This window comes from Haloarcula hispanica ATCC 33960, assembly GCF_000223905.1.
In the GTDB taxonomy this organism is placed as follows: Archaea; Halobacteriota; Halobacteria; order Halobacteriales; family Haloarculaceae; genus Haloarcula; species Haloarcula hispanica.
In genome coordinates this window covers 2891002-2946964 of the sequence record NC_015948.1, presented here as the reverse complement: position 1 = coordinate 2946964, position 55963 = coordinate 2891002, and the positions used below count along the sequence as shown (strand labels likewise).

Below are 55963 nucleotides of genomic sequence, written 5' to 3'. Positions count from 1 at the left end.
GTCGAGCAGCGCGACCTCGACCAGTGGTTCTTCGCCATCACCGACTACGCCGAGGAGCTGTATCACGGACTGGACGACCTGGAGGGATGGCCCGATGGCGTGCGGGACAGCCAGCGCAACTGGATTGGCCGTCAGGAGGGCGCACGCGTCGCGTTCTCCATCGACCACGACGACCACGACACTGTCGAGGCGTTTACGACGCGGCTCGACACGGTGTACGGCGCGACGTATCTGGCGCTCTCGCCCGGTCACGACCTCGCGCGAGCGCTGGCCGAGGCGGACGAGGCCGTCGCCGACTACGTGGAATCAGTGGCGAGCACGGATGACGCCGGGATGAGCGGCGTCGAGACGGACCTCACCGCGACCCACCCCTACACCGGCGAGGAACTGCCGGTGTACGTCGCGGCGTACGTGCTGGATGACGTGGGAACAGGCGCGGTCATGGGCGTGCCGGCCCACAACGAACAGGACCACGCCTTCGCCGACGAACACGACCTGCCCGTCGAGCAGGCTGTCGAACCGGTCGACGGCAGCGGGACGGACCTGCCGCACGCGCCCTACACCGGCGACGGGATGCTCACGGACAGCGGCGAGTACGACGGGCTCGCCAGCTCCGCCGCCCGCGAGCGCCTGCGCGAGCACGGGGCCGCCGAGTCCGCGGTGACCTACCGCCTGCGGGACTGGCTCATCTCCCGGCAGCGCTACTGGGGGACGCCGATTCCCATCGTTCACTGCGACGACTGCGGCCACGTCCCGGTTCCGGAAGACGACCTGCCGGTGGAACTGCCCGACTACGTCCAGACGACCGGCAATCCCCTCGATGCGGCTGAGGAGTGGAAGCAGACGACGTGTCCCGACTGCGGGGCCGACGCGGTGCGAGAGACGGACACGATGGACACGTTCGTCGACTCCTCGTGGTACTTCCTGCGATACTTGTCGCCGCATTTCGAAGATGCCCCCTTCGACCAGGAAACCGCCGACGAGTGGCTCCCGATCGACGTGTACGTCGGCGGCGAGGAACACGCGGTGCTCCACCTCCTCTATATACGCTTTTTCACTCGTGCCCTGTCGGATATCGGCCTGCTGGACCGTGAAGAGCCCGTCGAGCGGCTCATCAATCAGGGAACGGTGCTCCACAGCGGCGAGAAGATGTCCAAGTCGAAGGGCAACGACATCGCGCCCCACGAGTACGGGGCCGAGACGACGCGGCTGTTCGTCCTCTCGGCGGCCCACCCCTCCCAGGACTTCGAGTGGACCGTCAAGGACGTCTCGACGGCCTACGACTTCCAGCAGACGCTGTACCGACTTGTCACGGAGTACACTGACAGAACCGAGACACGGACCGAAAGCACCGACCACGACGCGTACCTGGAGCGGGAAATCGACCGGACTATCGCGGCCGTCACCGAAGAGTACGACCGCTTCCGGTTCCACCGCGTCATCGGCGAGCTACAGCGGTTCGCCCGGCTGCTGGGGCGCTACGCGGGCTACGACCGGCCCTACCAGTTCGCCTACGGTCGCGGCCTGCGGGTGCTCGCCGGCCTCGTCGCGCCTATCGCCCCCTTCCTCGCCGAGGAGATGTGGCAGCTGCTCGACGAGGACGGCCTCGTCGCCGAGAGCCGGTGGCCGGAACCGCTCCGGGACGTGGACGACTACCGCATCGAGCGCCAGGTCGTCCGGCAGACCCTCGACGACGTGCGCGAAATCACGGAGGTCGTCGACATCGAGGCGCCGAACGAGATCGAACTCGTCGTCGCCGCCGACTGGAAATACCGGGCCTACGAGATCGCCCGCGAGTCCGACCCCGGCGACGCCATCGTTGGCGAGATCATGGCCGACGACGACATCAAACAGCACGGCGACACAGCCGCTGACTTCGCCGACCGGCTGGCCGACCGCGGCGCGGGACTGGAACCGATTATCGACGGCGAACGCGAACTCAACACGCTCCAGCAGGCCGCGTGGCTGTTCGAAGACGAGTTCGGCTGTGACGTCGTCGTCCGGCGGGCCGCACCCGACGACGACCTCGCGGCCAAGGCGCGACCGAACAAGCCCGCGATCCACATCTCCTGACTACTCGGTCGCGGCCGTCGTTTCCGCCTGGGCGGCCTCGTGGGCGTCGGTAACCGAACCGACTAGACGTTCCTGCTGCTCGTGGTGTATCAGATGCGAGCGACAGTCACAGTCAGAACAGCCGAAGGCGTCAATGCGGTCGAATCCGTCCGCCGTCGGCCCGTCGACCCGCCTTGCGACGGCGCACTCGATGTCGGCCTCGGTCGTGATGACCCGGTCGACAGTCGTTGCCGCGTCGCCGAGCAGATAGTCGATGTGCCAGTGCCGGGTGTCGTTGTCGCCGGCGGCGACGGCGCGGTGGCGGTCGATGCGCCCGAAGCCGCCGCTGCCCAGCGCACTCCCGGTGTAGGCGTACCAGCCCGCCGGGAACTCGATTTCGCCCAGCGCGCCGACCTCGATTGGCCTGCTGGTGTCCCGTTCGAGAACCAGCGTGTAGGTTCCGCCAGGCATGTCCCCTCAGGTCCCGATATCGGGGTCAGCGGCGAGTTCGCCGAACCCGTCGATACGGAACGGCCGGGAGTCGGTGCAGTCCTCATTTTCAGCGGCGAGTTCGCCGATGACCCAGTTGAACTGGCGGTCGAACCCGTCGTAAGGCGCGTCCGCGAGCAGGTCGGTGACGCGGTCGCTCGTCAGCTCCTCGTCGTACTCCTCGGCGAAGTCGGCGATGTTCTCGGCGGCCGTCTGTGCGATTTCGTCATCGGTCTCGTCTGCGAACGCCGCGGTGAGGGCGTCGGTCAGTTCGGACATACGCGACATAACGCGACGATGCCACCTATGCGTTCTGAAACAGAGGGCTGTCCGAGCGTTTCTTGTGTTGAGAGCGACAATATCGGCACAATGAAGCCGTTGCGACAAAGCCCAACCGTGGTCACGCTGGCGGTCATCGGTGCTGTGTTCCTCGCACAGCAGGCCGTCGGCGTGGTGACCGCCCCGCGGAGCCTGTTCGCCCTCTCGCCCCCGTTGTTCAGTCGTCCCTGGACGCTCGTTACAAGCGTGTACGCACATGCTGGCCTGTCACATCTCCTCGCAAACGCCGTCGGATTGGCTCTCGCCGGCGTCGTCCTCGAACGCCGGACGTCGCCGCTCCGGTTCCACGCTTTCTTCGTTTCGACCGGTGCACTCGCCGGCGTCTCACAGGTTTCGATTACCAGTCTCGTCGGCCCGCTGGTCCCCGGGATGGTCAGCCACGTCTCCGTGCTCGGGGCCAGCGGCGCGGTGTTTGCCCTCTTCGGCTACCTGCTCGCTGCCAACCGCCTGACCGACACTGTCATCGGGGGCTTCGAACTCGCGCCGCGCGTCCAGTTGGCGCTGGCCGGCATTGTTGCCGCCGCGATCACCCTCGCGACCGCGAACCCCGGCGTCGCGCTTATCGCACACTTCACCGGCCTGTTGTTGGGGTTCCTTGCCGGGCGCGTCCACCTGCTGCGGCCGACGGACTCGTCACAGATGCCCGAGGCCGCCAACTACTGAGCAGCACGTCGTTCCGAGACAGCTTCGCCACGCCCGTTCTGATAGGACGCTGCTGATACAACTGGCCCCACACTTCGTAGGTGCCTGGTAACAATATGTACTGAGTGCGTAGCGCAGTGTATGTGGGACAGTGACATAGAAACGGCCGACCCACCGCTGGGGAGGTGTCCGGTCTGTGACGTGAGGATTCCCGCAGCGAATCTCGTCATCGCGTACGACACGGCCGGCGACTGGCCGCGGATGCTCGCGACGTGTCCGGATTGTGAGGGCGCGGTGAATCCGGTGTGATTCCTGCTGGAACAGACATGACAGAAACCGTGGACGTGAATATACATAGACACGCCGAAGCGGCCGCCTATATGTGTAACAACCACCGATTAGGTGCGGTATACTGTTGTTTCGACCAATGATACCAAGGCCAGACAGGGTGAGTGACAGTGGGGTCATCGAGCAGCGATAGCCCCCCGCTGCCCCAACGGAGCGACACCGATAGATTACGACCGACGGACGCCGGCCGATACCTCGACACGCTCGTGTTTGCGGTCCACGGAGTCTGGACCGTGACGCTCGTCGGTGTCCGACCGTTCGCGTTCTGGGGAGCCGTACTACTGCCGCTGTTGTATCTCCCGTCGCTCTACGGCGTCGGCACCGGACAGGATACGGCGCTGTTCCTCGAACTTGTTGCCTGGCACGTCGCTTCTATCGTTCTCGGACACGGGCATACGCCCTTCTGGAGTCGATAACTCGATACGCCTGGGTTCACCAGGATCATTTGATATTCCGTCACACTTCCACACTCCACTCGAAACAATGGGGGTATGGTGACGGTTCACGACCGGTTTGTCAACCAACGAAAACCTGCTCGTCAAGCCGCTCGGTGGCTGTCTCGGCCAGCGTCTTGAGGTTCACTGTATCCTCCCGGTTGTACGACACCAGCGTTTCGAGTGCACCGTCTCGGCCCTGTTCGTGTTCCCGCCAGAGCCGCACCGCGTCCCGGCCAGAGATGTCCGGTCGGTCCCGTTCGATGCCGATGTCCTGCTCGACCTGCTTGAGGCCGCCGGAGAGCCCGATTTTCTTGCAGGTGTACATCAGGTCCAGATGTGGGCGGTCGAGATTGACATCGAAGTTCGCTTCGAGGAAGGGCACGTCGAATCGCTTGCCGTTGAACGTCACCAGCAGGTCCGCGCCGTCGAAGGCGGCCCGGAGGTTCTCGGCGGTCAGGTCGTCACCGGCGATGAGCGTCTGCGTCTCCCCGTCCTGATGGAGGCTCACCGTCGTCACCTGATTGCGGTCCTGATCGAGTCCGGTCGTCTCGATGTCGAAGAAACAGGCCCGCTCGCGGAAGGTCTCGTACAGTCGCCAGCGCTCGCTGCTGGGAAACGCGTGGTCGAAGTAGGACACGTCGGTTTCGGCCACGCGGTCCCGCCCCTCGTCAATGAACTGTTGGATTCGGTCGCCGCGCTGGCCGCCGACGACGGACGGTTCGAACTCGTCCCAGTGGGTGACGCCCTGCTCCCAGATGGACCGCTCGGTCTTCTCCCCGACGCCGTCGGTTCCGATGAAACTGTTCTCGACGCGCACGCTCTCGGGTACAGGTTGGGCTGTATGTAAGCCCGTCGGTGCGCGTGACAGGCCACCGGAGCGTCATGTCCCACCCCGCCTAATGTCCACACATCGGAAGGATGCTGTTGTACACTGATTGACTTTCCACGGAGACGACGACTGTGCTATCGCAGCTATCACACACTGACTGGGGCCGGCCGAACGTCCGCTCACAGAACGGACAGACGAACCGTACCGGGTCCGGGGTTTCGGATAGGGGCATGGCTTCGCAAGGAGTCCCGTATATGAGTAGCCAGCCGCTATGTGTATGCTACGCCCCTGATTCTGTTGCTACCTGTATAGCTGCCCTTCGTTGTGGGCGCTGCTGACGAGCGAAAGCACGAAGCCGAGCGACGCCACAGAGTAGCCCATGACGACGTTTCTGCTCGCCACCAACTCGGTCCACGTCACTGCGGCCGCCGCTGACTACCTCCAGAAGCGCCTCGATCCGGCAGCTGATGACGACATCGTCGTGGTCGCCGTCCGCGACCCCGATGCTCCGCCGCGTGACGCGGGTGACGCCGTCAACGTCGCCCGTTCTCGGCTCGCGCCGTTTATGCCCGTAACGGAAACGAAAGACGGTGAGCCCGTGACGGAGATACTGGCGGCGGTTGACGAACACGACCCGGACGAACTCCTCATCGGCCCGAACCGCGGGACCGACGACAGCGATGGTATCGGCTCGACCGCCCGGGACCTCCTGACCCGCGTTGACCGCCCGGTCATCGTCCTCCCATTTCCCTAGCGGGAGAACAGGCCGTCGTCCTCGAAGGTCAGGCCGAGGTCGACATCAAGCAGGTCCTCGGCCATCGCAGCGACGGTCGGTGCGACATCGGAATCGGGGTCCGTCGCAAGTGGTCTGGACGCGCCCGCGCCGATGTGCGGAACCGTGTGTGCGGCGTCCTCGACGGGTTCGCTGTCATCGCCGTGGACACGCGTCGCGACGACGGCAGAGGCCGGCGCACCGATGTCTCGAAGCCGGCCCTGCTGTCTCGGAAGGAGGTCGCCGCCGCGCCGGCTGGCTGGCACCACGAGCGCCCGCCGCTGTGCGGTCGTGGCAGCGGCGACGCCCTGATTCGACGCAATCGGCGGCACGTCGAGCAGGACGTGGTCGTAGCGACCGGCCACCTCCTCGATAACCCGTTCGAGCGTCTGTGCGCTCTCGGCCGTTTTCGCCCGCGCGAGGCGCTCGAACGGCGCGTGGGCCGGACAGAGCGCGACCCGCCCGTCGGCGTCGATATCCCACTCGAACAGCGCGTCGTCGACCGGCACGTCGCCGACGGCCACCGCAGTCACGTCGGCGTCGAGTCGCCCTTCGACGTACGTTGCCAGTCCCTGCGTGCCGAAGGCCGCGTCGACGACGGCGACGGACCGCCCACCCCGGGCCAGCGTCGCCGCCGTCTCGACTGTCAGCCTGGTCGTTCCAGCCCCACCGGTACACCCTACGAACGCGAGCGTCGGAACCCCCATGCGTCGCTGTTGGATTATCTTTCGATAAAAAGATACGGAATTTTACGCCTGTTCGGCCACGATATCGTCCTCGATGGCGTCCAGTTCGTCATCAGAGAGGTCGGGGCGGTCGTTGACCAGCGTGTGGATCGGCCGGCCGCCGTCGTCCTCGAATCGCGGGATGATGTGGCCGTGGACGTGCGGGACTTCCTGGCCGGCGACCTCGCCGTTGTTGAACGCGACCGTGCTGGCGGGGGCGTCGACCGCTGCTTCGACGGCGGGGACGAGTTCGTGCAGGGTCGACAGCACCTCCGCGGCCACGTCGGCGGGCGTGTCGTTCAGCCGTTCGTGGTGGGCCTTCGGGATGACGAGCGTGTGCCCCGGCGAGAGGGGATTTGCATCGAGGAACGCGAACACGGTGTCGTCCTCGTAGACGGTGCGGCTCGGGATGTCACCGGCGACAATCTGGCAGAAGATGCAGTCCTCGCTCATGGTCGTCCCTGTGTCCGGCGGTCACAAGAAGGTTCTAGGTGTCATCGACACTGGTGACCGTGTCGGCGATGGCCGCCGTGTACTCGTCGTAACTGTAGCCCAGCCGCGAGAGCCAGACCTCCTGATACGAGGGGTGGAGCAGCGGGACCACGGGAACGCTCAGCGCCTCGCTCTGCAGCGGGTCGAGCACGCTGTCGAGAAACCCGTCGAGGCTGTCGTCGTCCAGCGCCAGCACGGTCTTCGTCGCGTGCTTGCCGGTGGTCAGCACCGCCGCTGGCTCGATTGCTTCGACTTCCTCGACGAGGTAGGGGCGGCAGTTCGCCAACTCCGCGTCGGTCGGGTCGCGGTTCTCCGGCGGATGGCACTTCACGGCGTTGGTGTAGTAGCAGTCGTCGTGGCCGAACCCGGCGTCGGCGAGCACCTGCCGGATTTTCCGGCCGGAGCGCCGCGAGGTGTAGGCCATCCCGGTCAGGTTGCCGCCCCGCCACTGCTCGGCTTCCGGGTCGCCGTCAGCCGGTGCTTCGCCGATGACCACGAGGTCGGCCGACGGCGGGCCGTTGCCCCACGAGATACAGGTCCGGCTCTCGGCGAGTTCCGGGCAGCGTCGGCAGTCCTCTGTGAGGGCGTTTTGCTGCTCGTCGGTCGGGAACGCTGGCACATGCGCTGGCACGGCCGTCGGCGGCAAAGCCGTGGCGGTCGCCACCACAAGACGTTTATCGCCGGTGGCCGCTCCAGCATCTGTATGCCCTCCTACGAGTACCGCACTATCGAGGTTGACAGTGATGTCATGATCGCCGGACTCGGCGGCGAGGTCACGCCGCCGGTCGAACAACTGAACGAACTCGGAGCCGAGGGGTGGCATGTCGCCGCTCCGCTCACAGACAAGACCGGCGAGACGGTCAGCTTGCTCCTCCAGCGTGAGCGCGAGCCCTGAACAGCACACATACAACCGATTGTCCTTTATTGGAGGCGGCGAATGTGCCGGTATGGAACGTTTCGCCGCTGTCGACGACCAGTACAACCCCGACGCCGTCGAGGACGGGGTCTTCGAGTACTGGGACGACGTCGACGCCTACGAGCAGACGAAGGCCCACCGGGCCGACGGCGAGGACTACTTCTTCGTTGACGGGCCGCCCTACACCTCCGGCGCGGCCCACATGGGGACGACGTGGAACAAGACCCTGAAGGACTGTTACATCCGCTACCTGCGGATGCAGGGCTACAACGTCACTGACCGGCCGGGCTATGACATGCACGGCCTCCCCATCGAGACGAAAGTCGAGGAGCGCCTCGACTTCGAGAACAAGAAAGACATCGAGCAGTTCGGTGAGGAGAACTTCATCGAGGAGTGCAAAGACTTCGCCGAGGAGCAACTCGAAGGCCTCCAGACGGACTTCCAGGACTTCGGCGTCTGGATGGACTGGGACGACCCCTACAAGACGGTCAATCCAGAGTACATGGAGGCCGCCTGGTGGGGCTTCCAGCAGGCTCACGAGCGCGGCCTCGTCGAACAGGGCCAGCGCTCTATCAACCAGTGTCCGCGCTGTGAAACTGGCATCGCCAACAACGAGGTCGAGTACCACGACGTTGGCAAGCCGTCGATTTATGTGAAATTCCCTCTGGCGGACCGCGAGGGCGAGCGGAGCGAGACCTCGGAACGAGCGAGCGGTGAAACCGCGAGCCGCGAGGGCAGTCTGGTCATCTGGACGACGACGCCCTGGACAATCGTCGCCAACACCTTCGTCGCCGTCGACGGTGACCTCGACTACGTGGGCGTCGACGCTGAGAAAGACGGTGATACCGAACGGCTCTACGTCGCCGAGGCCTGCGTCGAGGACGTGCTGAAGGCCGGCCGGTACGACGACTACGAGGTCGTCGAGGAACTGTCCGGCGAGGAGATGGTCGGCTGGGCGTACGAGCACCCGCTGGCCGAGGAAGTGCCGGACCACGCCCAAGGCGAGGGCTCTGGGCAGGTGTACACCGCCGACTACGTCGAGGCCGACCGCACGGGCCTCGTCCACTCCGCGCCCGGCCACGGTGAGGAGGACTTCGAGCGCGGACAGGAACTCGACCTCGAAATCTTCTGTCCGGTCGGGAGCGACGGCGTCTACACCGACGACGCGGGCAAGTACGCAGGGACGTTCGTCCGCGACGCCAACGACGAGGTCATCGACGACCTCGACGAGAACGGCGTCCTGCTCTCCAGTGAATCTGGCCACACCGTCCGCGAAGGGCAGTGCTGGCGCTGTGACACCGACATCGTCCGTATCGTTACCGACCAGTGGTTCATCACGGTGACCGACATCAAGGACGAACTGCTTGCGAATATCGAGGACAGCGAGTGGTACCCGCAGTGGGCGCGAGACAACCGCTTCCGGGACTTCGTTGAGGACGCGCCGGACTGGAACGTCTCGCGGCAGCGCTACTGGGGCATCCCGATCCCCATCTGGCTCCCTGAAGACTGGTCCGGTGACATGGACGACGCCATCGTCGTCGGCGACCGCGAGGAACTCGCCGAGCGGGTCGACCAGGACATCGACCCCGAAAACGTCGACCTCCACAAGGGCACGGTCGACGACCTCACCATCACCGAGGACGGCACGACCTACACCCGCGTCGGCGACGTGTTCGACGTCTGGCTCGACTCCTCCGTGGCGACGTGGGGGACCGTCGACTACCCCGAACAGACTGAGGACTTCGAGGAGCTGTGGCCTGCCGACCTCATCATGGAGGCCCACGACCAGACCCGCGGCTGGTTCTGGTCGCAACTGGGCATGAGCACCGCCGCCACCGGTGAGATTCCGTACAAGCAGGTGCTGATGCACGGCTACGCCAACATGCCCGACGGTCGCGGCATGTCCAAGTCCAAGGGCGTCCTCATCGATCCCCACGAGGTCATCGAGAAGCACGGCCGCGACCCGATGCGGCTGTTCCTGCTGTCGGTGACTGCCCAGGGCGAGGACATGAACTTCTCCTGGGAGGAGACCGCCGAGATGCAACGGCGGCTCAACATCCTCTGGAACGTCGCGCGCTTCCCGCTGCCGTACATGCGTGCGGATGATTTCAATCCGGAGGAGACCACAGTCGAGGATGTCCGCGAAGACCTCGAACTCGTCGACGAGTGGGTCCTCTCCAGGCTTCAGACCGTGACCGAGGCGATGACCGACTCGATGGACGACTTCGAGAACGACAAGGCGGTCGACGAACTGCTCGAATTCGTCGTCGAAGACGTCTCTCGCTTCTACATTCAGGTCGTCCGCGAGCGGATGTGGGAAGAAGAGGACAGCGCCTCGAAGCAGGCCGCCTACGCCACCCTCTATCGCGTGCTGGAATCGGTGGCCGCGCTGTTCGCCCCGTTTACGCCCTTCGTCGCCGAGCAGGTGTACGGTGCGCTCACCGGTGATTCGGGGCACCCGACGGTCCACATGTGCGACTGGCCCGAGGTCGACGCCGACCTGCACGACCCCGCGCTCGAACGCGAGATCGAGGTCGTCCGCGAGGTCGAGGAGGCGGGCTCGAACGCCCGCCAGCAGGCCGAGCGCAAGCTCCGGTGGCCCGTCACCCGCGTCGTCGTCGACGTGGACAGCGACGACGTGGCCGACGCGGTCCGCGCGCAGGAAGCTATCATCGCCGACCGGCTCAACGCCCGCGCTGTCGAGGTCGTCGGCGCTGACGACGAGTGGGGCGAACTCCAGTACTCCGCCGAGGCCGACATGAGCGAACTCGGCCCGGCCTTCGGCGACGACGCCGGCCGCGTCATGAACGCGCTCAACGAGGCCCGCGTCGCCGAGCAGTCACTCGATACCCTCGAAGGTACAGTACGCGAGGCGCTCGGTGAGGACGTCGACCTCACCGAGGAGATGGTCGCGTTCCGCCGCGAGACGCCCGAGGGCGTCACCGGGACGGAGTTCGCTGCGCTCGATGGCGGCGGCGTCGTCTACGTCGACACCACACTCACCGAGGACATCGAGAGCGAGGGGTACGCCCGCGAGGTCATCCGTCGCGTGCAAGAGATGCGAAAGGACCTCGAACTCGATATCGAGGAGCGCATCGTCGTGGACCTGGCAATCGACGACGAGCGCGTGGATTCGCTGGTCCGCGAGCACGAGGCGCTCATCAAAGAGGAGGTTCGGGCTGACGAACTCGGCGGCGTCGAGGACGGCCATCGAAAAACGTGGGACGTCGAAGGGATTGAGATGGAAATCGCGATAGCACCGGTCGCCGCGGCTGAGGCGTCGGATTAAGCGGCACGCAGTCGCGTTACAACGAGCGGGGTTTTTTGCCCCTCGTGTTTCAGCACCGGTGTCTACAGCTCTTCGGCGACGACCGGTGCGGCGCTGACCTCGCTGACGGCGCGTTCAAGCGTGTCCGTGCCGTAGACGGCTTCGACGCCGGCGCTGTTGAGCTTCGTCAGGGCGTTGCTGGCGAGCATCGGGTGGATACAGGTGACGAACACCCGTTCGGCGTCGCGGTCGTCGAGGACGCCAACGGACTCGCTCATCGTCGACCCCGTGGCGATGATATCATCGACCAGCACCACATCACGGCCCTCGACCGGCGCGTCGCTGGGGCTGATCTCGATGTCGCCGGTGTCGTAGTCCCGATCCTTCTCGAAGAAGTCCGTCTCACCCTCGCCGTACGCGTCTCGGACCGTCGTCGCGAGGGCGATTGCGCCTTCGTCGGGCGAGAGAAAGAGGGGGTTCGTCAGGTCCGCAGGCAGCGGGTCGGCGAGAACACTCGCCGCGTCGACGTTGGTGGCTGGCACGTCGAAGAAATCACAGACGGCCGGTTCGTGGGGATTTACGGTCAGTACACGGTCGGTTCCCGTCGAAATGGCGCGGGCCATCGCCCGCGAGGAGACCGGTTCGCCAGGCTTGAATGCCTCGTCCTGACGGGCGTAGCCCATGTACGGGATGACGGTGATGACCTCACTCGCGCCGCTTTCGCGGGCCGCGTCCTGCAACTGGAGCAACTGGAGGTGCGCGTCGCTGTCGACAGTGGATGCGACGACGACGGCACGCTCACCGGAGACGGCTTCGGGCACCCGGACGACGTGCTCACCGTCGGGAAACCGTTCGTACTCGACCCGTCCAAGCCGCTCGCCCGTCGCCTCGGCGAGGGTCGCCGCGAACGCCTGCGTGTCCGCCCCGGGGATAATCATGTGCGGTGGGTGGCTGTCCGGGCTAAACCTCTTTTCGATTCCCCGACATCGTGGCTGACTCTCCCTTCAGACAACTGTGCATTGTAATTGACACCCATAGCGACAACACTCACGTAACTTGTGTGATCATGCCTATTTTCCGATACAATGATATATTTTCATAATATTATTTACAACTAGATGAGGTATTTATCTCTGCTCGATTCCAAAGTACGAACAGCGCAGTCCCTCCAAAATCATGAAGGTATTACATTTAGATGACGAACCTGATTTTGCGGATTTGACCGCCCAGTTCCTCGAACGGGAAAACGAACGGCTCGAAGTTCAAACGGCAACGAACGGTACTGACGGTCTTGCGATTCTTCGGGCGGAGAACATCGATTGTATCGTCTCGGACTATGATATGCCAGTAATGGACGGGCTGGAGTTCCTGGCTGCAGTCCGCGAACAGTCTCCTGACCTGCCGTTCATCCTTTTTACTGGCAAAGGGAGCGAAGAGATCGCGAGCGAAGCTATCACGGCCGGCGTGACGGAGTACATCCAGAAAGAGCATGGGACTGACCAGTACGCGATCCTGGCCAATCGAATCACGAACCTTGTCGAACGCTACCGTGCCGTCCGTACAATCGACCGTAGCTACAGGGCGATGAAGACTGCCAGCGAAGGGATCAGCCTCATCGACCCGGACGGGACGTTTTCGTATGTGAACCCTGCCTTTGCGGACCTATTTGGATACGAGCAGGATGAACTGGCCGGCGAGCCCTGGACAATTCTGTACCACGACGATGAAGCGGACCGGCTAGAGAACGACATCATCCCAGCGGTCAAAGAAAACGAGTACTGGTCGGGTGAAACAGTTCGCCTGATGAAAGACGGCGACAGGCTCGTTACGAACCATCGCCTGGCTCACGCTGACGACGGGGTACTCGTGTGTACGGCGCGGGACATCACCCCCGAACGGACGCAGTTGGTGGGACAGAGCACTCAGTTCGACGTTCTTATCGATGCCATGGACGACCACGCCTTTTTCACCCTCGACCATGAGGGCTACGTCACTCGCTGGAACGACGGTGCTCAACAATTCACTGGCTATAACGCGGAGGAAATCATCGGAGCGCACGTTTCGACGTTCTTCGAGGAGTCTGATCTGGCGAACGGCCTTCCCGAGCAACTCCTCGATACCGCGAAAACAGACGGGACCGTCTCCCACGAAGGGTTACAGATCCGTCAGGACGGCACGCGCTGCTGGACAGACATGACGCTCTCTGCGAGCTTTGACGAGTCCGGAGCGCTCCGTGGCTACGGCATTATTTTGAAAGAGGCCGACAGACAGCAAATACCGCAGTAAGAGTGCATGGACGCCGGTCGATACTGATCTATTGCTATGAAGGCCGGATAGAACCGCGAAGTCCCGCTTAGATACTACTGATCGAATCAGGCCACAGCGACGCCAACGACGTCGGGGACGCCCAGCGAGCGCTGTCGCCAGCCGCCCTGTCCGTCGGCGGTCGCCTCGGCCGCGGTTGCGACGAGGAAGGTCCCGTTCTCGGTGATCGCGTAGGTGTCGTCGCCGTAGGTCACGTCGACGACGCGCTCGGTCGCTGGCAACGTGCAGGGCTCCCACGCGCCGGCTGTCAGTTCGTACAGGCCGTCCGCCGCGGCGGCATGGACCTGCTCACCGTCGCTTGCAACTGCCAAGTGTCGGCCCGACCGGACCTCGGTCCACTCGCCGTCGCTGTCGGTGCTCCCGCTTTCGTAGCGGTACAGTCCGCTCTCGGTCGCGGCGTAGTCACCGGCCACGTCGACCACGTCCACCAGGCCGAGTCGGTCGAGCGACGGGAGGGCGTACACGCCCTCGGCCGCGGCGAGGCGGTCGCCGTCGATGGCACGGACGTCCGCGACCTCGCCGATATCTCGCCACTCCCCGCTGTACCGAGCGACGCGGCCGTCGCCGGCTGCGAGCAGTCCGTCGCCGTCGTAGCCGACGGCGGTGGCTGGCCCGAACCCAGTCGGAACGAAGCCGTCGTCGGTCAACACGAGCACGTCCTCGTCGGTGGCGACCGCGACTTCGCCGCTTGCGCCGGCCACATCACGGGCATTGCACCGTTCGCTCAGGCTGAACCGCCCGATCTGGCCGCCGGCCGTCTCGACGCGGGTGACGCCCAGTCCCGACGCGACGTACGCGTGGGTCTCCGGACGTTTCGCCCCGTACATTCGCTTCTCGGACAGTGCGATGTCGTCGTCGCTCACCTCATATCGCCTCTTTGTATGCTTCGAGCGCATTCTCTATGTCTTCACCTGTGTGGGCATCACAGATGAACTGTGACTCGAACTGGTTCGCCGTGAGGAACACGCCCTGGTCTTTCATCGCAGGCCAGAACAGGCGCTCCCACCGCTCGGTCTCGGCCTGTGTCACGTCGTGGCCGGTCTTCGGACAGTAGTCGAAGCGTGGACAGGACTCCCGCTGCCGGCAGCCAGCCTCGCAATGTCCGTCGAAGGAATCAGGCCCGTCGCGGGTGAAGATGACCTTGAACATCGAGTCCCGGCCGACGACGGTGTACTCGGGGGCCTGGTCTTCGAGGATGTCCTGCAGTCCCGCTCGGAGCCGGTCGCCGAGCTCGTTGACGTGGTCGTATACGTCGTGTTCAGCCGCATACCGTAACGTCTCCAGACCGGCCGCCATCGTCACGGGGTGGCCAGAGAACGTTCCGGACTGGAACACATCGCCGGCAGGGGTGAACTGCTCGATGATCTCGCTTTTGCCACCGATTGCCCCGACCGGGAAGCCGCCGCCGACAATCTTCCCGAACGTGGTGATGTCGGGGTCGATGTCGAACGCGCCCTGGGCACACTGGAGGCCGCCGACGCGGAAGCCGGTGATGACCTCGTCGAAAATAAGCAGGGAGCCGTGGTCGTCACACAGTTCCCGGAGCGTGTCGTGGTAGCCCTCGACCGGGTGGACGATGCCGTAGTTCCCGAGGATGGGTTCGGTGAGCACCGCGGCGATGTCGTCGCCGTGTTCCTCGAACACCTCGTGGGCGGCTTCCTCGTCGTTGAACGGCACGGTCAGGGTGTGCTCAGCGAAGCTCTCGGGGATGCCGGGGCTGGACGGGGCCGTGTGGTCGCCCTCGCCCTCGACCAGCGTGGACTCCTGTGCCCCGTGGTAGCCACTCTGCATCACGACGATTTTGTCCCGCCCCGTGTAGCCACGAGCCAGTCGGACCGCCGAGACCGTCGCCTCGGTCCCGCTGTTGACGAACCGCAGCATCTCGACACTGGGGACGTGCCGGGTGACGAACTCGGCCAGTTCGACCTCGACTTCGGTCGGCGCGCCGTACATCGGCCCCTCAGCGGCGTGTCGCTGGATGGCTGATTGGACCTGCTCGGGCAGGCTGTGGCCCAGCAGCAGCGGACCGTAGCCCATGACGAAATCGATGTATCGGTTCCCGTCGGCGTCGATGACGTGCCCGCCGTCCCCTTTCTCGACGAAGAACGGGTAGGGCCGTGTCGCTCGCACGGAGGAGTTGACGCCGCCCGACAGCACCGACAGGGCGCGGTCGTACAGCGCTCGTGACTGCTCGTGGTTCATACGCTGCCGTTTGACCGCTGTCAGAAAGAAACTGTTGTTAGCTCGCGGTCCCACCGACCTAGTGGACGGATGTCATGCGTTCACCGGTAAAATAAATATTTCGTAAAGAGTCACTGTTATACGGTGCGTATTCATCTATGTAATTACGATAATGGCATCCGAACGTACTTCGATATTATGCCAAATTGGACAAATGGGCGTCTTGACGGCGCGTGGGCGGCTGTGAGCGACTGGGTACCGACGACGTGTATGCGGTGTGCCGTTGGCTGTGGCCACATGCACCAGGGCGCTGACGAAGGGTACGGTATCGACGCTGTTCGTGGCGACGCCGCCCATCCGGTCAGTCAGGGACTCGCCTGTGCGCGTGGCCTCCGGGAGAGCAAGGCCCCCGACGGCGAGTGGCTCACCCGACCGATGGTCCGCAGCGACGGCGAACTCCGTCAGACCCAGTGGGACGTGGCGCTGGCCCGCGCGGTCGAGGGGCTTCAGGCCGTCCACCAGCGGGACCCCGATTCGGTCGCCGTCCTCGGAAGCGGTCAGCAGACCAACGAGGCCGCCTACGCGCTGGGGAAAGTCGCCCGCGGCGGCTTCGGGACGCGCAACTACGACGCCAACACGACGCTGTGTATGGCCAGCGCCGTCACCGCCTACTACCAGGCGTTCGGCAGCGACGCGCCGCCGTGTACGTACGCCGACATCAGCGGCGCCGACCGACACGTCGTCTGGGGGGCGAACCCGGCGGTGGCCCACCCGGTGATGTTCCGCTGGATTCAGCAGTCCGCCGGCGCGGACGGCGTCGAAATCATCGTCGTCGACCCCGTCCGCTCCGAGACCGCAGAGAACTCCGAGCACCACGTCGCGCCCGACCCGGGGAAGGACCTCGCGCTGGCCCGGGCCGTCCTCGCCCGCATCGTCGAAACGGGGCGGGTCGACCGCGAGTTCGTCGACGCAGCAACCGAGGGATTCGACGACCTGCTCGCGACCCTGCCCGACGCCGCCGACGCGGCAGCCGAGGCCGGTGTCGAGATGGCCCAGGTGGACCTGCTGGCCGACGCGATGGACCAGCAAGCGCTGGTCTACTGGGGCATGGGCATCAATCAGCACGTCCAGGGGACCGAGACCGCCCGGGCGCTCATCGACCTGACGCTGGCGACGGGGAACCTCCGGCCCGGTGGTGGCCCGTTCTCGCTGACCGGCCAGGCCAACTCGATGGGGACCCGCATCTGCTCCTCGAAGGGGTCCTGGCCCGGCCAGCGGGCCTTCGAGGATCCGGACCACCGCCGCCTCGTTGCCGACCACTGGGGCGTACCGGTCGACCGCCTCCCCGACGACACCGGCCCCGGCCCTGTCGGGATGCTCGAAGGCGAGCCAGACGCCGTCTGGGCCGTCGCCACCAATCCCGTTGCCGGGATGCCCGAGGCCGACTCTGTGCGCGAGACGCTCGAAGACGCCTTCGTCGTCGTGCAGGACGCCTTCCACACCGAAACGACGGAAATCGCCGACGTGGTCCTGCCCGCCGCGACGTGGGGCGAGAGCGACGGGACGACGACGAACATGGAGCGGACCATCTCCCGGGTCCGGTCGGCGACTGACCTGCCAAGCGGCGTCAGGCCGGATCTGGACATCATCGCCACCATCGGCTCGCGGCTGTTCCCCGGCCTGTTCGAGAGCACGTCGCCGGACCCCTCGGACGTCTTCGACGAGTTCACCGCCCTCACCGAGGGGACAGTCGCCGACTGCTCGGGCATCACCTACGAACGCCTCGACGACAGCCACGCCGTCAGGTGGCCCGCGCCCGACGGGGTGAGTTCGGGCGGCTACCGCTACTACGACGACGAGTCGTGGTCGTTCCCCACCGCCTCCGGCCGCGCACAGTTCTCGACGGGCCGCCAGGAGTCGCTCCCGGAGCCGACCGACGACGACTACCCGCTGACGCTGACCACGGCCCGCGAGGCCGACGGGTATAACACCGGCGTCCGGTCCCGCGGGGGTGAGGCCGGTCCGCTGGTGGCCCGCATCCACCCCGAGACCGTCGAGGAACACAGCGGCCTCGTTACCGACGACCGGCTGACCGTCGAGACCCGCCGTGGCTCCGCGACGGTCGCCATCGACCGCGACGAGGGCGTCCCCGAGGGGATGGTGTGGCTCCCCATTCACCACCCGGCAACGAACCGGCTGACGCTTTCGGACCGCGACCCCCAGTCCGACGAACCGAACTTCAAGCAGTGTGCCGCCCGCCTCGTCGCCGCCGAGGCTGAACTCCCGCCCGCCACGGCCGACTGAGCCGATATCGGGCGCGGCCCCGACGGTTCGTCGACACGCGCTTCTCCATCGCCGTCCGAAGTAATCTAAATATGTCCAATTATTCCCCCGTCCGCTGGGCGTTCAATGTCCTTAAACAGGGGATATCCGATGATATATTTGCGGTCTATCCACTCAGGCTGGGTAGAATAGCCGTTCTGTAAACGGTTACTGTTATTAAATGGTGGGACTTTCGGACTTCATGTACTGATGTGGGCACACATCCAAAATAAAGGCGGATTGGTGAACAAAGTCTCGTTATCGACCGTGAACAATACCGCGTCCGTAACTGAGGTGTCGGCATGGGACTGATCAAGATGACGAAGTACCGGACGCTGTTGCTGGCGACTATCGGGTTCAATTTCTCGTTTCTCATCTGGTTCTCCTTTGCGCCGTTTACCGGCCCGATGGCAGAGGAGTTCGGGCTCTCGACCGCGGAAATCGGTATTCTCGCCAGTTCGGCCATCTGGATGGCACCGTTCGGCCGGATGCTCACCGGCTGGCTCTCGGATAAGTTCGGTGCGCCGGCCATCTTCGCCATCGTACTGGCCTACGTCGGCGTGTTCTCGATAGGGAGCGCCTTCGCACAGGACTACTCCGTGTTCTTCGTGTTGCGACTCATCGTGGCGACGGCCGGCATCACGTTCGTCATCGGCATCCAGCACGTCGCCGAGTGGTTCGAAGAGGAGAACCTCGGCCTGGCGGAGGGCATCTACGCCGGCGTCGGGAACGCCGGTGCCGCCGGCGGGGCGCTCATCCTGCCCCGTGTGTTCGGGTCCGGCTGGAACGGGCCGCTGTTCTCGACGAACTGGCGGGCCGCCTTCTTCTACACCGGCATCGTCTCCATCCTCCTCGCAATCGCCTACTACACGCTGGGCGAGGCCGCGAAAAGCGAGGCGAAACGCCAGGCGACCAAGGAGGACACCAACTTCAAGGGCTGGCTACACACGGCCACGCGCTACGGCACCGTCGTCCTCGCCGCCGCGTACATCATGTCCTTCGGCCTCGAACTGTCGATGAACGGGTGGCTCGCCACCTACTACCGCGAAGCGTTCAACCAGGACAACCTCGTCATCGCGAGCACCTTCGCGGCGACGTTCTCAATTGCCGCCGGCCTGCTCCGGCCCTTTGGCGGCTACGGCAGCGACCTGCTGGCCCGCAAGGAGAAGAACCTCCTGCCGTTCTTCAAGGGCCAGTACCGCGAACAGTGGACGTTCCTCGGGCTCTGTTTCATCGTGGTGATGATGTTCGCCATGACGCTGGCCGGACTCTCCGGGGTCCTGATGAACGCCGTCGTCATCGGCTTCCTCGTGGGCACGGGCTGTGCCTGGGCCGAGGGCGCTATCTTCGCGCAGGTGCCCGCGATGTTCCCGAACGACTCGGGTTCGGTCGCGGGCGTCGTCGGCGGCGTCGGCACCGTCGGCGGCATCGTCTACCCGCTGTTTTACTCCGCGCCGTGGCTGGCGAACCTCCACCTGGGGTACTCCGTGGCCGCCGTTACCATGATTCCGATTGTGTTGCTGTCTGCATGGGTGTTCCAGCCGGAAATCGCGAAAGTCGCTAACACGGCTGGGTTCGTCGGAAGCACGCAGGAAGGCACCACTGTCGCCTCCGGCGACGACTGACGCTCATCGCTCTCGAACGAGCCGTTCTTTCTCTTTTCCGCACGCGTGACGCACTGAACAGGCCGGTGTGTCGCGTCCCTCGTCGGTTCGGCTCGCGCGCGACTGACACCTCAGTTCTACGGGGTCGCGCTCCGGTCGGGCGAATCACGCCCGCGGAGCGTCCCCGACGCACAGTCCCGAACTCGACCGGACAACCGATTGCCGTCCTGCGGTTTCATCTCTGTCGACGGGGCAGTGTATAACCTCTTTAAACACCTCTCAGACGGTATAATTCTGGACGGCCATTTTCTAACGCTCTATTATTCTTTATTTCTTTAACGAATAGCGTTATAAGGAATCGACCTCAGTACTTAGACGTGAATTAGCGGACATTCAGATAGATATGAGAGATAAAAAACTACATCCATTAAGAACGGGGGCGCGCGAAGATGGCACATAAAAAGGAGGAGTACAAGGCGGAGCTGTACGGCGACGAGGTACGGGAGAAGTTAGAGGAGTTCGCCGAGAAGGGCTGGGAGTCGATTCCCGAGGACGAACGGGAGAAGTGGTTCTCGCGGTTCAAGTTCTGGGGGGTGTTCCACCACCGCGGCGGCCAGGAGTCGTATTTCATGATGCGGCTGACCAACTGCGGCGGCGTCCTGGAGCCCGACCAGCTTCGGGCCATCGGCGAGGTCGCTCGGGACTACGCGAAGGGACCGGCCGAGAACCCCGAGTTCGGGAACGGCTGGATCGACCTCACGACGCGACAGTCCATCCAGTTGCACTGGCTCAAGCTCGAAGACATCCCGGAGATCTGGGAGAAACTCGAAGCCGTCGGCGTCTCCTCGCGCTCGGCGGGCGGGGACACGATGCGGAACATCTCCGGCTGCCCGGTCGCCGGCAAGGCCGAGGAGTACGTCGAGTCCCGCCCGATTCTGGACGAGATTCAGGAGACCATCCGCGACGATAACGACCTGGCCAACATGCCCCGGAAGTTCAATATCTCGGTGACGGGGTGCAAGCAGGGGTGTGCCCAGGACAGCATCAACGACATCGGGCTGGAGCCGGCCCACAAGTTCATTGCTGGCGAGGAAGTCGAGGGGTTCAACGTCCGCGTCGGCGGCGGCCTCGGCGGCCGCGAACCGCGCGAAGCCCGTCCGCTCGACCTGTTCATTCGGCCCAAACACGCCGTCGAGACCGTGCGGGCCTTCGTCGAGTACTACCACGAAGCGGGCAACCGCCAGAACCGCTCGAAGAACCGCGCGCGCTTTTTCGTCGATGAACACGGTACTGACGCCATCCGGGAAGAACTCGACGAACGGCTTGATTTCGAGTTCGAAACCGCCGGGACCGACTTCCGCGGGGAGTACACGTACAACGCCGGCAAGCACACGGAGTACGGTGCCCACGACCACGTCGGCGTCTACGACCAGAAAGACGACAAGAACTACGTCGGCCTCTCGGTGCCGGTCGGCCGACTCTCCGCCGAGGACGCCATCGAACTCGCGGATCTCGCCGACGCCTACGGCTCCGGCGAGGTGCGACTGACCCGCCGGCAGAACCCGCTCATCATGGACGTACCCGACGGGAATCTCTCGAACCTCCTCAACGAGCCGCTGCTGGAGAAACACTCGCCCGAGCCGAACCCGTTCGTTCAGGGCGCGATGGCCTGTACCGGGACGGAGTTCTGCTCGCTCGCGCTCACGGAGACGAAGGCGCGGATGGCCCGCTTGCTCCGCTGGCTCGGTGACAACGTCGACGTGCCCGACGACGTGGACCGCATCAAGATGCACTTCTCGGGCTGTACGGCCGACTGCGGCCAGGCGATGACGGCCGACATCGGCTTACAGGGGATGCGCGCCCGCAAGGACGGCCAGATGGTCGAAGCCGTCGACGTGGGCGTCGGCGGCGGCATCGGCGAGGAGCCGACGTTCATCGAGTGGGTCCGCCAGCGCGTCCCTGCTGACGAGGTGCCGGGCATGATCGCCAACATTGTCGAAGCCTACGCCGCGCTTCGCTCGGAGGGTCAGACCTTCCGCGAGTGGGTCGACGCCACCGGTCACGAGACCATCGTCGAACTGGCCGAACCCCACGAGGTCCAGGGGTACACCGACCCGTGTCTAGCCGACGGCAAGCAGTCGTGGTATCCATTCGACGACGGCGAAAGCCCGGCCCCGACCGACGCCGAGGGCCAGCCGATTTCGGCGGACGACTGACCATGGCTGAGACAGACTGCCTGACCGACCACGACGGAGACGATCCGCCGGAATCCGCGGTCAAGGGGGTGGCATACGACGCGGAACCGGAGCTACTGGAGTAACGCGGCCCCGGCTCCGAACAGCCGGATACGCCGACGTGACGTGTCCGTCACAGCGCGTCCGTCTGCCTCTGACAGCTGGGGACTGCTCGTGTCCACGTCCCCGTTCGGTTCTCCGTTTGCCGTATTTTTCCGTTGCGCAGTAGTCGCTGCGCTCTGGCTCTAGTCCCCGTAGTCTCCGAGTTCGCACTCGGCGGCCGGGCCGCCGTCACAGTCGTATCCGACCGCCTTCGTGACGCTGAGCAGGTCGTAGAACCGGCCAAGGGACTGCTCGGACTCGGAGAGCCCTTCGACCACCGGCACGCCACGCTGGGCCTGATGGTCACAGCGCCGCATTGTCTGGCTGCCAAGCCCGACCGAGTACTCGTGGTCTTCCAGTTCCCGGATAACCGCCGGCGGGTAGAAGGTGCCGGCCCGCTCGACGGCCGCGGCGTACTGGAGCGTCTGTGCGTAAGCCAGATGGGCCACGCCGGAGGGCCGCTGTGCGTTCCCGTACTCGGCGGTGAAGGCGTTCTTGAACTCGTTCGAGAGGTCAGACGAGACGCTGGTGTCCCACGCGACCGTCCCGACGACGCCGTCGAGCGCCTTCGAGGCGTTCTGTGCCACGATGCGGTTGTACAGCGGCACCACAATCCCCACCTCGTCCGGGAGAATCTCCTGGGCTTTTGTCAGCGAGTTCGCGGCGTCGAGTCCGTAGTGGTCGAGGAAGACGACCTCCGCGCCGGCGTCCCGGGCCTGCTTGAGCGGCTCCTCGTAGTCCGTCGTCCCGAGACGCGTTGGGATGCTCGTGAGTTCGACCCAGCCACTCGAGGTGAAGAAATCACGGATCGACGACTCCATCGTTTGCCCCCAGTTGTAGTCCGCGTAGATCTGGACGTACTGAGCCTCCCGGCCGAACCGTTCCTTGAGTACCGGAAGCAGCGCCTGTGCGGTCATGTACGCGTTGAACATCTCCCGGAAGCTGTAGCGGACACAATCCCGTCCCGTCGTGTCGTTCGAGTGGGTCAGACAGCACATGTACGGGACCTTCTGGGCCTGTGCGACGTCCTGCTGGGCGATGGCGACGGAACTGGACGAGCCGCCGGAGAACATGATGACGTCGTCTTGCTCGATCATCTCCTCGGCGTTGGCCGTTGCGACATCCGGTTTCGTCTCCGTGTCCGCGGTGACGTACTCGACGGTCTTCCCGAGCACGCCGTCGCCGCTGAGCACGTCAAAGGAGCGTTGTCCGACCCAGCCACCGCCCTCGTTGAGATGCGTGACCGCGAGCTCATACCCCCGGAGTTCGTCGCGCCCTTCGGCGGCGTAGGTCCCCGACTGTGGGACGTTGAAGCCGAGCGTGACCGTTTCTCCGTCGACCGGATAGTTCCCGAGCGGTGGATGTTCCGGTGTGTTTTCGGCTGTCGAACCCTCGCCCTGACATCCCGCCAGCCCGGCGAGCCCTGCGGTACTGACCCCACCGGCGATCTGTAGTACGGACCGCCTGTCAACTGCTCCCCCTCTTTCCGATCCCATACCAGCTTTTTGATGGTAAATATATATAATACTTTTTTCAATAGGAATGAGTGAACAATTAGCATAGAAGGCGCTGGTATCTGGTAGTGACGGCCTTCAGACTGTCTTCTCGGTGATTACATCCACCCTGGCCGTGCGAGGAAAAGGGGGAGAAGAGATAGGGGACCGATGTCAGTCGAGAATGTCGCTGGCTTCGGTGTCTACTGCGACGTCGGTATCGAGGTCGATATCCTGGATGAGCGCGACGAGGTCCTCCAGTTCGGGGAACGTGTACACGGTCATCCCGAGGTCGCCGTCGTCGACGGTGATACGCGAGTCGACGACGAACACCAGGTCGGAGTCCGGCCAGCCGCCCATCTCGTCGACGATGCCGTCGGCCGGCCCGAACACGAAGTTCGGTGTCCCCATGTCGATGGTCGTCTCCAGCACGTTGGCCCACCCGTCGATGAACGCGGAGGTCATGATGTTGCCGATCTCCTGCATCGCCGACCGTTCCATGTCGGAGAACCCCTCGCCCTCGCTTGGCTCACCCATTCCACCCATCATCGCGCTGGCCATCTGCTTGCTGTCGTCTGGTTCGAGCAGAAACAGGACGTAGCCGTAGGGCGGTTCGTTCAGTTCGACGTAGATGCCGACGCCCTTGTCGTCGCCGATGTGTGTTTTGACGTCCGCAATGTCGAGAAAATTGATCTGTGAGGTCCGAACTGTCGCGTCGAGCCCGGTCAGCTGCCCGAGGTTCTCCGCGACTGTCCCAGACCCCTCCTTTGCCATCTGATTGAAAAGGTCCAGCTTCCGCACGTCCACTTTCAAGCCCATATCTTCTGGAGCGGCGCGAGCGGCTTAACGCCACCGCCCCTCAACTGTCGGCCGTCTCGGGTTCGTACGGCCCCAGGTCAGTACACTCGCTTGCGGGATACTCCTCGCAGCCGTACGCGACGTCAGCCGAAAGCTGAATGACGTCGAGTACCTCGGGGCCCTGACTGGATCCTTCGACGACGGGAACAGGTCCCACCGACTGGTGATCGCATGCCCGTAACGTCGCCTCGCCGCGTCCGGCCTGGTACGTGGTGCCTTCGAGTTCACGGATGACGGCCGGCGGTTCGAACGTCCCGGCCCGCTCGACGGCCGCGGCGTACTGGAGCGTCTGCGCGTAGGCCAGTCGAGCCTGGTCTGACGGGACCCGGACCTGATCGTCGGCGTACGCCGCATCGAACGCCTCCGTGAACGCCGTCGAGAGCGGTGTCTCGATGCTGTAATCCCACGAAATAGTGCCGACGATACCGGCCATGTCGGCGCCGACATCGCGGGCCAGTTGCCGACTCACGATCGGCATGACGATGTCCATCTCTTCCGGGACTATATCCGTCGCCTGGTTCAGCGCGGTGACTGCGTCGCGCCCGCGGTAGGACAACACGATGGCGTCGACGTCAGTGTCCACGGCCTCCTGCAACTGCGGCCTGAAGTTCTCCGTTCCGACCCGCGTCTTCGTCGCGCCCATCTCGCTCCAGTTCTCCGACTGGAACCGGCGCTTGAACTGCTCGGACTGCGTGAAACCGAAATCCGAGCTGGCGTGCAACTGGTAGAACTCCGTTCGCCCGTCGAACCGCTCGGTCAACACCGGAGCCAGCGCGTTGGCGGCCATCCGACCGTTGTGCATCTCCTGAAACCCGTACCGCGAGCAGCCGATCCCCGTAACGTTCGTCCCCGGCGCGAACCCGAGCATGTGGACCACGCCGCGGGTCGGACAGTACTTGAGCAACTCCCGGGCTGTGTTCGTCGACCCGCCGCCGGCGACCATCACGGCACCGTCCTGCTCGACCAGCGTCTCTGCCACGTCACGGGCCGTTTTCGAACTGGACTCCGTGTCAGCTATGACGCTCTCGACCGTCCGGCCGAGAATGCCGTCCCCGGACAGCGCCTGCCACGCGTCGGTGTCGACCCAGCCGCCGCCCTCGTTGAGGTGGTCGATGGCCAGTTCGAACCCGCGCTGCTGGCCGGTCCCAAGCGGCGAGAACGACCCCGACTGCGGGACTGTGAAGCCAAGCGTCACCTGGTCGTCGTCGACCGGCTGGTTCGCGTACGCTGTGGCACTGCTTGTCGGCGTCGTGGCGCGACTGCCCCCGCCACAGCCAGCAAGTCCGGCGAGCGAACTCGCTCCGACGGCTCCGAGTAGCTCCCGTCGCGTCACCGTTGACCCCCGAGCATCCCAATCCATGATGAAAAATATATTACTACTGCTGTAATTAAACCTTCCTTCATCGCTCAATAGGTCTCCAAACCGATACGGGACGCTACTCACTGCTGTGGTTGCCAGTCGGAAAACAGGCGTCGTCCTCAGGCGTCAGTTCCGTCGACCGGGAACTGCTCGTGTTCGCACACCGTATTCAGTACGACTGACGTCGAGGCAGATCGGATATCCTCGTCGGTCAGCAGCGTCTTTATCCGCTCGTTCATCGACTGCGTGTCGGTGAACTTCCCGACGGCCACGATGTCGTGGTCGCCGGTCACTTCGTAGACCGCGATCATCTCGCGTCGATCCCGTAACTGGTCCACCACCCGTCCGAGCCCGTCGCCCTCGACGGAGAGCTGGAACACGGCGGTCACGTCGTAGCCCAGCGCCCCGTAATCGATGTCGACGGTGTATTCGTCGATCACACCGGTCGCCTCCAGGTCGTCCATCCGGCGAGACACCGTGGTCGCCGCGATACCGGTCGCGGCGGCGACGTCACGGGCGCTCGCCCGGCCGTCCTGGAGCAGTGCGTTCACTACCTGTCTGTCGGTATCATCGACCATTTCGTCCGCTCAGACTGCCTCTGGGCCTTCTTTGCCGGTTCGGACCTGATAGGCGTTGTCCACGGGGAGGACGAATATCTTGCCGTCACCTTTCTCGCCGGTATGGGCACCGTCGGCGATGGCGTCGACGACATCCTCCGCGGGGATGTCCGCGACCACCGTCTCGACTTTGACCTTCTGGTGCAGGTCGACGACGTACTCCTCGCCGCGCCACTGCCCCTTCTTTGCGGGCTGTGAGCCGCGACCGGAGACGTTCGTCACTGTCAGCGAGGGCGCGCCGACCTCGGCGAGCGCCTTCTTCACGTCGCCGAGTTTGTCCGGTCGAACCATTGCGACTACCATCTTGATTTCAGAGTCGTCGGTTTCGTCAGTCATCTTGGGAACCTCCGTCAGTACGCATGCTCGGGCTCACTTTACCACCATCGGCGACGACGCTCTCGCCACCACCGAACTCGGGGTAGGTCTCGACGCCGTGTTCGCTGACGTCCAGCCCTTCCTGCTCGTGTTCGGGCGTGACCCGCGCCTGGCCGGCCGCCTTGAGGGCGTACCAGACGACCCCGGTTGCGACAATCGTCCAGCCCGCGATGGCGGCGACGCCGATCAGCTGTGCGATAAAGGCGTTAACGACCGACCCGACCGTGCCGGACGTGGCGACGAACGGGAACAGCAGCGTGCCGAGCACGCCGGCGCTCCCGTGGACCGGGAAGACGGCACAGACGTCGTCGATTTTCATCCGGTTCTCGATGAAGCTGAACACGACCGGCAGCTGTCCGCCCGCGAGGCCGCCGACGACGATTGCGCCCCACCACGTCGTGGTGTCGGGGATCGCCGTGATGCCGACCAGCCCGGCGAGCAGCCCGTTTGCCACGTACAGGGTGTCGACCTTCCCGGTCTTCAGCCACGCGACCAGTCCGGCACCCATCGCACCGCAGGCCATCGCGATGGTCGTCGTCATCGCGACGCGGCCGACCGTCGCGAACGCGCCGAGGGCGAGCGATCCGTCCTCAACGACGAAGACGGTCGCCGCCGTCCCGACGTTGAAGCCGTACCAGCCGAACGCGAGGATGAGCGTTCCCAGAACGGCGAACGTCAGGGAGTGGCCCGGAATGACGTTCGCGGAGCCGTCCTCGTTGTACCGGCCCATGCGTGGGCCGAGGACGTACGCCGCCGTGAGGCCCGCGATGCCGCCCATGCCGTGGACGATCATCCCGCCGGCGAAGTCGTGGAACGCCTCGCCGCCGAAGCTGATGTACGCGCCGGCCCACGTGATCCCGGTGACGACTGGGTAGATGACCGCCGCCAGCAGGAACGTGTACGTGATGTACGCACGGAGCTTGGCCCGTCCAGCGACCGCGCCGGAGACGATGGTCGCCGCCGTCATCGCGAAGACGGCACCGAACAGCCAGCCGACGTAGTCGTTTGCGGCCCCTGCGCCGAAGGCGGGCGAGAAGCCGCTCCCGCCGACCAGGGCACTGATCCCCGAGCCGATCAGGAAGAACACCGTCACGCCGACCGACCAGGTCAGGAGGTTCTTCGTTAGCTGGTTCGCGACGTTCTTCGAGCGCACCTGGCCCGCCTCCAGCATGGCGAAGCCCGCGTGCATGAAGAAAATCAGGAACGATACCACCAGTACCCACAGCAGGTTAACCCCCTCTGCGAGTACGCTCGGATCTACCTGTAGTGCAGTGTAGCTCATTTCTAGCTCACCTGTTTCGTTTTCGTATCGACAGCCGTCTGCATGTCCAACTTTGCCCCACTTTGGCTCAACTTCTTCAACTCTTTCACGAGAAAGGCTCTGGTAACAACACTACATAAGGTTTGCCTTTATGAACACGGAAATTAGAGGGGATATGGTAGACGACCGTCCAGATTAGGGTATGATATTATGGATATAAGGTTGTTCTCCGTCAAGAAAGTCCGTATATGCACACTGGAATTTTGGACGTTTGTTGCCCCCAGTTCCGGCAAGAGGGGGCCAAATAGGCCGTTTTCCCTTGCGCGCGCTCCCGTCTGGCGGGTGTTGCCAGCGACAACAGGGTTATATCTCGCGAACACAGATTCGGATTCAGTATAAATGCCCGGGGATCAGTGGGGAGACGTGGCACAAAGTACCGATAAACTGTACAACTCGACTATGAATCGGAGGGACAGTAGCTGATTATGGCTTCAGACCACTATCCCTCCGTTCCGGACCAGTCGACGGCCGTGACAGAGGAGCGAGCGGTCGCAAACGCACAGGGCGCACTTGATGTCGTTCAGGCGGCGTCGGCGACCGTCGGCGAGCAACTCGCGGCGATTGACGACCGCGCAACGGCACAGGCGACCGACGCACAGCAGATCGCCGACGACGTCTCGTCGCTTTCCGCCACAATCGAGGAGATCGCTGCGACCGCGACCGAGGTCAGCGAGCAGAGCCAGCGGGCGACGGATGCGGCAAACGACGGCCGGGAGGCCGCATCCGACGCCATCGAGTCGATGGACGAGGTCCGCGAACTGGGGCAGGCAGTTGCCGCGGAGGTGGCCGCCCTGGAGGACCGGGTCGACCGTATTGCCGATGCACTGGCCGGCATCGACCGTATCGCCGACCAGACGAATATGCTCGCGCTGAACGCCTCGATAGAGGCGGCGCGGGCGAGCGACACCACCGACACAGACGGGTTCGCCGTCGTTGCAGACGAAATCAAGGGGCTCGCCGAGGAGTCCCAGCAGCAGGCTGCGGAAATCGAAACGACGCTGGCTGCGGTTCGCGAAGCCACAGACGACACCGTTGCACAGCTCAACGAGGCCATCGACGGAATCGACACTGGGGCCGAGCAGGTCACCACGGCGATGGCGCGGCTCGACGACGTGGCCGATACCGTCGCGGAGACGGCCGACGGCATCGCGTCTGTCTCGGCGGCGACCGACGAGCAGGCGACGACGAGCGAAGCGGTCGCCGAGCGGTGTGAGACGGTCTCGGACCGCGCCGCCGCCATCGAAGACGACCTCTCGGAGATACGCGCCGCCCGCTCCGAGCAGACCGCGATGCTGGACGAGATTGACGACGTACTCGCCGCTGCAGAGGCTGACCGGCAGGACCGTCTGGCGGACGCACCGACAGTCTCGACCGGTATCGACGGTATCGACGACCTCTGTGGCGGCGGGCTCGTCATGGGGGGCCAGGCTGTCTTCCGGTACTCTGACGGGACGCAGGTCGACGGCGCTATCGCTCAGTTGTGCGCGACGGCCGTCGCCGCCGGCCGGGCGGTCTCGCTGACGCCGCCCCCGTCGCTTGACCGGTCGACGCTGGCCGCTGCGTTCGCGGCGACCGACCGCTCGCTCACGGACGCACTCGACGACGACGCCCTGTTCATCCTCGATGCGTTCGGGAACTGGGACGCCCGGTACAACGTGTTCGACCTCGAACGGACCTCGCTGGCTGCCGCCAACGAGACGACGGCCACCAGACGGGACGCCCTGCTGGTCATCGTCGGAAACATTCAGGGCGAGATACGGATGATGGGCGAACAGGCGGCCAGGGAAGCCCGGTACGAGAACGACGACGGCGTCTTCGACCCTCACGACACAGTAGTCAACGTCATCAACGACGACGCGGTCCCGGCCACGCTCGGGGCGTTCTACTCGGGCGCTGCCGACCAGGAACTCACGCTGGCACGGACTGACGGCCGCGAGTACCTGACGCTCACGGCCTCGCCGCGTGGTACTGTGGGTGAGAAACAACCGGTCTCACAGCTGTCGAGCCCACCCTTCCTCCGAATCAGAGACAACTGATGTTCTGCATCGACGACACTGGTCGGTTCACGTTCGCGACGGACGAATTCGCCGCATTGCTTGGGCGGACGCCTGCCGAACTTGTTGGAACACCTGTCGAGGCGGTGGTCGCAGCCGAGGACCGTGAGCCACTGACCACAGCGAGACAGGCCGTCAACAGTGCGCCAGACCGGCTGACCGAAACCTGTCAGGTCAGGCTCCCGCAAAGCGACCTCTCCGGTCCGGTTACGATTGAGCTCACGACGGCAACCGACGGGTCTGTCGTCGGGACTATCTGTCGAACTGCCGGGGCGTCCGACCCCTTTCAGTACTTGTTCGACCTCATTCAGGACGCGGTCGTCGGCTTCGAAATCGTCAATTTCGTCCCGATTGTCCGCACGGTCAACCCCGCGTTCGTCGACACCTTCGGCTACGACCGCGAGGAAATCGTCGGCGAACCGCTCAACGACTACATCGTTCCCGGCGACCGCGTCGAGGAGGCGGTTAACTACGACCAGCGGACGGCCGCCGGGGAGGTCAACTACGCCGTCGTCTCTCGGGAGACGGCCGACGGCTGCCGCGAGTTCATCTATCGCGGGGTCCCGTACGACACGACCGACGGCCGTCGCTGCGGGTTCGCGATGTACACGGATGTGACCGACAGCCGGCGGCAAAAGCGGCGACTCCGCGTTCTCCACCGCGTCCTGCGGCACAATCTCCGCAACGAACTCTCTGTCGTGCTCGGGACGGCTGAATACGTCCGAGCCCACGCAGCTGACTCGTCCGTCTCGTTGGCCGCGTCTCGCGCCCTCGATGCGGCCGACCGCCTCGCCGCCGTCAGCGAAAAGGCCCGAAGCGTCGAGACCGCGCTCGACGGCGAATCCGATCAGTCGGTCGACGCGGCGGCGCTGGCTCGGTCCGTCGCCGACAGTTATCGCCCCGATACACCGGTCGAAACAGCACTCCCCGAGACACTCCCTGTCACCGGCGGGACGGCCGTCTACGACGCGCTCGACAACCTCGTCGAGAACGCGGTCAGACACACACCCGAGGGCACAGCCGTCCGAATCACAGCCGAGCGGGCCGGTGGAGACGCGTTCGTCCGCGTTCTCGACGACGGCCCCGGTATCCCCGCCGTCGAACGGGCCGTCGTGTTCGAGGACGCGGATATCACCAATCTCCAGCACGGGAGCGGCCTCGGTATCTGGCTCGCTCGGTGGGTCGCCGAGGCGGCCGGCGGCGGCATCGAGTACGAACGAGCCGACGGGTGGACGACCGTCTCGCTCAGGCTCCCGCTCTCCGATGCCGATGACGTTCTCACACTGGCTGACACCGCGGAATCCGAGGTTACACCGACGCGGAAGTGAGCGCTGTCCAGTCCGCTGTGACGCTAGCGCCTGAGCGCCGCGGTCAGCGCGATTGCGCCCAGCACGACACTCGCCAGCGCCAGCGGTGACAGCGGCGGGACGTTTAGCTGAAAGAGCAGGGTCGTCACCACGACGGCGCCTCCGACCAGCCCTGTCGTCCCCGCGACGTGCGTGAGTTCGACGGGCGTCCCGGGAGCCGTTCCGAGGTCCGCATAGAGGTCGATAGCCGCGTGTGCGAACGTCCAGGCCAGCACCGTCGCGCCGCCGGCGACCAGCACCGTGGTCGTCGTTGCCCCCTGAAGCGCGGCCAGCAGCAGCGCCAGGAACAGTGACGCGCTGGCGACGTCGAGCAGCCGGCCGGACTGAATCAGTTGCCCGCCGGCGAGCAGGACCACGCCGACGAGGGCGGCGGCGGTCGAGACTGCGCTGATGCCGGCGACGAACAGCGTCACGACGCCCGCCGCCAGCGCCGCACCGCCACAGACGGCTCCGGTTCGCGGTATCATTGGCCACCTCGCCAGGCCCGTTCGGTTACCTGTTCCAGCGGCTCAGTTGCGGGCCAGTCGTGGACGGCGATGCCGGCGGCTCGCAACCGTCGGAGCCGTTCGCGGCGTTCGAGCCGCGCCAGCCGGTGGCCTGCCGTGTCCGTCGCGGTCGGGTCGGGGCTCAGGACCGTCACCGGGTGACCGCTGGCGGCGAGTCGACGGACCAGCGCCTCGCTGTCGTCGTCACACAGCGGGCCGAGGAAGACGACGTTCGCCGCTGTCGGCAGTTGTGCGATGAGCTTCGTTGTGTCCGGTGTTCGGGTGACCGATGTCGCGGCGAACGCGCGGTCGGTCCTGAGCAGGTCCCGGGCCTGTTGCTGGTGCGCGGCGCTCGTGCCCGGTGCGAGCCACGCTCCGTGTGGCGAGTACGCCGCGACGCCGACCTCGTGGCCGTCCTCGGGGAGCCCCTCGACGAGGGCGACGGCAGCCATCGTCGACCGCTCGATGGCTGTCTCGGCGTCCGGACGCGGCGCGAGCGCGGCGGCTGCTCTGGCGTCGACGACCACCACGACCGTCGCGGATTGCTCGCGGCGGAACTCGACGGTCCGCAGGTCGCCGGTGCGGGCGTACTGATTCCAGTCGACGCGGGAGAGCGGGTCGTTCGACCGGTGCTCCCTGACCGCGTAGAAGGAGACCCCTTCGCCGCCCTCGTCGACGGGTACCGTCCCGGGTCGGCGGGCCACTGCGGGGACCAGCGGCAACAGCGCCGAACTGGCCGGCTGCTCCCAGGTGACGGTGTCGGGTTCGGTCGTGACGGACGTTCGTCGGGCGACGACGCCGACCACGTCCCTGACGACGACCGTCGCCGGGTCGAACACGCAGCGGTCGGTCCCGCCAGTAATCTCGTAGGTAATCGTCGTCGATGCGCCGGGCCGCAGCGCCGTCCCCAGCGACGCCGACCCGTCAACGACGCGGACAGAATCCGGCACGCCGTCGGCGAGCCGGAGGTCCGGAATCGTCCGTGATCCGTCGTTGCGGACGGTGAGCGCCACGGTGACCCGCTCGCCGAGTGCGGGTTCTGTCGGTGTGATGGACCGCTGTATCGACACGTCCGCCGCTGGCGGGACAGCGACCCGGTCGTACGCGCTCAGCGTGACGCCGAGCCCGCCCAGCAACACGAGCGCGGGGACTTGCCCCACCAGTCCGACGCCGACGGCGACCAGTGCGGCCCCGGCCAGCCCGAACCAGCGGCCGGTGCGGTGGACCTCGCTCATCGCTCCTCGTCGCGCCGTCGGAGTTCCGCCGTCGCGTGGGCGACGCGCCGCTGGAACGGACGGATACCCGAGAGCCACCCGGACAGCCGCGCCCGGAGCGATATCGGTGTCCCATCGAACAGTTTCCGAGCCGGCTCCCTGTCCGTCCACGCGCCGGACCGGAGCGCGTCCGCTGCCTCGTCGGGAGAGAGCCCGTCGCGCTGGAGGACGGTGACAGCGACCCCCTCGACGCGCCGCCGGATCGCTTCCTGTCCGGCTCCAGCAGCAAGCGCCTCGTCGATATCGTCGCCGGGGACCGTGACGTACTGGCTGTCTGTGTCCGGCAGCGCCATCCCGCGTTCGCTGTCGAGGGAGCGAACCAGGAGCGCGAGGAGCGCGACACCGCCAGCGAAGACGGCCACCGCGAGTATCGGGAGATCCGAGACAGCGCCCGAGGGCAACAGCGGCGCGCCGAGCGCGGCGAGGCCGAGGCCGATGGCTGTCGCGACGAGGCCAAGTGCCAACGGGAGCCGGCGCAGTGTCACGCCTTGCCCTCCCCGGCGGACCCGTCGGCGTCTTTGTCCGCAGAAGGCATCTCGTCGGGGCTCGCCGCGATATCGTCCGCGTTGTCGGCGGCCCGTTCCAGCGCCGCACGGGCTTGGGACTCCAGGTCAGCGTCCGGCCGCTCCCGGCCGTAGCGAACCCGCTCGAACACCGACCGGAGCGAGGCGACGGCGTCGGGGTCGGCCCCGGCCGCCGTCGCGTTCGCCTCGATGTCCTGCGGGGACGATGCATCGTCGTCCACGGTCACCGCATCTTCGAGGGCGGCCCACGCGCGGTACACGTCGTTGGTCAGGGGTACGTCGATTGCAGCCGCGCTATGCGAGGGGGCCTTCGCGGACTCCGCTGTTGCGACGGCTGGCGTTTCGCCGCCCGTCTCGTCGATGGTCCGGCTCTGACCGGCCAGCCGCCAGAGGACGACCAGACCCACTGCGAGGCCGACGGCGAGCGCACCGACTGCCGGGGCGGGGACACTCGGCAGCAGCGCGCGAGCGCCGTTTTCGCTTTCGGGTGGGTCGATGCTACCCGGCGGGTCGCTGAGGCCCTGTCCGTCGGGGTTGTCGATCTCGCTGTCGTCACGGGTCATCTCCGCCTGGTCGGACCCGGTGGCGGCGTCGAGGCTCGCGGCGCCGACGCTGAACGACAGCAGCGCAATCGCGGCGACAACCGCCACGAGGAGGGACTGTCGCTGCATACGGCCACTCCGCCCCTGTCACATGAATAGGTTAGGGACCTGCCGTTCGCTGGAACCCATGGGCGCGGTTCGAACGGGTACACACGGGGACTGGTCCCGCCTATAGTAGCCATTGAAAATCAATGCACACCTGATCGCACGACTGCAGTGCGATCAGTGTGTAAATCGTTTCAATTGTTACTATAGAGTTCGTCAGCGAGGTCCTCGGCGAAGTAGGTCAGAATGAGGTCCGCGCCGGCGCGTTTGATGGACAGCAACGACTCGTAGGCGACCGCTTCGAGGTCGAGCCAGCCCTTCTCGGCGGCGGCGTGGAGCATCGCGTACTCGCCGGAGACGTTGTAGGCGGCGACGGGGTGGTCGTAAGACTCCCGGATCTCCTTGACGATGTCCAGATACGGCAGGGCGGGCTTGACCATCAGCACGTCTGCGCCCTGCTCGACGTCGAGATCGACCTCGCGGCTGGCCTCGCGTGCGTTCGCGGGGTCCATCTGGTAGTGCCGCCGGTCGCCGAAGGCCGGCGCGCCGTCCGCGGCGTCCCGGAACGGGCCGTAGAAGGCCGACTCGTACTTCGCGGCGTAGCTCATGACGGGCACGTCGGTGTCGCCTTGGGCGTCCAGCGCCTCCCGAATCGCCCCGACCATCCCGTCGATCATGCCCGACGGGGCGACCATGTCGGCCCCGGCCGCGGCGTGGCTCGCGGCGATTTTCCCCAGCAAATCGAGCGTCTCGTCGTTACGTACCGTCAGCCGCGGGTTCTCGGCAGCGTCATCTTCGAGGACACCGCAGTGGCCGTGGTCGGTGTACTCACAGAGGCACACGTCGGTGATGACGTAGGCGTCGGTTTCACCGGAAATCCGGCGGGTCGCCTCCTGCACGACGCCGTCTTCGGCCCAGGCGCGGCTCCCGCGCTCGTCTTTCGACTCGGGGACGCCGAACAGCATCACCGCTTCGACGCCGGTTTCGAGGACCTCCTCGACGCGCTCGACCGCCTCGCCGACCGGGACCCGTTCGTGACCCGGCATCGTCTCGATTGGGACTCGCTCGTCGGTCGTCGCGTCGACGAACACCGGCGCGATGAGGTCCGACGCAGAGAGCTCCGTTTCGCGTACCAGCGGTCGCACGCCGTCGGTTCGCAGGCGGCGCGGGCGCTGTGTCAGGTTCATACTGCCATTTCAGACCGTGGCCGGCATGAACCCACCGTTTGTGTGCTTAAACGCAACCACTTTTTTGGCAGACGGAAGCCTATATCGGGGTAGTCGCTCTGTCGTCGGGGCCCGATTTACGAATACATCGGTGAACTGGCCGTATTATAGGCTGTAACTGAATATTCCGGCTAGTCTGGACAGTCAGGACACGCACTGCACACGAACCTGAGCGAAGCTCTCCCATCCACACACTGGCTTGTCCCGATCCATTTCTTACCGGTAGCATTGACGCCCAATAGGTGCAGAATACGCAACTCAGCAAGGAGCGACGGTATCACCGGACAGTCTTTCAGTCCCTGTTTTGGTTACGAGATAGCGGGCATAGTGCTCAGCGTCATACACTGCTTCGCCCTTTGCCGTCGAATATGGTCGTCTAACCCGAACAGTGAGACCACGATCTGATCGGTTTACGACGGTCACCTTTGGACCAACAGTGAATGAACCGACATCCCAGCTATCAAGACAACTCGCATTCTGAAGCCGAGCAGTCACATAGTCCGTTTCCGAGTTTAGTGCGCGTTCTTTGGCTTCAGAGACGTTTATTTGTGCGCCAATGGTTGGGGTTTCCTGACCACTGTCTACGGCCGATTCCGGCGTTGCTGGGCCGTCGGAAAGCGTAGAACATCCCGTGAGCACAAGGCTACAGACAATAGCGAGAAGTAGAGCCCTTTGATCGTACATACAGAGAAATAATTTATAACTGACAAATGCCTTGTGGGAAATCCCATCTTATGACGTGTCATCTATTGCCGCTTCAGCTGTACCCGCAGGAGTAGCTACCAGATACTGGGTCCTCGTGCACCGGTCTGGACAGTCACCAGATAGCAGGAGCCTGTGACGCCTTCGAGGGAATCTCCGGAAAGCAGTTCACTCGATGTCGACGACCTCGATTCGCTCGCGGAGCCACGCCGCCGCGTCGGCAACGGTTGCCGGGTCGTCACCGGTAATCTTCACCCGTCCCGGCGCATCGTCCTTGCGCGGATAGCTCCCGACGGCAACCGCGAACTGCTCGCGGGCCGCCGTGATGTGGGTGACCAGTGCGCCTTCGGGTGCAGGCGTGTGAATTGTCTCCGTCGTCCGGTCGCCGTCGAACTCGTCGGCAACGGTCTCGTACATCGCTTTCAGTTCCTCGGGGATACCCGGCAGGACGTACACGCGGTCGATGACACAGCCGGCGGCGAAGCTCTCGTCGGTCAGCAGCGCCTGCCCACCTTCGGGGACCGACGCCCACGCATCGAGGTCGAGGTCCATGTCGTAGCGGTCCACCATCTCGGGGTTGTCATCAGCGAACCGCTCGGCCTTCGCTTCGAGGTGTGCCCGCACGTCGTCGGGAACGACGAGGTCGCGGCCGAACGCCCGCGCCACGGCGGCTTTGGTTATGTCGTCGGGTGTCCCGCCGATGCCACCGGTGACGATGACCGCGTCGAAAGCGTCGTGATACCGCGCCACGGCGTCGGCGATGACCGCCTCGTCGTCGGGCACAGTCAGGACTCGGGTGACGCTTGCGCCGGCGGCCGTGAGCTGGCGGCCCAGCCACGACGCGTTCGTGTTCTCCGTGTCGCCAGCGAGCAGTTCGTCACCGACGGTGAGCAGTGCGACCTCCATCATCTCGCTGTGAGTGTCTGGCGGCGTTAAGCGTTTGGCTGGACGCAGGTGGACACAGACTCAGGTGTCGTCGGCCCGCTACGGACCGAATGAATATGAATGGTGTATAATGACATTATATCTAGTCTAGCCATATTTCGGTAACATACATATACTGGGTCCGGCAATTCAAAATCATGGTACTTGTCACCAATTGTGCCGATTGCGTCAAACGGGTGTACCCGAACCGAAGTCGCGTGCCGAGTACGGACCGCGACAGCGCTGACCCGGTCGACGAAGCGTCCACAACATCCGCTGGAACGCTGACAGACTGACGCTGCTGGCAGCACACCGCGTCGTCGCGCTATCGGGCTCGTCGCGGTGTGTCGTAACGGCAACTCTTGGCAGGTAGCTACAGCAATGGAACACAGCGATAGCACAGGGCCGGACCGCTCGCTGCTCCGTCGGCTTTCCAGACCGGTTCTCGCGTTCGTTGGACTCGTCGCCGCCGGTGTGTTCGGATTCGTCACGTTCGGTGGCGTCGGCGTCGTCAACGCCCTGTTCTGGCTGCTTGACCCCACGAGCATCGAACTCCACTTCCAGACCCACGAGGGGCCCGCGACGCTGGTCAAAGGCTACGCCATCGTGGTGCTGACCGGTCTCGTCGTCGCTGGACTGTGGATAGGTGAAACAGTGCTGTCGGCAGCCTTCGGCGGCCAGATTCAGCAGGAACTTACACGTATGCAGATTTCGCAACGACTTCAGGAACTGGACGACCACATCGTCGTCTGTGGCTACGGGACGTTCGGACAGACTGTCGCGGAGCAGATAGGCGGCACGGACGCACAGGTGGTCGTCATCGAGAAACAGACAGAACAGTACGAACGGGCGCTCGACGACGGCCATCTCGCGCTGGAGGCCGACGCGAGCCGTGAGGGCGCGCTGACGGACGCGGGCATCAAGCGAGCCGACACGGTCATCGGGGCGATTGACGACACGAACGCAAATATTCAGATTGCGGTGCTGGCGAGCCAGCTTGCGCCCACTGTCCAGCTCATCGTTCGGGCCGGCGACCGACAGGACGAGACCGTGGCCCGCCGCGTGGGCGCGGATGAAGTGATAATCCCCGAAGTCGTCAGCGGAAAACAGGTGTGTGAGCGGCTGTGACCACGGGTCAGACGTTACTCCTCGGATAGTTCGGATTCCAGTGTCTCGACCCGGCGTTCGAGTTCGGAAACCCGCTTCTCGTAGCCGCGTTTACCGTCGAGAAAGTTGTAGACGAGTACCATGCCAGCGGCTGGTAGTCCGATGTACACCGCCAGTACGAGTACCATGAGGATAAGTTCTGTTGCGCCGGGTAGTCCCGGTATCTGGAGGAGGGCCATGGTGAGCCTTTTCGTTTCAGCTACTTGAAAACTCACATCTGAGCGATCAGACTCCCGCTTCCCCGACCGCTTCAGCGAGTAGCTCCGTGACCCCGACGATTTCAAGCTCCTCCTCGTAGCCGCCGGTTTTGCGCCCGTCCTCGTACATCGTCATGCACATCGGGCAGGCAACGACGAACTTCTCGACGGCCGCGCCCGCCTCGGTGTCTTCGAGGGCCTCGCGCAGGCGTTCCTCGCTGGGTTTGCTCTCCTCTTCGAGGTCCATCCAGAGGCCGCCGCCGCCACCGCCACAGCAGAAGGAGTCGTCCCTGTTGCGGGGCATCTCGTGGAGGTCGGCTCCGGTCGCGCGGATGAGGTCCCGCGGGGCCTCGAACTCGCCGTTGTACCGCCCGAGGTGACAGGGGTCGTGGTAGGTGACGGTGTAGTCCAGTTCCGAGCCCGAGAGACCGAGCGCGCCCGAACTGGCGAGGTCGGCGACGACCTGCGTGTAGTGGAACACGTCGTCTTCGCCCCACTCGCAGGCCTCGAACTCGGGGTACTCGTTCATGAACGTGTTGTAAGCGTGGGGGTCCGTCGTGACGATGGAGTCGAACTCACAGTCCAGCATCGCTTCGGCGTTGTCCTCGACGAGCATCTCGTAGAGCCCTTCCTCGCCGACGCGGCGCACGTCGTTGCCGTCGGTCTGTTCGGCCTCGTAGAGGATGCCGTAGTCCACGTCGGCGGCCTCGAAGACGGTGGCGAGCGCCTGCGCAATCTTCTGGTTGCGCTCGTCGTAGCTCGGGTAGTCGCCGACGTACCAGAGGTACTCCACCGGTTCGTCGCGGGCGTCCGGCACCTCGAAGTCGAGGTCCTCGGTCCAGTCCGGCCGGGCGCGCTCGGGGTCGCCGAAGGTGTTGCCGTGCTGGAACACGTTCATCATCGCGTCCTGGACGTGTTCATCCATCTCGCCGGCCTCGGTGAGCCGGCGGTTCATCTCAGTGAACTGCGTGACGTGTTCGATGTCGACCGGACAGGCGTCCATGCAGGCCATACAGGACATGCAGGACTCCATCGTGTGGGCGTCGATGACCGAGGTGCCGCCGTCGGCGATGATAGGCACGTCCTCGCCGCCGGCGTCGCGCTCCTCGCGGTAGCGTTTCAGGTCGAGGATGACGTTCCGCGGGTCCAGCGGCCGCCCGGACGCTTTTGCCGGACAGACCGACGAGCACCGGCCGCACTTGGTACAGGCGTCGTGGTCGAGCAGTTGCTTCCAGGAGAAGTCGTCGATGTCGCTGGGACCGATGTCGTCGGGGTCAGCGTCGGCCGGGACGCCGGGTAGTCGCACGCCGGCTTTCTCGTCGCGGGCGACGAGGTTGGCAAACGACGAGAGCATGTGGAACGGCTTCGCGTACGGAATCCAGGCGACGAACCACAGCGCGACCAGCGAGTGGCTCCACCAGACGAACGGGTACGCACCCGCTGCCATTTCCGGTGTCATCCCGGCCATGACGAGCACTTCTTTGACCGACCAGCCGACGAAGCTCACCGTCTCGAAGGAGACGTCACGCACCGTCGAGGTGCCGAGAATACGGATGCCCTCGGTGAGGTAGCCGCCGACGCCCAGCACGAACAGCGCGCCCAGAAACAGGTCGTCCTCGCGGGAGGTGTGGCGGTCGTGGAGGCGGTCGAGCTTGCGACCGTAGCGCCGCCACAGCGCGACACCAACGCCGACGACGAACAGCAGCCCCATCGCGTCCATGACGAACGAATAGGAGAGGTAGAACTGGCCGACGAAGAAGGATTCACCGGTCAGCGGCCGATAGAGGTCCATGTCGATACCCAGAATCGTCGTCCCGATGAGCAGCGTCAGAAAGCCCCAGACGATGAACGCGTGCATCACGCCGGCGACGGTGTCGCGGTCCAACTGCTTCCGGTTCGACAGCGCCAACTGCGCCGCCGCGACCGTTCGCTGGGGCAACTCGTCCAGGCGGTCGAAGGGGTCATCGCTGCCCTGGGCATAGCGGGTGACGCGGTCGTACACACCGTACAGAAAGACGATGATGGCGAGCGCTGCCAGATAGTAGAACAGCGCTTTCCCCACGTCGCCGATACGCCAGAACGTCGGGCGCGTGGTCGTCTGGAGTATAGATGACATACGGTAACACGCGATTTGTGTCCGCTTAAATCTTGCCACGCCCCGTCGCAGTCTTGCGGGAATTAGGGACCTGTTGAAAGTTTCCTCGCGTTACGTTGCCCATCCGACAGATATATGACTCCCGAGAAGTAGTTTCATGTTCGATGGACGAGAAGACCGAAGAACTCCGTGACATCTTTATGGATGTCTCCGACGAGGAGGCTGTGACGGAGTCTCAGGAGGCGTCGAGAGGGTCCCTGGCCGATACTGACGAGGCCGGTGTCGCGGACCGACTCGGTGATGTAATCGCGCGGATGCGCGAGCGGTACGAGTTCCGAACCGACCTCGCCGACGAATCCCTGATAACAGTGGTCCGACTGTTCTACGAGGGGAGCGACGATGCGGCCATCGCGGCCGAAATCGGCGCGGACGAGCCTGACGTGGTGGAGGCGCGGCTGGACCTGCATCTCCTCCGCGACGAGGACACAGAGGCACCGTTCGACCTGGCCGAGTTCCGCCGCCGCGTCGCCGACGCCGACCCCGCTGTCACCGAACTCGCGGCCGAGTTCGACATCGACGAGTCCTGGGCCGCCCACTACCGTCGCGTCGTCGCCGCACAGGACGCCGCGCGCCGGGTCTCCCACCGGTTCCAGAGCGAGTTCGAGGACGTGCTCACCGACGCCGGGCTGTCGACACAGCACGCTGCCGGCCTCCGCGAAGACGGTCTCGACGAAGCCACTGAGGACATCGACTCGCTGGATTCCGGCGCTGACGTGTCGATGTAACTCTGGGCATTCTTTTACACTAGCTGTCGGCTGAGATGGCAGGGTTTTCTGGCTGTCCGAAACACGACCGTTCCGTCCCGCCGAACATTCTTGTAGTGGAACACGACCACGCAGAGCCATGCCGACCCACACGTTCCGAGAGCTAGAAACGGCCGCCTACTGCCCCCGGAAGCTCTACTACCGCCGCCGCGACGGGGCGAGCGAAATCCCCGACGAGATTGAATCGGTTCGCCGGCTCGCCCGTGATTACGAGCGGCTGCTGACCGACGACGCCGCCCTGCTGGCAGCCCCCATCGAAGTGGGTCCGGACGAGTACCGCGACCGGCTCAGAGGGCTTCGAGAGCGCCTGGCCGACTGGGACGCGCTGGTCGCCCCGGCGGCGACCGACGCGTATCTCGAAGGGAAGGACGCCCGCGGTATCGCACACAAGGTCGTCGCCGGGCGGGACGGTCCGGTCCCGTCGCTCGTCTTCGCCGGTCGGCCGCCCGAGGACGGTGTCTGGGAGCCCCAGACCGTGCGGTTGGTCGCCGCCGCGAAGGCGCTCTCTTGGGAGCGCGAGCGTGACATCGACATCGCCTACGCCGAGTATCCGGCATACGGCGTCATCCGGCGCATCGAGGTGAACGCACGGCGGGCCGGCGTCTACCGTCGGGCGGTTCGGACTGCCGACAGCATCGACGGCCCGCCCGGACGGGTACACAACGACGCGAAGTGCGAGCCCTGTGAGTTCAGCGACGACTGCGGGGTGAAGACGCGGTCGCTACGGTCGATGCTACGATAGGGCAGATAATCGCCCGGACAGCGGTGAGTGTCAGCCTTGGGCTTCGAGCCACGACTTGACGGCGTCAGCGTGTGCGCCGCGGCGGTGTATCGTTCCGGTGTCGACGTTCACCACCGTCGAGCCGGTCCCGCCGTCGGTTTCGCCGGCGTCGAGCACGACGGCGGCGCGCTCCCGGATGGTGTCGAGACCGTCGATGGTACGGGCGCTTGGGTTGCCGGAGATGTTGGCGCTGGTGGCGGTTAGCGGCCCGGTCTCGGCGAGCAGTTCGAGCGCGAGGTCGTGGTCGGGGACCCGAACCCCGACGCGGTCCCGGCCGGCGACCAGCACGTCCGGCACTGCGTCGCGGCGCTCGACGACGACGGTGACCGGGCCGGGGAGGAACTCGCGCATGAACGCCAGTTCGCGGTCGCTTGGGTGCGTGTACTCGCGGGCGGACTCGACATCGGGGACGGCCATCGACACCGGCTTGTCGCGCTCGCGACCTTTCGCCTCGAACACACGCTCGACGGCATTAGCATTGAGCGCGTCCGCGCCGAGGCCGTACACCGTCTCCGTGGGATAGACGACCAGCTCTCCGTCGCGGACCGCTGCCGCGGCGTCGTCGACTGTCGCCATCGTTAGAGCTGGGCTTCGACGTCGTCGTAGTCGGGGAAGTCGGGCCACTCCTCGGCGACCCACGCGTACTCGACGGTCCGGTCGCTATCGAGGACGAACACCGACGGGCGCGGTTCCTCGATTCCGGCCATCCCGTCGAGGTCCATGTCGATGCCGTACTGCTGTGCGACGCCGTTGGCCGGGTCCGAGAACAGCCGGTAGTCCCCCTCGATTTCCCGCTCTTCGAGCAGCTGCTTGTGCTCGTAGGGCGTCGAGATGGAGACGCCGACGACGGTGGCCTGCTCGTGCCACGCACGGTCGCGTATCTCGTTCCAGATGTACGTCGCCGGGAACGCGCCGTCCATCGCGTGGAACACGAGGACGACCCGGTCGCTGTCGGCACACAGCGACGAGAGCGACTCGTCCTCCCAGAACTCGTCGTTGACGAGCGGGCGTGTGAAATCCGGCGCGGTGTCGCCCTCGTCGGGATGGTCAACCGGGTCGAGGTCGACGACATCGAAGTCGAGGTCCATCAGGCCACACCCCCTGCGGTCTCCTCACCCTCGCCGTAGGTCCGCTCCAGATACGCGACGATGTTCGCGCTCTCGGACATCGTGACGCCGGTGTTCTCGTCGACGATGGCCGGGACGGTCCGCTTGCCGGACAGTCGCTTGACCACGTCACGGTCGGCGTGCATCGGCTCGACGAACCGCGACTGGTAGTCGAGGTCGTAGGCGTCCAGCTTCCGGACGACGCGCTCACAGAACGGACACGCCTGCAACCGGTACAGCGTGATATCGGACTCGCTCATACTCTGTGGAGTGATACGCGTGAAAGCCGGGTAAGGGCTTCGCTGACAACCCCTTCATGACAAGCCTTAATCCGCACCCATTACAACTTCGACCGTTGATGGCCCTGGATCCACCTGCGCCGTTTGAGCTGTCTACAGCGATGTTGCAGGGCGTCGAAATCGTCGGCGTCCCAATACCAAAAGACGCGGTGCTCGTCGCTGGTATTGTCACGCTCGTCGCACTGGTCGTCCTCTCGGCGTTCTTCTCGTCCTCAGAAATTGCGATGTTCTCGCTGCCTGCACACCGGACGGAAGCGCTCGTCGAGGACGCTGTCCCGGGTGCGAAGACGCTCAAACAACTCAAATCAGACCCCCACCGCCTGCTGGTAACGATTCTCGTCGGCAACAACCTCGTCAATATCGCGATGTCTTCCATCGCTACTGGACTCCTTGCGATGTACGTCGATAGTCAGGGGCTGGCTGTCGCCATCGCGACGTTTGGCGTTACCGCCGTCGTTTTGCTGTTCGGCGAGAGCGCGCCAAAGAGCTACGCGGTGGAGAACACCGAATCGTGGGCGCTGCGCATCTCCAAACCGCTCAAGGCTGCCGAGAAGGTGCTGCTCCCGCTTATCCTGCTGTTCGACTACCTCACGCGCGTCGTCAACAAAATCACCGGGGGCCGCTCCGCCATCGAGACCTCCTACGTCACCCGCGAGGAGATACAGGACATCATCGAGACGGGCGAGCGCGAGGGCGTCCTCGACGAGGACGAACGCGAGATGCTCCAGCGCACGCTGCGGTTCAACGACACTATTGCCAAGGAAGTGATGACGCCGCGCCTGGACATGACCGCGGTCGCCAAGGAGGCTTCTGCCGAGGAAGCCCTGGAGACGTGCATCCAGAGCGGCCACGCCCGCATCCCCGTCTACGAGGGGAGCCTGGACAACGTCATCGGCGTCATCCACATCCGGGACCTCGTTCGGGACCTCAACTACGGCGAGGCGGTGGCCCGCAACATGGACCTCGAAGACCTCATCGAGCCGACCCTGCACGTCCCCGAGTCGAAGAACGTCGACGACCTGCTGACCGAGATGCGGGCCGAACGCCTGCACATGGTCATCGTCATCGACGAGTTCGGGACCACTGAGGGGCTGGTGACGATGGAGGACCTGACCGAGGAGATTGTCGGCGAGATACTCGAAGGCGAGGAGGAAGAGCCGATCGAGTACGTCGACGACGACACAGTCACGGTCAAAGGCGAGGTCAACATCGAGGAGGTCAACGAGGCGCTGGACCTGGACCTGCCCGAAGGCGAGGAGTTCGAGACCATCGCCGGCTTCATCTTCAACCGGGCTGGCCGACTGGTCGAAGAGGGTGAGACCATCACCTACGACGGCGTCGAGATCCGCGTCGAACAGGTCGAAAACACGCGCATCATGAAAGCTCGCGTTGTCCGCCTCGAAACCGACGAAACCGAGTCGGTCGACGCCGAAGAGGTCACGGACTGAGCACTTGCGGGAGCAGTCGTTTTACGTCGGTCGCTGTTGACAGGGATGACATGGGTTATCACCACCTCGCAGTCGACGATATCGAGCCGACACCGGACCGACCCAGTGTCCAGCGCTCCATCAGTGACGCGGCCGGTCTCGAAAACGCGGCCGTGAACGTCTACGAGGTCGCTCCCGGCGAGGATATCCCGCTCGCGTACCACTACCACGATAATCAGGAGGAACTGTTCTACGTCCTCTCGGGGACGCTCGCCGTCGAGACGCCGGAGCAGACCTACGAGGTCGGCGAAGACGAGGCGTTCGTCGTCGAACCGGACAGCCCCCAGCGGGCGCACAACCCCGAGTCGGCGACCGAATCAGTACGGACGCTCGTCGTCGGCGCGCCCGCGGTGGACGACGTCCACCCGTACGACCCCGAGTAAGCCGAGCGTCGAGATCGTTCCGTTGGCCCGCTACTGGAGCGTAATGGCATAGGTCAGTGCGAACAGCAGTATCGCGCCGGTCGCGACGTTGATAGCCGTGAGTTCCGCCGCGCCGATGACGCTCAGCCCCCAGATGATAGTGGCCGCAAACACCGTCGAGAGCACGACGTTCATCGCGATGAGTACCCGCGGGTCACCCTGCGACCCGCTCGCCCCCTCCTCGAACCCGTTCGCGTCGCTCATGCCCACGAACACGGACGGGACGCCCCTTAGCTCTTTGGCAGCGCCTGGGGAGTTCGATACGCTCGCTCTAGCTGGCGGCGGCCGAGTCGCGCAACTAAACACGCTCGGTACCCAACACGGGCGTATGAACGTTCAAAACCGTCATGGGGACCCGGTCGACCCGGTCCCGTTTCTCGTCTGCACCATGACGGCGGTGATGCTGCTGTTCTCCGTCGGCCCGCTGTACGGCCTCGCGTACGGGCTGCCAGTGTGGGCCGGCCTGACCGTTGCCACAGCCGGGACCGTCGCTGTCGCCGCCGTCGCGTACCACCGGCTTGTCTGGACTGCGCCGCCGCCCTCGGTACAGATAGCCCCGGAACTCCGATTTCAGCGCCTCATTTACATCGGTATCGGCTTCGCTGTCTTGCTGGTCGGCGTCTCCGCCCCGCTGGCCCTGTGATTTACTACCCCGGTGTGTCTGTGGACTGGTATGCGCGAGGTCGAACGCTCTCGGTTCGTGCTGGCGCGGCCGCCGGCTGTCCACCGCACGCTCTCGCCGGAGGCGGTCGTCGCGGCGGAGGGGACGTTTACCGTAACGGCCGTCGAAGAGACTGACACGGGAACCCTGGTTACCGCCGCCGGCCCGGGAATGTCGGTCCCGCTACGCTTCGAGTCCCGGGAGGACGGCCTCCGGTACACTGCCGAGGGCGAGGTCGGCCCGTTTGACCATCTGGAGACCCAAGTCATCGTTACACCGGAGGAAAACGGGTCCCGCCTCACGATGCGGTCGACCGTCTCGCTGAACCTGCCGCTGCCCTTTGCCGACCGAATCGCCGCCTGGAAGCGCGGCAACGAACTGGAGCGGGCCATCGAAGACCTGGCGGCGGACGTGCCCGGGGCGTAAGCCGGCGGGTCAACGTGCTGGGTGTCGGTACGCGGCACTGAGCGACGTGACTACCGCTGGTCGTGAGACGACTGCACACAACCACGGTACGTTTAGTAGCCGTAATTTCAATATACGATCATGAGCATCCTCGACAGCGTCAAGGAGGCACTCACGTCAGAGTCGGACGCGAAGTCCCGCCCCGACGACGGGTCCAAGGGGGCGTACTGGTGTGACGACTGCAGCGTTCGCATCAGAGACGTCGAACTGGAGGGCGAACCGGTCTGTCCGGACTGCGGCGAGGAGATGCGCTTCGAGCGTGCGGCCGGTCGTGACTGTGCCTGCTAAGGGCTCCGGATAACCGTTTCATCCCCCTGTTCTGACGGGAACGGACCCGTGAGCGACTCGCTGTCCGTCCATTCTTCGTCCGTGACGAGCGCGCCATCGAGCGCCGTCCGAAGGGCGTCTTCGTCGTAGTCCGTCCCGATGAACACCAGTTCTGTCCGTCGGTCGCCGTGCTCGTCGTGCCAGTCGAGTTCCGGCCGGTTCGAGCGGTACATGTCCCGCTCGACTTCGGGGAGGCTCGCAATCCAGGGTCCCTGTGCCTCGGCCCGTATCGAAGGGCCGGCCTGGCCGATGACGACGCGGCGCTCGGTGCCCGCCAGCCAGACGGTGCCCTTCGAGCGGACGACACCTGACGGGAGGTCCCGCAACGCGTCGGCGAGTCGGTCGGGGTGGAACGGCCGGCGGCGGCGGTAGGTGAAGGAGGTGACGCCGTACACCTCCTCGGGGTGCTTGTGGTCGGCGTGTCCGTGGCCGGCGTCGTCCGCATCGCCCTCGGCACCGTGGTCGTGGCCATCTCCGCCGTGGCTGTGCCCGGCCTCGGCCAGCGCCCGCTTCCAGCCCGGCAGGTCGTTGATTTCGTGCTGGTCGAACAGCCCGCGGTCGAACAGCCGGTCGGGGTCGACCTGTGAGAAGGTCGTTCGGATAGTCTCGGCGTCTGGCTGGAGCGCCCGCACCAATCCTTCGGCCTCGTCGAGTTCCGCGTCGGAGCAGAGGTCGGCCTTGTTCAGGAGGACGACGTTCGACAGTTCGACCTGTTCGACCATGAGATCAGAGAGGGGGCGGTCGGCGTCGTCGGCCGCTGCGCCGTCGCCATCTCCGTCGGCGTTCGCTTCTACAGTACCGCGACGCGCCGGCGTCTCGCCGGCGAATGCGTCGAGGAACAGTCGGGTATCCAGCACGGTCACGAGCGTGTCGACGCGATAGAGCGCGGCCACGCGCGATTCGGTTGTGAACAGCCGCGCGACGGGCGCTGGCTCGGAGATGCCAGAGGACTCGACGACCAGCGCGTCGAAGTCCCGATTGTTCGCCAGCCGGACGACTGCCGTTTCGAGATCGTCCTGCAGTTCACAGCAGATACAGCCGTTCGAAAGCTCCGCGACGCCGTCGTCGACGTCCAGTTCGGATCCCTCGGCGATCAGTTCCGCGTCGACGTTGACGGTTCCCATGTCGTTGACGAGGACGGCGATGTCGCGGTCGCCGGCCTCGGTCAGCAGGTGGTTCAGCAGTGTCGTCTTCCCGGCCCCGAGGCTTCCGGAGAGAATCGTGACGGGAATTGTGTCGCGCATACCTCCCGTTGTGGGCCGCCTCCCTTCAAATCGCGCCTCGTTTCCGGGAGCCGAACACGACCGCTGTCCCGCCAGAGCGCGTGGGCACTATCGACGGGTAACTGCGACAGCTTTTACTCCGTGCCTCTCGCACACACGACCCACGATGGAACTGGCCGACCGAATCGAGCGCTTTCGCCGGACGCTGCGGGAGTGGGCCCGCGGCCTGTACCACGGCATGATAACGCACCCGGCCTACGAGAAAATCGAGAAGGAGGCCGAGGACATCGAGGACGCGTTCATGCTGGCCTGTTTCCCCGACGCCTTCGGCATCCCGTCGCCGGTGTCGTACTACACCGCCGAACTGCTGCCGTACCTCGAAGACACCTTCGAGGCCTGGGAGCGGCGGCTGTGGGACCGGGGGTCGTACATCGAACGCAAGGGCCAGCAGTACCACTTCTGATGGAACCGTTCGTCTTCTTCGGCGGCAAGGGCGGGGTCGGCAAGACCACCGTCTCCTGTGCCTACGGCGTCAAATCCGCACGTTCGGGCCTCGACACGCTCGTCGTCTCGACGGACCCGGCCCACTCGGTGACCGACGTGTTCGACCAGCCCTTCAGCGACGACCCCGAATCCGTCGAGGGTATCGACGGTCTCGACGCGATGGAAATCGACCCCGAAACCGAGACCCAGCGCCACCTCGACGGCATCCGTAACGACCTCTCCGAGCAGGTGTCGGCAGCGATGGTCAACGAAATCAACCAGCAGCTAGAGATGGCCCACCAGACGCCGGGGGCCTACGAGTCGGCGCTGTTCGACCGCTTCGTCGACGTGATGCGCAACGCCGACCCGTACGACCGGGTCGTCTTCGACACGTCGCCGACCGGCAGCACGCTCCGCCTGCTCGGCCTCCCGGAGTTCCTCGAGGGGTGGATCGACCGGCTGATGCACAAACGCGAGAAGAGCATCGACCTCTTCGAGAAGGCCGCCATCGGGAACAACGAGCCCCGGCGCGTGATGGACGGCGACCCGGTGCTGGCCCGCCTGCAAGACCGCAAGGAGTTCTTCGAGTTCGCCAGCGGCGCGTTGCAGTCCGACGCCGCCTTCTTCCTCGTGCTCAACCCCGACCAGCTCTCGGTCAACGAGACGCGGCGCGCCATCGCCGAGATGCGGGAGCGTGACCTCTCGGTTCGGGGCCTCGTCGCCAACAAACTCACGCCCGAGCCGGACCCCGACGAGGACGGCCGCGGGGCCCGGTATCTCCGAGACCGCGTCGCGACTGAGAACGAACGGCTACAGGAGGTCCGAGAGACGCTCGACCCGCCGCTGGTCGCGGAAATCACGACCCGCACGGCGGAGGTGAAAGGCGACCTGCTCGACGATGTCGCCGCCGAATTCGACGTCGAGACGGACGCCGAGGCACCGACGTTCGTCTGAGCCGGCGACCCGCCGCTCATGTGTGGGCCGCGCATAACCGATAAGTAATCAGATATTAGATTTTCGTTGATAGTCGAAGCCGTGTGACCGAGCGTATTCTGACGGATTTGAGATATATAAGAAAAATATAATAACTATTAATAGCTTGATGTTGGTTACCATTCATGCACATACATGACACAGGTAATCTGGATCGTCCTGGCAGTACTGGTGACGTTCAGCGTGGGGTACCTGGGGTATTCGAAGTACCTCGCGCGGTTCCTCGAACTCGACAACGCCAACGAGACACCGGCACACAAGTACGAAGACGGGCAGGAATACGTCCCGTCGAAGAAACCGGTATTGCTGGGTCACCACTACTCCAGTATCGCGGGTGGGGCACCGATTGTCGGACCGATTACTGCGGGGGCCATCTGGGGGTGGGTTCCCGCACTACTGTGGATCGCTATCGGCAACCCACTGATGGGTAGCGTCCACGACTTCGTCTCGCTGTCGGGCTCGCTCCGACACGAGGGGAAGTCCATCGGCTACATCGTCGGTGAGTACGTCGGCGAGGGCGGAAAGAACATGCTGCTGTGGTTCGCGTTCCTGACGATTATCCTCGTCGTCGCAGTGTTCGCGCTGGTGGTCGGGATCGTGTTCAACGCCTACCCCGAGGTGGTGACGGCGTCGCTGGTCTACATTGCCCTCGCGCTGGCGTTCGGCGTGTACCTCTACCAGCTCAACGGGCCGTTCATCCTCGGCACAGTCCTGTTCGTCGCAGGCGTTTTCGCCGGCGTCTTCGCTGGGATTCAGTTCCCGATTGCCCTGTTCGAACCGACGGCCGAACGGACCGCGGAGATGTCCGTCATCGTGTTGCTCGGCGGGAGCGGTTCCTGGGTGCCTGGCGCGAGCGCGCTGGGCGGCAACACTGCGGCGTGGATACCGGTCATCATGGCCTACGCCGCCGTCGCCAGCGCGCTCCCGGTGTGGGTGTTGCTCCAGCCGCGTGACTACCTCTCCTCGTTCCTGCTGTACACCGGTGTCGGCGGCGCGCTGCTCGCCATTATCGTCGGGACCATCCTCGGCTCGTCGAGCCAGCCGCTGGTCATCGACAGCTCGCTGGGTGCCTTCAACGGCTTCTGGGGCGTCGAGGGTGCGGGTCTGTACCCGCTGTTCCCGCTGCTTTTCATTACCATCGCCTGTGGAACCATCAGCGGCTTCCACTCGCTGGTCTCCTCCGGGACGACGGCGAAGCAACTCGATAAGGAGACCGACGCCCGCCTGATCGGCTACGGCGGGATGCTCGGTGAGGGGCTGCTCGCGGCCGTCGCGCTGTCGACGCTCGCGGTCGCCGGCTTCCCCGACCCTGCGGGCGGTATTGGCGCGGCGCTGCCGAACTTCGCGACGGGTGGTGGCATCATCCTGACGAGCCTCGGCCTCCCACAGTCCTTCGGCGCGCCGTTCATGGCGCTCGTTCTCGTGAGCTTCCTGCTTACGTCTACTGACACGGCTGTCCGGCTCGGCCGCTACATGATGGAAGAGATCGTCGGTCTGCCGGCCGGCCAGACATCGACTGGCCTCGACGTGGGCGGTGGCATCCGTTCGACGCTGGGCGAACTCGGCCGCGGTCGGTACACGAACCCGATCATCCAGTGTGGCCTCGCGTACGTGATGGTCATCTCCGGCCAGTGGGTCGTCCTGTGGGCGCTGTTCGGCGGTGCGAACCAGCTGCTGGCCGCGCTCGCACTGCTGACCGCGACGGTCTGGCTGGCTAACTGGGACAAGAGCAAACAGCTGTACTCCACGGGCGTACCGATGGCCGTCATGGTGGCGATAACCGTGCTCGGCCTCGGCTGGCTCGCGTTCTACCAGAACATCTACCAGACGATTATCGTGGGCGGTGCGAGCGGTGTGAAACTGTTCGCAACGATTATCCAGACGCTTCTGGCACTGACCCTCATCGGCCTCGCTCTGGCGCTGGTCAAGAAGGGGTACGACAACATCAGCACCGTCCGCGAGAGCTACGGCGGCGGTGCCGTCGAACCGAGCGACGACTGACGCAACCGATCTCTTCTCCGTTTTTTCGGCGCTGACAGCGACTGCTACCCGAGCGTCATTTCCAGAACCGCTTGGCGAGCCGCGAGAGAACTCCTTCCTCGGGCCGGGTCACGTCCTCCCAGAGGACGAACGCCTCGACCACATCGGCGGCCTCGCCGGCGACGGCTTCCTGCTCGTCCGGAACGACGACACCAAGGTTGACCTCGTAGTGACCGTAGTAGCCGTATTTCAACAGCGTGCGCTCGCGCTGGCCATCGACGAACGACCGGACTTCCTCGGGCAGTTCGTCGGCGACGAGGACGAACGTGAAGTCGGTGCGGTAGTGCTCCTCGTTCGGCGTGACCCGTTTGTCGGCCAGGTCGTGGCCGAGTTCGACCAGCCGCTTCAGTTCGCCGACCGTCGGCCGGTCGACGCGGCGGGCGTAGAGGTACTCCTCTGATTCGTGGTCGCCGTAGGACAGCGCCGGGTGGAAGAACTGTTTCTGATTGAGGATCCGCATCTCGCCGTAGAGGTCCCAGCGCTCGCCGCGGAGCCGGTGGTCCCGCTCCAGCGTGTAGTTGTACATCAGGCGGTCGCTCACCCGGTCGAAGTACGGGTCGTCCGTCCAGTGTGGGACCTCCTCGATGATTTCGTCGGGCAGCTCCGATTTCGGGACCGCCCCAGTGACGGGGTCCTCCCAGTCGTCCGCACCGTAATTCGGGGGCCCCTTGACTGACCCGGGCTCTGTTTCCTCGCTCATCCTGCCGAATCCCGTGGGCGTTCAGTTCGCACCGGCCCTATGCCGCGGTAGCTCATACCATGCCGATACCGTGTCGGAGTCTTAAGCGCGTCGGTCAGTCGACGGTCGTTCACGGGCCGTACACGACCGCCGCGGCAGGTTTTTGACGCTGGCTTCCGAAATACTCACTAACAATAATGGCGAAAGACACCGAGGCCTGCGGCCGCTGCTCGATGACCGTCGTCGTCGACGCTGTCGACGAAACTGCGGACGAACAGCCCCACGACCCCTTCGGCGACGACCGCATCGAAGTCAACCAGCGGGACATCGAGCGCGTCTCGCCCGAGGCCTGGATGGACCGGCTCTCGACCCGCGTCAACGAGGCCGTGAGTCGCTACGTCTGGGGTCGCTAAGCGAGTCAGAGGAGTGCGTCGATAATCCAGAAGAGGCCGTAGCTCAGTCCGAACGCCAGCGCGAGCGACCCGATCCAGGCCAGCACTGTCTTGCCCATCTTCTCACGACTGACTTCGCCGCCGCCGGCGGCCGCGCCGGAGCCGACGATGGCGGAGACGATGATCTCGTTGAACGACACTGGAATGCCGAAGAAGACGGCCGCCTGCGCGATGATGAAACTCGGAATCAACGCGCCGATGGAGCGTCGCGGGCCGAGCGAGGAGTAGTCCTGTGCCAGCGCTTTGATCATCCGCGGCGCGCCCGTCCAGGACCCGATGAGGAGGCCGAGTCCGCCGAACAGCAGGACCCCGGTGATGGGAATGGCCGCCGTCGGCCCCTCACCGAGTAGCGGGACCAGCGGCCCCAGCGCCAGGCCGACCTGGCTCCCGCCGGCGGAGAAGGCCACCAGTCCACCCATCACCAGCAAGAAGTGCCGCTGCCCGGCGGCTGCGTCCGCTCTGATGTCCAGGTACAGCAGTCCCCCGGCAAGCACCCCGGCAAGGAGCGATACGACGACCATCGACGGAAATATTGGCGTCCCAGCCGCTCGTGCGACGGCGCGGGCGACCGACGCCTGCCTGCTGCCCGGCGCGAGGAGCACGAACTCGATGTTCGCCAGAATCACACCGACCAGCCCGCCCAGCAGCGGTACGAGCCGTTCCTCGGTCGTGGTCTCGTGTCGGAGCGACCACGCCGTCCCGAAGGCGATGCCGCCGCCGACGAAGGGCGTCAGGACCCACAGCGAGACGATTTCGAGGTACTTGGCCGTCGCCGGCTGGCCGCCCATCGCCAGTCCGACGCCGACCACCGCACCGGTGACGGTGAACGCCGTCGCGATGGGGTACCCAGTGAAAATCCCGATGGCGACCAGCACCGCCGCGGTGATGAGGGCGACGATGGCGGCGATAGCCGAGAGGCCGCCGCCGCTCGGGAACAGAACGAGTTCGCTCCCGACAGCCTCCGTGACGTTGGCCCCCTGCAGGACCGCGCCGGCCAGCCCGAGGATGCCGACGAAAAACCCGGCCCGCATCACCGAAATCGCGTTCGCTCCGACGGCCGGCGCGAACGGAGTGGACCCGGACGACCCGGCACCGATAGCCCAGGCCATGAACAGACTCGCGGCTGACGCGACAACAAGCGTCGCAATCGTACTCGTCGCGACCATCTGTCACGGCGTTTGCCCCGGCCTGCAATGAGCCTACCGTTCGCGCGCCTTCGCGAGGCCGACTGCCGACACCGACGCGGTCGTCACGGGCAAACGTTCAGGTGCCAGCGCGTGGTTCGGTCCCGTATGTCCGCCACTGAAGAGACTGTTCGCGTCTGGCTGGTCGAACGAACCTACTCCGACGACGAACAGAACCTCATCATCCTCACGTACGCGACGCCCGACGGCGAACAGTACTTCCGCAAGGAGCGCGCTTTGACCTCGTTTTCAGATGTGCGGGAGACGACGGCCGCCGTCGACGCCGACCCGGACAACCTCGGCTCCGTCGAGGACGAGGACCTTCGGGCGCAGTACGCGGCCGAAGCGACGCGGATGGCCGAGAAACACGACCCCGACGACGCTATCTGACCGTCTGTGTGGCCACGCTTGCGCTTCGTTCGTTTTCGCCTCTCGGACCCAAAACCGGTGCCGCTCGCCCGGCGGCGAGCTCAGTTCGTCTTCGCATCGGTCTCCTCGCCCGGCTCTGTCGCATCCACACCTTCGGCAGCCTCCACAGCTTCGGTGACCTTCTCGGTGTCGACGTGCCAGCGGTCGACGGCCTGCTCGAAGTCGGCGAGCTTGTTGGAGACGCGCATCTTCAGGTCGTCGTCGTTGACGTTGACCTCGAAGACGTACTCGGGGCGGTCGCCGTCGCCGACGCGGCGGAGGTTCGCGCTGATGAGGTCGTTGTCGAAGTAGTAGGGCGCGATCTGTGTCATCACGTTGCGGTAGACGGTGTCCTCGACCTTCCGCAGGGCCTTCCGGCTGGCGGAGTCGGCCGCGCGGGCCACGTAGTCGACGGACTCGCTCCATCGCTCCATCGCCTCGTCGGGCTCGTCGAGGTTTTCGTAGGACTCGCTGAGCTTTTCCCCGGCGGTCTGGAGGTCCTCATCGGGGCCTTTCCCCGCTTGCTCTCCTTTGCCTTCGTCGACGCTCGCCTGGTCGGCGGTTTTCTCGTTGACGTCCTCGTCCAGTCGCTCGTGGCTTTTCGGTCGCCACTCGTCGAACTCACTGAGGGCGTCGTTGTCGACATCCTCGTCCGAAGCGATGTCTTTCAGCGCCTGCGTGATGCGCTCGCCGTGCTCGACGATGTCGACCCAGCCGCCCTTCGTCTTGAATCCTGAAACGCTCTCTTCGATGTCTGCCATGGTATAATAGATCGGTCTATGACAGCCGCGGGACCTGCTGCAGTGGGCTGTCCATCTGTACACAGCGGATTGCTGCTCAGTAGGGTTAAACGTTTCCGCCATGGCGGTAGACATGATACTTACCCGCTCTACTCCTCCCCAGCCCTCGATATCGGCACGCAGACGGCGTGCTGGCACTGCATAGCGACCCGCCCGCTCGGCCCGCTTCGCCCAACACCGAACGGCTGCTTATAAGGATTGCACCCGAACGGTTGTACGATGTCATCCGCACTATTCGTCGTAAGCGAACACGGGTACTGGGGCGAAGAATGTATCGAGCCGCTGACAACACTCTCGGACGCCGGTCTGGATATCACGGTGGCGACACCGACCGGCGAGCCACCGGTGCTTGACGAGCGCTCCGTCGACCCGGAAGAAGTCGGCGAGGACCTCTCGGAGCACGTTCGGGAGGTCCACGAGACCGATGAGCGCCTGAACAACCCGATTCCGCTGGCCCAGGCTGACGCCGAGGACTACGACACCGTCGTGTTCCCCGGCGGCCACGGCGCGGAGTGGGATATCACGCAGGACGTCCACGCCCGCGAACTGCTGCGCGAGAGCGTCGC

Annotated in this window: 58 protein-coding genes (2 of these 58 running past the window's edge); 27 read left to right on the top strand and 31 right to left on the bottom strand. The window is 64.8% G+C overall.

What is annotated here, in order from left to right; translation table 11 throughout:
• A protein-coding gene (gene leuS / locus HAH_RS14900; RefSeq protein ID WP_023843471.1) for a leucine--tRNA ligase crosses the window boundary here: on the top strand, positions 1 to 2073 show its 3' portion. It extends 606 nt beyond the left edge of the window; the window shows 2073 of its 2679 coding nt (coding positions 607–2679); its start codon lies beyond the left edge, outside the window; it ends in the stop codon at positions 2071 to 2073.
• Here the strand turns inward: leuS and HAH_RS14895 are convergent, their stop codons facing one another.
• Positions 2074 to 2523, bottom strand: a complete 450-nt coding sequence (locus tag HAH_RS14895; protein ID WP_014041665.1) for a GIY-YIG nuclease family protein — start codon at positions 2521 to 2523, stop codon at positions 2074 to 2076.
• A 6-nt stretch (positions 2524 to 2529) separates the two neighbouring features.
• A complete protein-coding gene (locus HAH_RS14890; protein WP_023843470.1) occupies positions 2530 to 2820 on the bottom strand; it encodes a hypothetical protein in 291 nt (96 codons plus the stop codon).
• 90 nt (positions 2821 to 2910) lie between these two features.
• Here HAH_RS14890 and HAH_RS14885 point away from each other — a divergent pair, with 90 nt between their 5' ends.
• From HAH_RS14885 to HAH_RS14880, 3 genes are all read left to right on the top strand, one after another.
• Entirely contained in the window at positions 2911 to 3543 is a 633-nt protein-coding gene (locus tag HAH_RS14885) for a rhomboid family intramembrane serine protease (RefSeq protein WP_044952097.1), read from the top strand.
• Positions 3544 to 3663: 120 nt separating this feature from the next.
• The gene (locus HAH_RS20020; protein WP_014041663.1) at positions 3664 to 3831 is read left to right on the top strand and encodes a DUF7837 family putative zinc-binding protein; all 168 of its coding nucleotides are present in this window, start codon (positions 3664 to 3666) and stop codon (positions 3829 to 3831) included.
• Positions 3832 to 3980: 149 nt separating this feature from the next.
• On the top strand, positions 3981 to 4286 hold the full coding sequence (locus HAH_RS14880) for a hypothetical protein (protein WP_023843468.1): 306 nt from the start codon (positions 3981 to 3983) through the stop codon (positions 4284 to 4286).
• A 100-nt stretch (positions 4287 to 4386) separates the two neighbouring features.
• On the opposite strand, the gene HAH_RS14875 is transcribed toward HAH_RS14880, so the two are convergent.
• Positions 4387 to 5124: a ribonuclease H-like domain-containing protein gene (locus tag HAH_RS14875; protein ID WP_014041661.1), complete on the bottom strand. Its 738-nt coding sequence runs from the start codon at positions 5122 to 5124 to the stop codon at positions 4387 to 4389.
• A 391-nt stretch (positions 5125 to 5515) separates the two neighbouring features.
• Between HAH_RS14875 and HAH_RS14870 the strand changes: the two genes are divergently transcribed.
• Positions 5516 to 5890, top strand: coding sequence for a universal stress protein (locus HAH_RS14870; protein ID WP_014041660.1), 375 nt, complete (start codon positions 5516 to 5518; stop codon positions 5888 to 5890).
• Here HAH_RS14870 and HAH_RS14865 read toward each other — a convergent pair.
• Genes HAH_RS14865 through HAH_RS14855 form a run of 3 tightly spaced genes read right to left on the bottom strand, consistent with a single transcriptional unit; the run spans position 5887 to position 7744 of the window.
• Positions 5887 to 6615: a ParA family protein gene (locus HAH_RS14865; RefSeq protein ID WP_014041659.1), complete on the bottom strand. Its 729-nt coding sequence runs from the start codon at positions 6613 to 6615 to the stop codon at positions 5887 to 5889. The two genes, HAH_RS14870 and HAH_RS14865, sit on opposite strands and share 4 nt — an antisense overlap.
• 42 nt (positions 6616 to 6657) lie before the next feature.
• Positions 6658 to 7086 (bottom strand): HIT family protein, encoded by a 429-nt coding sequence (locus HAH_RS14860; protein ID WP_014041658.1) that lies wholly within the window; start codon positions 7084 to 7086, stop codon positions 6658 to 6660.
• Between the two features lie 34 nt (positions 7087 to 7120).
• Positions 7121 to 7744 (bottom strand): uracil-DNA glycosylase, encoded by a 624-nt coding sequence (locus tag HAH_RS14855; RefSeq protein ID WP_044952092.1) that lies wholly within the window; start codon positions 7742 to 7744, stop codon positions 7121 to 7123.
• An 84-nt stretch (positions 7745 to 7828) separates the two neighbouring features.
• On the opposite strand from HAH_RS14855, the gene HAH_RS14850 reads away from it, so the two are divergent.
• Both HAH_RS14850 and ileS read left to right on the top strand, forming a co-directional pair.
• Entirely contained in the window at positions 7829 to 8020 is a 192-nt protein-coding gene (locus tag HAH_RS14850) for a hypothetical protein (protein WP_023843467.1), read from the top strand.
• A 52-nt stretch (positions 8021 to 8072) separates the two neighbouring features.
• Entirely contained in the window at positions 8073 to 11330 is a 3258-nt protein-coding gene (ileS, locus tag HAH_RS14845; RefSeq protein ID WP_014041656.1) for an isoleucine--tRNA ligase, read from the top strand.
• 62 nt (positions 11331 to 11392) lie between these two features.
• On the opposite strand, the gene HAH_RS14840 is transcribed toward ileS, so the two are convergent.
• Positions 11393 to 12247 (bottom strand): ribose-phosphate diphosphokinase, encoded by an 855-nt coding sequence (locus HAH_RS14840; protein ID WP_014041655.1) that lies wholly within the window; start codon positions 12245 to 12247, stop codon positions 11393 to 11395.
• A gap of 280 nt (positions 12248 to 12527) precedes the next feature.
• On the opposite strand from HAH_RS14840, the gene HAH_RS14835 reads away from it, so the two are divergent.
• Positions 12528 to 13595, top strand: coding sequence for a PAS domain-containing response regulator (locus tag HAH_RS14835; protein WP_230458900.1), 1068 nt, complete (start codon positions 12528 to 12530; stop codon positions 13593 to 13595).
• Between the two features lie 86 nt (positions 13596 to 13681).
• Here HAH_RS14835 and HAH_RS14830 read toward each other — a convergent pair whose 3' ends face one another.
• Both HAH_RS14830 and hemL read right to left on the bottom strand, forming a co-directional pair.
• Positions 13682 to 14497, bottom strand: coding sequence for an HVO_0234 family beta-propeller protein (locus HAH_RS14830; protein WP_014041653.1), 816 nt, complete (start codon positions 14495 to 14497; stop codon positions 13682 to 13684).
• Between the two features lies 1 nt (position 14498).
• Complete coding sequence (gene hemL / locus HAH_RS14825) at positions 14499 to 15836, bottom strand: glutamate-1-semialdehyde 2,1-aminomutase (protein ID WP_014041652.1); 1338 nt, start codon at positions 15834 to 15836, stop codon at positions 14499 to 14501.
• A 249-nt stretch (positions 15837 to 16085) separates the two neighbouring features.
• Here hemL and nasA point away from each other — a divergent pair, with 249 nt between their 5' ends.
• The 3 genes from nasA to HAH_RS14810 all read left to right on the top strand — a co-directional run bounded on the left by nasA (position 16086) and on the right by HAH_RS14810 (position 21957).
• The gene (gene nasA / locus HAH_RS14820) at positions 16086 to 18119 is read left to right on the top strand and encodes an assimilatory nitrate reductase NasA (RefSeq protein WP_014041651.1); all 2034 of its coding nucleotides are present in this window, start codon (positions 16086 to 16088) and stop codon (positions 18117 to 18119) included.
• Between the two features lie 320 nt (positions 18120 to 18439).
• Positions 18440 to 19762 carry an MFS transporter gene (locus HAH_RS14815; protein ID WP_014041650.1) on the top strand — a complete coding sequence of 441 codons (1323 nt, stop codon included), beginning with the start codon at positions 18440 to 18442 and terminating at the stop codon, positions 19760 to 19762.
• Between the two features lie 428 nt (positions 19763 to 20190).
• Positions 20191 to 21957: a nitrite/sulfite reductase gene (locus tag HAH_RS14810; RefSeq protein ID WP_014041649.1), complete on the top strand. Its 1767-nt coding sequence runs from the start codon at positions 20191 to 20193 to the stop codon at positions 21955 to 21957.
• 263 nt (positions 21958 to 22220) lie between these two features.
• On the opposite strand, the gene HAH_RS14805 is transcribed toward HAH_RS14810, so the two are convergent.
• From HAH_RS14805 to HAH_RS14780, 6 genes are all read right to left on the bottom strand, one after another.
• Complete coding sequence (locus HAH_RS14805) at positions 22221 to 23573, bottom strand: substrate-binding protein (protein WP_014041648.1); 1353 nt, start codon at positions 23571 to 23573, stop codon at positions 22221 to 22223.
• Between the two features lie 171 nt (positions 23574 to 23744).
• Complete coding sequence (locus tag HAH_RS14800) at positions 23745 to 24389, bottom strand: chemotaxis protein CheC (protein WP_014041647.1); 645 nt, start codon at positions 24387 to 24389, stop codon at positions 23745 to 23747.
• Positions 24390 to 24429: 40 nt separating this feature from the next.
• Positions 24430 to 25788, bottom strand: a complete 1359-nt coding sequence (locus HAH_RS14795; protein WP_023843464.1) for a substrate-binding protein — start codon at positions 25786 to 25788, stop codon at positions 24430 to 24432.
• Between the two features lie 119 nt (positions 25789 to 25907).
• Positions 25908 to 26366 (bottom strand): HTH-type transcriptional regulator Lrp, encoded by a 459-nt coding sequence (gene lrp, locus HAH_RS14790; RefSeq protein ID WP_014041645.1) that lies wholly within the window; start codon positions 26364 to 26366, stop codon positions 25908 to 25910.
• Between the two features lie 9 nt (positions 26367 to 26375).
• Positions 26376 to 26741, bottom strand: a complete 366-nt coding sequence (locus tag HAH_RS14785; RefSeq protein WP_004517663.1) for a P-II family nitrogen regulator — start codon at positions 26739 to 26741, stop codon at positions 26376 to 26378.
• Complete coding sequence (locus HAH_RS14780; protein ID WP_014041644.1) at positions 26734 to 28062, bottom strand: ammonium transporter; 1329 nt, start codon at positions 28060 to 28062, stop codon at positions 26734 to 26736. The genes HAH_RS14785 and HAH_RS14780 overlap by 8 nt, the downstream gene beginning before the upstream one ends.
• Before the next feature lie 464 nt (positions 28063 to 28526).
• Between HAH_RS14780 and HAH_RS14775 the strand changes: the two genes are divergently transcribed.
• Both HAH_RS14775 and HAH_RS14770 read left to right on the top strand, forming a co-directional pair.
• Positions 28527 to 30137: a methyl-accepting chemotaxis protein gene (locus HAH_RS14775; RefSeq protein WP_014041643.1), complete on the top strand. Its 1611-nt coding sequence runs from the start codon at positions 28527 to 28529 to the stop codon at positions 30135 to 30137.
• Positions 30137 to 31483, top strand: a complete 1347-nt coding sequence (locus HAH_RS14770; RefSeq protein WP_014041642.1) for a sensor histidine kinase — start codon at positions 30137 to 30139, stop codon at positions 31481 to 31483. Before HAH_RS14775 ends, HAH_RS14770 begins: the two co-directional genes overlap by 1 nt.
• A gap of 23 nt (positions 31484 to 31506) precedes the next feature.
• On the opposite strand, the gene HAH_RS14765 is transcribed toward HAH_RS14770, so the two are convergent.
• The 6 genes from HAH_RS14765 to HAH_RS14740 all read right to left on the bottom strand — a co-directional run bounded on the left by HAH_RS14765 (position 31507) and on the right by HAH_RS14740 (position 37286).
• Complete coding sequence (locus HAH_RS14765) at positions 31507 to 31989, bottom strand: DUF7519 family protein (protein WP_014041641.1); 483 nt, start codon at positions 31987 to 31989, stop codon at positions 31507 to 31509.
• Positions 31986 to 33242, bottom strand: a complete 1257-nt coding sequence (locus HAH_RS14760) for a DUF58 domain-containing protein (protein ID WP_014041640.1) — start codon at positions 33240 to 33242, stop codon at positions 31986 to 31988. Before HAH_RS14760 ends, HAH_RS14765 begins: the two co-directional genes overlap by 4 nt.
• The gene (locus HAH_RS14755) at positions 33239 to 33766 is read right to left on the bottom strand and encodes a DUF7269 family protein (protein ID WP_023843462.1); all 528 of its coding nucleotides are present in this window, start codon (positions 33764 to 33766) and stop codon (positions 33239 to 33241) included. The genes HAH_RS14760 and HAH_RS14755 overlap by 4 nt, the downstream gene beginning before the upstream one ends.
• Positions 33763 to 34476: a DUF4129 domain-containing protein gene (locus HAH_RS14750; protein ID WP_023843461.1), complete on the bottom strand. Its 714-nt coding sequence runs from the start codon at positions 34474 to 34476 to the stop codon at positions 33763 to 33765. Before HAH_RS14750 ends, HAH_RS14755 begins: the two co-directional genes overlap by 4 nt.
• A gap of 170 nt (positions 34477 to 34646) precedes the next feature.
• A complete protein-coding gene (hemB, locus tag HAH_RS14745; RefSeq protein WP_014041637.1) occupies positions 34647 to 35639 on the bottom strand; it encodes a porphobilinogen synthase in 993 nt (330 codons plus the stop codon).
• A 909-nt stretch (positions 35640 to 36548) separates the two neighbouring features.
• Positions 36549 to 37286 (bottom strand): competence/damage-inducible protein A, encoded by a 738-nt coding sequence (locus tag HAH_RS14740; RefSeq protein WP_014041636.1) that lies wholly within the window; start codon positions 37284 to 37286, stop codon positions 36549 to 36551.
• Between the two features lie 399 nt (positions 37287 to 37685).
• Between HAH_RS14740 and HAH_RS14735 the strand changes: the two genes are divergently transcribed.
• Positions 37686 to 38432, top strand: coding sequence for a potassium channel family protein (locus HAH_RS14735; protein WP_014041634.1), 747 nt, complete (start codon positions 37686 to 37688; stop codon positions 38430 to 38432).
• Positions 38433 to 38446: 14 nt separating this feature from the next.
• Here the strand turns inward: HAH_RS14735 and HAH_RS14730 are convergent, their stop codons facing one another.
• Positions 38447 to 38650 carry a hypothetical protein gene (locus HAH_RS14730; RefSeq protein ID WP_023843459.1) on the bottom strand — a complete coding sequence of 68 codons (204 nt, stop codon included), beginning with the start codon at positions 38648 to 38650 and terminating at the stop codon, positions 38447 to 38449.
• A 46-nt stretch (positions 38651 to 38696) separates the two neighbouring features.
• On the bottom strand, positions 38697 to 40784 hold the full coding sequence (locus tag HAH_RS14725; RefSeq protein ID WP_014041633.1) for a (Fe-S)-binding protein: 2088 nt from the start codon (positions 40782 to 40784) through the stop codon (positions 38697 to 38699).
• 143 nt (positions 40785 to 40927) lie between these two features.
• On the opposite strand from HAH_RS14725, the gene HAH_RS14720 reads away from it, so the two are divergent.
• Positions 40928 to 41548: a hypothetical protein gene (locus HAH_RS14720; protein WP_014041632.1), complete on the top strand. Its 621-nt coding sequence runs from the start codon at positions 40928 to 40930 to the stop codon at positions 41546 to 41548.
• 118 nt (positions 41549 to 41666) lie between these two features.
• Entirely contained in the window at positions 41667 to 42329 is a 663-nt protein-coding gene (locus HAH_RS14715; protein WP_014041631.1) for a CRISPR-associated protein Cas4, read from the top strand.
• A gap of 30 nt (positions 42330 to 42359) precedes the next feature.
• Here the strand turns inward: HAH_RS14715 and HAH_RS14710 are convergent, their stop codons facing one another.
• From HAH_RS14710 to HAH_RS14700, 3 genes are read right to left on the bottom strand one after another with little or no spacing between them, the layout of a single operon-like run.
• Positions 42360 to 42944, bottom strand: coding sequence for an L-threonylcarbamoyladenylate synthase (locus HAH_RS14710; RefSeq protein WP_014041630.1), 585 nt, complete (start codon positions 42942 to 42944; stop codon positions 42360 to 42362).
• A gap of 2 nt (positions 42945 to 42946) precedes the next feature.
• Entirely contained in the window at positions 42947 to 43456 is a 510-nt protein-coding gene (locus HAH_RS14705; RefSeq protein WP_014041629.1) for a redoxin domain-containing protein, read from the bottom strand.
• Complete coding sequence (locus tag HAH_RS14700; protein ID WP_014041628.1) at positions 43456 to 43734, bottom strand: glutathione S-transferase N-terminal domain-containing protein; 279 nt, start codon at positions 43732 to 43734, stop codon at positions 43456 to 43458. The genes HAH_RS14705 and HAH_RS14700 overlap by 1 nt, the downstream gene beginning before the upstream one ends.
• Positions 43735 to 43832: 98 nt before the next feature.
• Between HAH_RS14700 and HAH_RS14695 the strand changes: the two genes are divergently transcribed.
• Both HAH_RS14695 and HAH_RS14690 read left to right on the top strand, forming a co-directional pair.
• On the top strand, positions 43833 to 45221 hold the full coding sequence (locus HAH_RS14695; protein ID WP_014041627.1) for a hemolysin family protein: 1389 nt from the start codon (positions 43833 to 43835) through the stop codon (positions 45219 to 45221).
• 50 nt (positions 45222 to 45271) lie between these two features.
• Positions 45272 to 45643, top strand: a complete 372-nt coding sequence (locus tag HAH_RS14690) for a cupin domain-containing protein (RefSeq protein ID WP_008307272.1) — start codon at positions 45272 to 45274, stop codon at positions 45641 to 45643.
• A gap of 30 nt (positions 45644 to 45673) precedes the next feature.
• Here HAH_RS14690 and HAH_RS14685 read toward each other — a convergent pair whose 3' ends face one another.
• Complete coding sequence (locus HAH_RS14685) at positions 45674 to 45886, bottom strand: hypothetical protein (RefSeq protein WP_014041626.1); 213 nt, start codon at positions 45884 to 45886, stop codon at positions 45674 to 45676.
• Between the two features lie 124 nt (positions 45887 to 46010).
• Here HAH_RS14685 and HAH_RS14680 point away from each other — a divergent pair, with 124 nt between their 5' ends.
• From HAH_RS14680 to HAH_RS14670, 3 genes are all read left to right on the top strand, one after another.
• On the top strand, positions 46011 to 46325 hold the full coding sequence (locus HAH_RS14680) for a hypothetical protein (RefSeq protein ID WP_014041625.1): 315 nt from the start codon (positions 46011 to 46013) through the stop codon (positions 46323 to 46325).
• Positions 46326 to 46355: 30 nt separating this feature from the next.
• Positions 46356 to 46769 (top strand): polyketide cyclase, encoded by a 414-nt coding sequence (locus HAH_RS14675; protein WP_014041624.1) that lies wholly within the window; start codon positions 46356 to 46358, stop codon positions 46767 to 46769.
• 120 nt (positions 46770 to 46889) lie between these two features.
• Positions 46890 to 47096, top strand: coding sequence for a hypothetical protein (locus tag HAH_RS14670; protein WP_014041623.1), 207 nt, complete (start codon positions 46890 to 46892; stop codon positions 47094 to 47096).
• Here the strand turns inward: HAH_RS14670 and HAH_RS14665 are convergent.
• Positions 47093 to 48379, bottom strand: coding sequence for a CobW family GTP-binding protein (locus tag HAH_RS14665; RefSeq protein WP_014041622.1), 1287 nt, complete (start codon positions 48377 to 48379; stop codon positions 47093 to 47095). The genes HAH_RS14670 and HAH_RS14665 overlap by 4 nt on opposite strands.
• 145 nt (positions 48380 to 48524) lie before the next feature.
• On the opposite strand from HAH_RS14665, the gene HAH_RS14660 reads away from it, so the two are divergent.
• From HAH_RS14660 to HAH_RS14650, 3 genes are all read left to right on the top strand, one after another.
• Positions 48525 to 48821 carry a hypothetical protein gene (locus tag HAH_RS14660; RefSeq protein ID WP_004959670.1) on the top strand — a complete coding sequence of 99 codons (297 nt, stop codon included), beginning with the start codon at positions 48525 to 48527 and terminating at the stop codon, positions 48819 to 48821.
• Positions 48821 to 49795, top strand: a complete 975-nt coding sequence (locus HAH_RS14655) for an ArsA family ATPase (RefSeq protein ID WP_014041621.1) — start codon at positions 48821 to 48823, stop codon at positions 49793 to 49795. The genes HAH_RS14660 and HAH_RS14655 overlap by 1 nt, the downstream gene beginning before the upstream one ends.
• 174 nt (positions 49796 to 49969) lie before the next feature.
• A complete protein-coding gene (locus HAH_RS14650; RefSeq protein ID WP_014041620.1) occupies positions 49970 to 51835 on the top strand; it encodes a carbon starvation CstA family protein in 1866 nt (621 codons plus the stop codon).
• Positions 51836 to 51890: 55 nt separating this feature from the next.
• Here HAH_RS14650 and HAH_RS14645 read toward each other — a convergent pair whose 3' ends face one another.
• On the bottom strand, positions 51891 to 52574 hold the full coding sequence (locus HAH_RS14645) for a hypothetical protein (RefSeq protein ID WP_014041619.1): 684 nt from the start codon (positions 52572 to 52574) through the stop codon (positions 51891 to 51893).
• Positions 52575 to 52750: 176 nt separating this feature from the next.
• Here HAH_RS14645 and HAH_RS14640 point away from each other — a divergent pair, with 176 nt between their 5' ends.
• The gene (locus tag HAH_RS14640; protein WP_014041618.1) at positions 52751 to 52966 is read left to right on the top strand and encodes a hypothetical protein; all 216 of its coding nucleotides are present in this window, start codon (positions 52751 to 52753) and stop codon (positions 52964 to 52966) included.
• 5 nt (positions 52967 to 52971) lie between these two features.
• On the opposite strand, the gene HAH_RS14635 is transcribed toward HAH_RS14640, so the two are convergent.
• Positions 52972 to 54171, bottom strand: coding sequence for an inorganic phosphate transporter (locus HAH_RS14635; protein WP_014041617.1), 1200 nt, complete (start codon positions 54169 to 54171; stop codon positions 52972 to 52974).
• A gap of 126 nt (positions 54172 to 54297) precedes the next feature.
• Here HAH_RS14635 and HAH_RS14630 point away from each other — a divergent pair, with 126 nt between their 5' ends.
• Entirely contained in the window at positions 54298 to 54579 is a 282-nt protein-coding gene (locus tag HAH_RS14630; protein WP_014041616.1) for a hypothetical protein, read from the top strand.
• 80 nt (positions 54580 to 54659) lie between these two features.
• Here the strand turns inward: HAH_RS14630 and HAH_RS14625 are convergent, their stop codons facing one another.
• On the bottom strand, positions 54660 to 55358 hold the full coding sequence (locus tag HAH_RS14625) for a DUF5828 family protein (RefSeq protein WP_014041615.1): 699 nt from the start codon (positions 55356 to 55358) through the stop codon (positions 54660 to 54662).
• A 258-nt stretch (positions 55359 to 55616) separates the two neighbouring features.
• On the opposite strand from HAH_RS14625, the gene HAH_RS14620 reads away from it, so the two are divergent.
• Positions 55617 to 55963: the 5' portion of a type 1 glutamine amidotransferase domain-containing protein gene (locus HAH_RS14620; RefSeq protein WP_014041614.1), read on the top strand. 346 nt of this gene lie beyond the right edge of the window; the window shows 347 of its 693 coding nt (coding positions 1–347); its start codon is at positions 55617 to 55619; the stop codon falls past the right edge of the window.

Coding starts and splice junctions, on each gene's coding strand:
- HAH_RS14895 (WP_014041665.1), bottom strand. CDS start 2,523: ATGCCTGGCGGAACCTACACGCTGGTTCTCGAACGGGACACCAGCAGG.
- HAH_RS14890 (WP_023843470.1), bottom strand. CDS start 2,820: ATGTCCGAACTGACCGACGCCCTCACCGCGGCGTTCGCAGACGAGACC.
- HAH_RS14885 (WP_044952097.1), top strand. CDS start 2,911: ATGAAGCCGTTGCGACAAAGCCCAACCGTGGTCACGCTGGCGGTCATC.
- HAH_RS20020 (WP_014041663.1), top strand. CDS start 3,664: ATGTGGGACAGTGACATAGAAACGGCCGACCCACCGCTGGGGAGGTGT.
- HAH_RS14870 (WP_014041660.1), top strand. CDS start 5,516: ATGACGACGTTTCTGCTCGCCACCAACTCGGTCCACGTCACTGCGGCC.
- HAH_RS14865 (WP_014041659.1), bottom strand. CDS start 6,615: ATGGGGGTTCCGACGCTCGCGTTCGTAGGGTGTACCGGTGGGGCTGGA.
- HAH_RS14860 (WP_014041658.1), bottom strand. CDS start 7,086: ATGAGCGAGGACTGCATCTTCTGCCAGATTGTCGCCGGTGACATCCCG.
- HAH_RS14850 (WP_023843467.1), top strand. CDS start 7,829: ATGCCCTCCTACGAGTACCGCACTATCGAGGTTGACAGTGATGTCATG.
- ileS (WP_014041656.1), top strand. CDS start 8,073: ATGGAACGTTTCGCCGCTGTCGACGACCAGTACAACCCCGACGCCGTC.
- HAH_RS14840 (WP_014041655.1), bottom strand. CDS start 12,247: ATGATTATCCCCGGGGCGGACACGCAGGCGTTCGCGGCGACCCTCGCC.
- hemL (WP_014041652.1), bottom strand. CDS start 15,836: ATGAACCACGAGCAGTCACGAGCGCTGTACGACCGCGCCCTGTCGGTG.
- nasA (WP_014041651.1), top strand. CDS start 16,086: ATGCGGTGTGCCGTTGGCTGTGGCCACATGCACCAGGGCGCTGACGAA.
- HAH_RS14815 (WP_014041650.1), top strand. CDS start 18,440: ATGGGACTGATCAAGATGACGAAGTACCGGACGCTGTTGCTGGCGACT.
- HAH_RS14810 (WP_014041649.1), top strand. CDS start 20,191: ATGGCACATAAAAAGGAGGAGTACAAGGCGGAGCTGTACGGCGACGAG.
- HAH_RS14805 (WP_014041648.1), bottom strand. CDS start 23,573: ATGGGATCGGAAAGAGGGGGAGCAGTTGACAGGCGGTCCGTACTACAG.
- HAH_RS14800 (WP_014041647.1), bottom strand. CDS start 24,389: ATGGGCTTGAAAGTGGACGTGCGGAAGCTGGACCTTTTCAATCAGATG.
- HAH_RS14795 (WP_023843464.1), bottom strand. CDS start 25,788: ATGGATTGGGATGCTCGGGGGTCAACGGTGACGCGACGGGAGCTACTC.
- lrp (WP_014041645.1), bottom strand. CDS start 26,366: ATGGTCGATGATACCGACAGACAGGTAGTGAACGCACTGCTCCAGGAC.
- HAH_RS14785 (WP_004517663.1), bottom strand. CDS start 26,741: ATGACTGACGAAACCGACGACTCTGAAATCAAGATGGTAGTCGCAATG.
- HAH_RS14780 (WP_014041644.1), bottom strand. CDS start 28,062: ATGAGCTACACTGCACTACAGGTAGATCCGAGCGTACTCGCAGAGGGG.
- HAH_RS14775 (WP_014041643.1), top strand. CDS start 28,527: ATGGCTTCAGACCACTATCCCTCCGTTCCGGACCAGTCGACGGCCGTG.
- HAH_RS14770 (WP_014041642.1), top strand. CDS start 30,137: ATGTTCTGCATCGACGACACTGGTCGGTTCACGTTCGCGACGGACGAA.
- HAH_RS14765 (WP_014041641.1), bottom strand. CDS start 31,989: ATGATACCGCGAACCGGAGCCGTCTGTGGCGGTGCGGCGCTGGCGGCG.
- HAH_RS14760 (WP_014041640.1), bottom strand. CDS start 33,242: ATGAGCGAGGTCCACCGCACCGGCCGCTGGTTCGGGCTGGCCGGGGCC.
- HAH_RS14750 (WP_023843461.1), bottom strand. CDS start 34,476: ATGCAGCGACAGTCCCTCCTCGTGGCGGTTGTCGCCGCGATTGCGCTG.
- hemB (WP_014041637.1), bottom strand. CDS start 35,639: ATGAACCTGACACAGCGCCCGCGCCGCCTGCGAACCGACGGCGTGCGA.
- HAH_RS14740 (WP_014041636.1), bottom strand. CDS start 37,286: ATGGAGGTCGCACTGCTCACCGTCGGTGACGAACTGCTCGCTGGCGAC.
- HAH_RS14735 (WP_014041634.1), top strand. CDS start 37,686: ATGGAACACAGCGATAGCACAGGGCCGGACCGCTCGCTGCTCCGTCGG.
- HAH_RS14730 (WP_023843459.1), bottom strand. CDS start 38,650: ATGGCCCTCCTCCAGATACCGGGACTACCCGGCGCAACAGAACTTATC.
- HAH_RS14725 (WP_014041633.1), bottom strand. CDS start 40,784: ATGTCATCTATACTCCAGACGACCACGCGCCCGACGTTCTGGCGTATC.
- HAH_RS14720 (WP_014041632.1), top strand. CDS start 40,928: ATGGACGAGAAGACCGAAGAACTCCGTGACATCTTTATGGATGTCTCC.
- HAH_RS14715 (WP_014041631.1), top strand. CDS start 41,667: ATGCCGACCCACACGTTCCGAGAGCTAGAAACGGCCGCCTACTGCCCC.
- HAH_RS14710 (WP_014041630.1), bottom strand. CDS start 42,944: ATGGCGACAGTCGACGACGCCGCGGCAGCGGTCCGCGACGGAGAGCTG.
- HAH_RS14705 (WP_014041629.1), bottom strand. CDS start 43,456: ATGGACCTCGACTTCGATGTCGTCGACCTCGACCCGGTTGACCATCCC.
- HAH_RS14700 (WP_014041628.1), bottom strand. CDS start 43,734: ATGAGCGAGTCCGATATCACGCTGTACCGGTTGCAGGCGTGTCCGTTC.
- HAH_RS14695 (WP_014041627.1), top strand. CDS start 43,833: ATGGCCCTGGATCCACCTGCGCCGTTTGAGCTGTCTACAGCGATGTTG.
- HAH_RS14690 (WP_008307272.1), top strand. CDS start 45,272: ATGGGTTATCACCACCTCGCAGTCGACGATATCGAGCCGACACCGGAC.
- HAH_RS14685 (WP_014041626.1), bottom strand. CDS start 45,886: ATGAGCGACGCGAACGGGTTCGAGGAGGGGGCGAGCGGGTCGCAGGGT.
- HAH_RS14680 (WP_014041625.1), top strand. CDS start 46,011: ATGAACGTTCAAAACCGTCATGGGGACCCGGTCGACCCGGTCCCGTTT.
- HAH_RS14675 (WP_014041624.1), top strand. CDS start 46,356: ATGCGCGAGGTCGAACGCTCTCGGTTCGTGCTGGCGCGGCCGCCGGCT.
- HAH_RS14670 (WP_014041623.1), top strand. CDS start 46,890: ATGAGCATCCTCGACAGCGTCAAGGAGGCACTCACGTCAGAGTCGGAC.
- HAH_RS14665 (WP_014041622.1), bottom strand. CDS start 48,379: ATGCGCGACACAATTCCCGTCACGATTCTCTCCGGAAGCCTCGGGGCC.
- HAH_RS14660 (WP_004959670.1), top strand. CDS start 48,525: ATGGAACTGGCCGACCGAATCGAGCGCTTTCGCCGGACGCTGCGGGAG.
- HAH_RS14655 (WP_014041621.1), top strand. CDS start 48,821: ATGGAACCGTTCGTCTTCTTCGGCGGCAAGGGCGGGGTCGGCAAGACC.
- HAH_RS14650 (WP_014041620.1), top strand. CDS start 49,970: ATGACACAGGTAATCTGGATCGTCCTGGCAGTACTGGTGACGTTCAGC.
- HAH_RS14645 (WP_014041619.1), bottom strand. CDS start 52,574: ATGAGCGAGGAAACAGAGCCCGGGTCAGTCAAGGGGCCCCCGAATTAC.
- HAH_RS14640 (WP_014041618.1), top strand. CDS start 52,751: ATGGCGAAAGACACCGAGGCCTGCGGCCGCTGCTCGATGACCGTCGTC.
- HAH_RS14635 (WP_014041617.1), bottom strand. CDS start 54,171: ATGGTCGCGACGAGTACGATTGCGACGCTTGTTGTCGCGTCAGCCGCG.
- HAH_RS14630 (WP_014041616.1), top strand. CDS start 54,298: ATGTCCGCCACTGAAGAGACTGTTCGCGTCTGGCTGGTCGAACGAACC.
- HAH_RS14625 (WP_014041615.1), bottom strand. CDS start 55,358: ATGGCAGACATCGAAGAGAGCGTTTCAGGATTCAAGACGAAGGGCGGC.